56 protein-coding genes, 3 tRNA genes and 1 rRNA gene are annotated in these 57,671 nt (G+C 38.1%); 55 read left to right on the forward strand and 5 right to left on the reverse strand.

Annotated elements, in window-relative coordinates:
- From rrf to rsmI, 14 genes are all read left to right on the forward strand, one after another.
- Window positions 1–93: ribosomal RNA gene (gene rrf / locus ACQKMV_RS21055) — 5S ribosomal RNA — on the forward strand; the annotation flags it as partial.
- A gap of 115 nt (window positions 94–208) precedes the next feature.
- Window positions 209–643, forward strand: a complete 435-nt coding sequence (locus ACQKMV_RS21060) for an SRPBCC domain-containing protein (RefSeq protein WP_427506292.1) — start codon at window positions 209–211, stop codon at window positions 641–643.
- Window positions 644–898: 255 nt separating this feature from the next.
- The gene (locus tag ACQKMV_RS21065; protein WP_427506294.1) at window positions 899–1,477 is read left to right on the forward strand and encodes a TetR/AcrR family transcriptional regulator; all 579 of its coding nucleotides are present in this window, start codon (window positions 899–901) and stop codon (window positions 1,475–1,477) included.
- Between the two features lie 179 nt (window positions 1,478–1,656).
- The gene (locus ACQKMV_RS21070; RefSeq protein ID WP_427506295.1) at window positions 1,657–2,193 is read left to right on the forward strand and encodes an HXXEE domain-containing protein; all 537 of its coding nucleotides are present in this window, start codon (window positions 1,657–1,659) and stop codon (window positions 2,191–2,193) included.
- A gap of 90 nt (window positions 2,194–2,283) precedes the next feature.
- Entirely contained in the window at window positions 2,284–3,708 is a 1,425-nt protein-coding gene (locus ACQKMV_RS21075) for an aminotransferase class I/II-fold pyridoxal phosphate-dependent enzyme (protein WP_427506296.1), read from the forward strand.
- Window positions 3,709–3,725: 17 nt separating this feature from the next.
- Window positions 3,726–4,355, forward strand: coding sequence for a dTMP kinase (tmk, locus tag ACQKMV_RS21080; RefSeq protein WP_427506297.1), 630 nt, complete (start codon window positions 3,726–3,728; stop codon window positions 4,353–4,355).
- A 348-nt stretch (window positions 4,356–4,703) separates the two neighbouring features.
- On the forward strand, window positions 4,704–5,033 hold the full coding sequence (locus tag ACQKMV_RS21085; RefSeq protein ID WP_049667342.1) for a cyclic-di-AMP receptor: 330 nt from the start codon (window positions 4,704–4,706) through the stop codon (window positions 5,031–5,033).
- Window positions 5,034–5,119: 86 nt separating this feature from the next.
- A complete protein-coding gene (locus tag ACQKMV_RS21090) occupies window positions 5,120–5,560 on the forward strand; it encodes a YaaR family protein (protein WP_427426681.1) in 441 nt (146 codons plus the stop codon).
- Between the two features lie 220 nt (window positions 5,561–5,780).
- The gene (gene holB / locus ACQKMV_RS21095; RefSeq protein WP_427426680.1) at window positions 5,781–6,785 is read left to right on the forward strand and encodes a DNA polymerase III subunit delta'; all 1,005 of its coding nucleotides are present in this window, start codon (window positions 5,781–5,783) and stop codon (window positions 6,783–6,785) included.
- Window positions 6,778–7,593 (forward strand): PSP1 domain-containing protein, encoded by an 816-nt coding sequence (locus tag ACQKMV_RS21100; RefSeq protein WP_427426679.1) that lies wholly within the window; start codon window positions 6,778–6,780, stop codon window positions 7,591–7,593. Before holB ends, ACQKMV_RS21100 begins: the two co-directional genes overlap by 8 nt.
- 27 nt (window positions 7,594–7,620) lie before the next feature.
- On the forward strand, window positions 7,621–7,977 hold the full coding sequence (gene yabA / locus ACQKMV_RS21105) for a DNA replication initiation control protein YabA (protein ID WP_427426678.1): 357 nt from the start codon (window positions 7,621–7,623) through the stop codon (window positions 7,975–7,977).
- A 63-nt stretch (window positions 7,978–8,040) separates the two neighbouring features.
- Window positions 8,041–8,790 (forward strand): tRNA1(Val) (adenine(37)-N6)-methyltransferase, encoded by a 750-nt coding sequence (locus ACQKMV_RS21110; RefSeq protein ID WP_427506299.1) that lies wholly within the window; start codon window positions 8,041–8,043, stop codon window positions 8,788–8,790.
- Window positions 8,774–9,037 carry a GIY-YIG nuclease family protein gene (locus ACQKMV_RS21115; RefSeq protein WP_427426676.1) on the forward strand — a complete coding sequence of 88 codons (264 nt, stop codon included), beginning with the start codon at window positions 8,774–8,776 and terminating at the stop codon, window positions 9,035–9,037. Before ACQKMV_RS21110 ends, ACQKMV_RS21115 begins: the two co-directional genes overlap by 17 nt.
- Window positions 9,034–9,906, forward strand: coding sequence for a 16S rRNA (cytidine(1402)-2'-O)-methyltransferase (gene rsmI / locus ACQKMV_RS21120; RefSeq protein ID WP_427426675.1), 873 nt, complete (start codon window positions 9,034–9,036; stop codon window positions 9,904–9,906). The genes ACQKMV_RS21115 and rsmI overlap by 4 nt, the downstream gene beginning before the upstream one ends.
- Before the next feature lie 553 nt (window positions 9,907–10,459).
- Here the strand turns inward: rsmI and ACQKMV_RS21125 are convergent.
- Window positions 10,460–10,738 (reverse strand): AbrB/MazE/SpoVT family DNA-binding domain-containing protein, encoded by a 279-nt coding sequence (locus ACQKMV_RS21125; RefSeq protein ID WP_004229214.1) that lies wholly within the window; start codon window positions 10,736–10,738, stop codon window positions 10,460–10,462.
- Between the two features lie 440 nt (window positions 10,739–11,178).
- Between ACQKMV_RS21125 and metG the strand changes: the two genes are divergently transcribed.
- The 25 genes from metG to ACQKMV_RS21250 all read left to right on the forward strand — a co-directional run bounded on the left by metG (window position 11,179) and on the right by ACQKMV_RS21250 (window position 37,413).
- Window positions 11,179–13,155 (forward strand): methionine--tRNA ligase, encoded by a 1,977-nt coding sequence (gene metG / locus ACQKMV_RS21130; protein ID WP_427506300.1) that lies wholly within the window; start codon window positions 11,179–11,181, stop codon window positions 13,153–13,155.
- Between the two features lie 253 nt (window positions 13,156–13,408).
- A complete protein-coding gene (locus ACQKMV_RS21135) occupies window positions 13,409–14,179 on the forward strand; it encodes a TatD family hydrolase (protein WP_427506302.1) in 771 nt (256 codons plus the stop codon).
- A 135-nt stretch (window positions 14,180–14,314) separates the two neighbouring features.
- Window positions 14,315–15,526 (forward strand): ubiquitin-like domain-containing protein, encoded by a 1,212-nt coding sequence (locus tag ACQKMV_RS21140; protein WP_427506303.1) that lies wholly within the window; start codon window positions 14,315–14,317, stop codon window positions 15,524–15,526.
- Window positions 15,527–15,801: 275 nt separating this feature from the next.
- Window positions 15,802–16,368 carry a ribonuclease M5 gene (gene rnmV, locus ACQKMV_RS21145; protein WP_427506305.1) on the forward strand — a complete coding sequence of 189 codons (567 nt, stop codon included), beginning with the start codon at window positions 15,802–15,804 and terminating at the stop codon, window positions 16,366–16,368.
- Entirely contained in the window at window positions 16,361–17,242 is an 882-nt protein-coding gene (gene rsmA, locus ACQKMV_RS21150) for a 16S rRNA (adenine(1518)-N(6)/adenine(1519)-N(6))-dimethyltransferase RsmA (protein ID WP_427506306.1), read from the forward strand. Before rnmV ends, rsmA begins: the two co-directional genes overlap by 8 nt.
- Before the next feature lie 157 nt (window positions 17,243–17,399).
- A complete protein-coding gene (gene veg / locus ACQKMV_RS21155) occupies window positions 17,400–17,660 on the forward strand; it encodes a biofilm formation stimulator Veg (protein ID WP_049667356.1) in 261 nt (86 codons plus the stop codon).
- Between the two features lie 113 nt (window positions 17,661–17,773).
- Window positions 17,774–17,956 (forward strand): small, acid-soluble spore protein, alpha/beta type, encoded by a 183-nt coding sequence (locus ACQKMV_RS21160; RefSeq protein WP_427506307.1) that lies wholly within the window; start codon window positions 17,774–17,776, stop codon window positions 17,954–17,956.
- 610 nt (window positions 17,957–18,566) lie between these two features.
- Window positions 18,567–19,433, forward strand: a complete 867-nt coding sequence (gene ispE, locus ACQKMV_RS21165) for a 4-(cytidine 5'-diphospho)-2-C-methyl-D-erythritol kinase (RefSeq protein WP_427506309.1) — start codon at window positions 18,567–18,569, stop codon at window positions 19,431–19,433.
- A gap of 56 nt (window positions 19,434–19,489) precedes the next feature.
- On the forward strand, window positions 19,490–20,317 hold the full coding sequence (purR, locus tag ACQKMV_RS21170; protein WP_427426669.1) for a pur operon repressor: 828 nt from the start codon (window positions 19,490–19,492) through the stop codon (window positions 20,315–20,317).
- Window positions 20,318–20,320: 3 nt separating this feature from the next.
- Window positions 20,321–20,695, forward strand: a complete 375-nt coding sequence (locus ACQKMV_RS21175; protein ID WP_427506310.1) for a RidA family protein — start codon at window positions 20,321–20,323, stop codon at window positions 20,693–20,695.
- 353 nt (window positions 20,696–21,048) lie between these two features.
- Complete coding sequence (gene spoVG / locus ACQKMV_RS21180) at window positions 21,049–21,351, forward strand: septation regulator SpoVG (RefSeq protein WP_427426667.1); 303 nt, start codon at window positions 21,049–21,051, stop codon at window positions 21,349–21,351.
- A gap of 251 nt (window positions 21,352–21,602) precedes the next feature.
- The gene (gene glmU, locus ACQKMV_RS21185; protein WP_427506312.1) at window positions 21,603–22,973 is read left to right on the forward strand and encodes a bifunctional UDP-N-acetylglucosamine diphosphorylase/glucosamine-1-phosphate N-acetyltransferase GlmU; all 1,371 of its coding nucleotides are present in this window, start codon (window positions 21,603–21,605) and stop codon (window positions 22,971–22,973) included.
- 24 nt (window positions 22,974–22,997) lie between these two features.
- Complete coding sequence (locus ACQKMV_RS21190) at window positions 22,998–23,957, forward strand: ribose-phosphate diphosphokinase (RefSeq protein ID WP_427426665.1); 960 nt, start codon at window positions 22,998–23,000, stop codon at window positions 23,955–23,957.
- Between the two features lie 578 nt (window positions 23,958–24,535).
- Complete coding sequence (locus tag ACQKMV_RS21195; RefSeq protein WP_427506313.1) at window positions 24,536–25,129, forward strand: 50S ribosomal protein L25/general stress protein Ctc; 594 nt, start codon at window positions 24,536–24,538, stop codon at window positions 25,127–25,129.
- 264 nt (window positions 25,130–25,393) lie between these two features.
- On the forward strand, window positions 25,394–25,954 hold the full coding sequence (pth, locus tag ACQKMV_RS21200; RefSeq protein WP_427426663.1) for an aminoacyl-tRNA hydrolase: 561 nt from the start codon (window positions 25,394–25,396) through the stop codon (window positions 25,952–25,954).
- A gap of 515 nt (window positions 25,955–26,469) precedes the next feature.
- Complete coding sequence (locus ACQKMV_RS21205; RefSeq protein WP_004229176.1) at window positions 26,470–26,697, forward strand: anti-sigma-F factor Fin; 228 nt, start codon at window positions 26,470–26,472, stop codon at window positions 26,695–26,697.
- 354 nt (window positions 26,698–27,051) lie between these two features.
- On the forward strand, window positions 27,052–30,564 hold the full coding sequence (gene mfd / locus ACQKMV_RS21210) for a transcription-repair coupling factor (protein ID WP_427506315.1): 3,513 nt from the start codon (window positions 27,052–27,054) through the stop codon (window positions 30,562–30,564).
- Between the two features lie 606 nt (window positions 30,565–31,170).
- A complete protein-coding gene (spoVT, locus tag ACQKMV_RS21215; protein ID WP_427426661.1) occupies window positions 31,171–31,707 on the forward strand; it encodes a stage V sporulation protein T in 537 nt (178 codons plus the stop codon).
- Between the two features lie 270 nt (window positions 31,708–31,977).
- On the forward strand, window positions 31,978–33,600 hold the full coding sequence (locus ACQKMV_RS21220) for a putative polysaccharide biosynthesis protein (protein ID WP_427506316.1): 1,623 nt from the start codon (window positions 31,978–31,980) through the stop codon (window positions 33,598–33,600).
- Window positions 33,601–33,609: 9 nt separating this feature from the next.
- Window positions 33,610–35,070: a nucleoside triphosphate pyrophosphohydrolase gene (gene mazG, locus ACQKMV_RS21225; RefSeq protein WP_427506318.1), complete on the forward strand. Its 1,461-nt coding sequence runs from the start codon at window positions 33,610–33,612 to the stop codon at window positions 35,068–35,070.
- A 4-nt stretch (window positions 35,071–35,074) separates the two neighbouring features.
- Window positions 35,075–35,365: an RNA-binding S4 domain-containing protein gene (locus tag ACQKMV_RS21230; protein WP_068986595.1), complete on the forward strand. Its 291-nt coding sequence runs from the start codon at window positions 35,075–35,077 to the stop codon at window positions 35,363–35,365.
- Between the two features lie 207 nt (window positions 35,366–35,572).
- Window positions 35,573–35,872, forward strand: a complete 300-nt coding sequence (gene yabP, locus ACQKMV_RS21235) for a sporulation protein YabP (RefSeq protein ID WP_004229167.1) — start codon at window positions 35,573–35,575, stop codon at window positions 35,870–35,872.
- Entirely contained in the window at window positions 35,869–36,360 is a 492-nt protein-coding gene (yabQ, locus tag ACQKMV_RS21240) for a spore cortex biosynthesis protein YabQ (protein WP_427506319.1), read from the forward strand. The genes yabP and yabQ overlap by 4 nt, the downstream gene beginning before the upstream one ends.
- 17 nt (window positions 36,361–36,377) lie before the next feature.
- Window positions 36,378–36,842: an FtsB family cell division protein gene (locus ACQKMV_RS21245; RefSeq protein WP_427506321.1), complete on the forward strand. Its 465-nt coding sequence runs from the start codon at window positions 36,378–36,380 to the stop codon at window positions 36,840–36,842.
- A 133-nt stretch (window positions 36,843–36,975) separates the two neighbouring features.
- Window positions 36,976–37,413 (forward strand): S1 domain-containing RNA-binding protein, encoded by a 438-nt coding sequence (locus ACQKMV_RS21250; RefSeq protein ID WP_008180281.1) that lies wholly within the window; start codon window positions 36,976–36,978, stop codon window positions 37,411–37,413.
- A 189-nt stretch (window positions 37,414–37,602) separates the two neighbouring features.
- Here the strand turns inward: ACQKMV_RS21250 and ACQKMV_RS21255 are convergent, their stop codons facing one another.
- The 4 genes from ACQKMV_RS21255 to ACQKMV_RS21270 form a co-directional block, all read right to left on the reverse strand.
- Window positions 37,603–37,854, reverse strand: coding sequence for a hypothetical protein (locus ACQKMV_RS21255; protein WP_427506322.1), 252 nt, complete (start codon window positions 37,852–37,854; stop codon window positions 37,603–37,605).
- A 373-nt stretch (window positions 37,855–38,227) separates the two neighbouring features.
- Window positions 38,228–38,299 (reverse strand) — tRNA-Glu (locus ACQKMV_RS21260).
- A gap of 5 nt (window positions 38,300–38,304) precedes the next feature.
- Window positions 38,305–38,381 (reverse strand) — tRNA-Met (locus ACQKMV_RS21265).
- Between the two features lie 10 nt (window positions 38,382–38,391).
- A tRNA-Gly gene (locus ACQKMV_RS21270) sits at window positions 38,392–38,466 on the reverse strand.
- A gap of 886 nt (window positions 38,467–39,352) precedes the next feature.
- Between ACQKMV_RS21270 and ACQKMV_RS21275 the strand changes: the two genes are divergently transcribed.
- The 16 genes from ACQKMV_RS21275 (at window position 39,353) to dusB (ending at window position 57,652) form a co-directional block, all read left to right on the forward strand.
- Complete coding sequence (locus ACQKMV_RS21275) at window positions 39,353–41,746, forward strand: SpoIIE family protein phosphatase (protein WP_427506324.1); 2,394 nt, start codon at window positions 39,353–39,355, stop codon at window positions 41,744–41,746.
- A gap of 28 nt (window positions 41,747–41,774) precedes the next feature.
- Window positions 41,775–43,181, forward strand: coding sequence for a tRNA lysidine(34) synthetase TilS (gene tilS / locus ACQKMV_RS21280; RefSeq protein WP_427506325.1), 1,407 nt, complete (start codon window positions 41,775–41,777; stop codon window positions 43,179–43,181).
- Window positions 43,182–43,245: 64 nt separating this feature from the next.
- A complete protein-coding gene (hpt, locus tag ACQKMV_RS21285; protein WP_427426653.1) occupies window positions 43,246–43,788 on the forward strand; it encodes a hypoxanthine phosphoribosyltransferase in 543 nt (180 codons plus the stop codon).
- A gap of 277 nt (window positions 43,789–44,065) precedes the next feature.
- The gene (ftsH, locus tag ACQKMV_RS21290) at window positions 44,066–46,090 is read left to right on the forward strand and encodes an ATP-dependent zinc metalloprotease FtsH (RefSeq protein WP_427426652.1); all 2,025 of its coding nucleotides are present in this window, start codon (window positions 44,066–44,068) and stop codon (window positions 46,088–46,090) included.
- A 147-nt stretch (window positions 46,091–46,237) separates the two neighbouring features.
- Window positions 46,238–47,071, forward strand: a complete 834-nt coding sequence (locus ACQKMV_RS21295) for an aldo/keto reductase (protein ID WP_427506327.1) — start codon at window positions 46,238–46,240, stop codon at window positions 47,069–47,071.
- A 781-nt stretch (window positions 47,072–47,852) separates the two neighbouring features.
- Complete coding sequence (locus ACQKMV_RS21300; protein ID WP_427426650.1) at window positions 47,853–48,620, forward strand: type III pantothenate kinase; 768 nt, start codon at window positions 47,853–47,855, stop codon at window positions 48,618–48,620.
- 21 nt (window positions 48,621–48,641) lie between these two features.
- Window positions 48,642–49,523 (forward strand): Hsp33 family molecular chaperone HslO, encoded by an 882-nt coding sequence (hslO, locus tag ACQKMV_RS21305; RefSeq protein WP_427506329.1) that lies wholly within the window; start codon window positions 48,642–48,644, stop codon window positions 49,521–49,523.
- Complete coding sequence (locus ACQKMV_RS21310) at window positions 49,507–50,478, forward strand: peptidyl-prolyl cis-trans isomerase (protein ID WP_427426648.1); 972 nt, start codon at window positions 49,507–49,509, stop codon at window positions 50,476–50,478. The genes hslO and ACQKMV_RS21310 overlap by 17 nt, the downstream gene beginning before the upstream one ends.
- A 257-nt stretch (window positions 50,479–50,735) precedes the next feature.
- Window positions 50,736–51,665 (forward strand): cysteine synthase A, encoded by a 930-nt coding sequence (cysK, locus tag ACQKMV_RS21315; protein ID WP_427506331.1) that lies wholly within the window; start codon window positions 50,736–50,738, stop codon window positions 51,663–51,665.
- Window positions 51,666–51,922: 257 nt separating this feature from the next.
- Window positions 51,923–53,332: an anthranilate synthase component I family protein gene (locus ACQKMV_RS21320; protein WP_427506332.1), complete on the forward strand. Its 1,410-nt coding sequence runs from the start codon at window positions 51,923–51,925 to the stop codon at window positions 53,330–53,332.
- Window positions 53,329–53,910 carry an aminodeoxychorismate/anthranilate synthase component II gene (gene pabA / locus ACQKMV_RS21325; RefSeq protein ID WP_427506334.1) on the forward strand — a complete coding sequence of 194 codons (582 nt, stop codon included), beginning with the start codon at window positions 53,329–53,331 and terminating at the stop codon, window positions 53,908–53,910. Before ACQKMV_RS21320 ends, pabA begins: the two co-directional genes overlap by 4 nt.
- Window positions 53,911–54,750 (forward strand): aminodeoxychorismate lyase, encoded by an 840-nt coding sequence (gene pabC / locus ACQKMV_RS21330; protein WP_427506335.1) that lies wholly within the window; start codon window positions 53,911–53,913, stop codon window positions 54,748–54,750.
- Between the two features lie 13 nt (window positions 54,751–54,763).
- On the forward strand, window positions 54,764–55,618 hold the full coding sequence (folP, locus tag ACQKMV_RS21335; RefSeq protein WP_427506336.1) for a dihydropteroate synthase: 855 nt from the start codon (window positions 54,764–54,766) through the stop codon (window positions 55,616–55,618).
- Window positions 55,618–55,983 carry a dihydroneopterin aldolase gene (folB, locus tag ACQKMV_RS21340; protein ID WP_427506337.1) on the forward strand — a complete coding sequence of 122 codons (366 nt, stop codon included), beginning with the start codon at window positions 55,618–55,620 and terminating at the stop codon, window positions 55,981–55,983. Before folP ends, folB begins: the two co-directional genes overlap by 1 nt.
- Window positions 55,983–56,504: a 2-amino-4-hydroxy-6-hydroxymethyldihydropteridine diphosphokinase gene (gene folK, locus ACQKMV_RS21345; RefSeq protein WP_427506339.1), complete on the forward strand. Its 522-nt coding sequence runs from the start codon at window positions 55,983–55,985 to the stop codon at window positions 56,502–56,504. Before folB ends, folK begins: the two co-directional genes overlap by 1 nt.
- Window positions 56,505–56,611: 107 nt before the next feature.
- Window positions 56,612–57,652, forward strand: coding sequence for a tRNA dihydrouridine synthase DusB (gene dusB, locus ACQKMV_RS21350; protein WP_427506340.1), 1,041 nt, complete (start codon window positions 56,612–56,614; stop codon window positions 57,650–57,652).
- Window positions 57,653–57,671: the final 19 nt, after the last annotated feature.

The raw sequence follows: 57,671 nt of genomic DNA on the forward strand, positions 1-57,671 counted from the left end.
CACACCCGTTCCCATACCGAACACGGAAGTTAAGCTCTTTAGCGCCGATGGTAGTTGGGGGCTTCCCCCTGTGAGAGTAGGACGTCGCTAGGCACAAAGTAGCCACTGAGAAATCAGTGGTTTTTTTATTGTTTAAAACCCGCTAATAACCCCCTAAAAAATGTTAGAATTTAATGGATATATATTAACAAAAAAGGGGTGTATTAAAGTGGCAACAGGGTTATGTAAAGAAAATATTCAAATTGAAAAAGCAAAGCTACAGGAGTTTATTCAAAATAAAGAGGAATGGGCTGTACTAATACCAGGTTATTTACATCATGAATTTCCAAATGAGCAAAATATGATTTGGGTATTCCAAGGTGATTTTGGCATTATCCAAAAAGCTGTAAAGGTTGAGCTTAAGGGCAAGGAGTCAAATCCTAATCAAGTTATGTTTGATTTGGTAGGCTTATCAGATCCGATAAATGGTGATGGATATTTTGAAATTACACAAAATCAAGATGGTACTTGTCAGTTAACAGGCAATTTAACAATGAAGGCAAGCGGTTTCTTAGCGGGAATGATGAATCCAGTTTTAGAAAAGTTTGTACCGCAATTAGTAGAAAAGCTAGTACAAGAGATGGCGCTAAAAGCTAGTATCTAGAATGTTAGTAGAGAAACGGGCGTTAAGTACATTTTATACTAAGAAAAGTAGAAGGGGTCATTGCCTATTAGGTGCAATGATCTTTTTTTGTATGCATCACCAAAAGTTCAGGCTGATATTTTATAAAACGTTAATAAATCGGAATTGAAATCACCCTTACGTTTGTCATACTTATTAATTGGAATAACTTGACAGAACCTTTTTTAAAGTTTAAATTTGAGTAAATACTCAAATTTAAAACGGTGGTGAAAAAGTTTGGTATCAAAGAAGGATAAAATTTTGGAAGCGTCATTAGAGCTTTTTACTAAAAAAGGCTACACCGCAACGACTACTAAAGAAATAGCATTAAAGAGCGGAGTAGCAGAGGGGCTTATATTTTATTATTTTAAAGATAAAAATGAACTTCTTAATTATCTTATTCGTGAATTTTCATTTATTGGTTCACTACAATATGAGATAAAAGAGCTTTCTAAAATAGAGCCCTATCCAGCATTAATTAAATTTGGTCAATTATATGCCGATTTTTTAGTACATAATAAAAGCTTTTTAACTTTTATTTGGTCCCCAGAAATAGTACAGAACACAAATGTGAGTAAGGATATTGTGGATTTTATAAATACAATGGGTGAACAAGTCTGCTCATTTTTGATAAGAGCTTCTTCATGTACTGTTGAAAAAAAGACAATAGAAACAGCAGCTTCAATGTTTCTTTCAACAATATTAACGCATGTTTTAGTTGAAGAAAGAAAGACAGATAAAATGCCAATTGAAAATAATGATTATATTGAAGAGATAGCAATGTTTGTTTTAAAAGGAATGCAAAATTCACATTAAGTAAATTTTTTTGGCTCATTACCAAAAGTGTGGATGACTTTATATAATTTGATAGCCGTTCCGGTCGGACACCCCCAGGAAAGCGCACAACCTGAACGACAATCAACCACACGTTATAGTGATGAGCTATTTTTTGAGAAACATTTGAGTAATTACTCAATATAAAGGGAGGAATCATCATGGAACAATGGATAGGTATTCAAACACTTATCTGGCTATTTCCTATTATGTTTATTCTTCATGATTTTGAAGAAATTATTATGTGTGAAAAGTGGTTAAATAAGAACTCTATTATTTTATACGAAAGATTGCCGAAAAAAATTGCTGATCGAGTTATGCAACAGTTCTCTATGTCGACAGCACAGTTTGCGGTAGCAGTAATCGTAATATTCATGTTTGTAAGTAGTTCAACTTTTATAGCAAGTCAGTATGTGAATCAAGGGCCATTTGGAGATATCTACTTTTTCACTGTTGTTACGCTAACCTACTTTCTACATGCGTTCACTCACCTGGCACAGTCTATTTTTCTTCGTTCCATTACACCCGGTGCACTCACATCTTTGATAATCGTCATTCCATACAGTTTAATTTTGTATCATTCGTTATTAGTCAATAAAGTCATAACATGGAACATTATTTTTGTATGTTTGCCATTTTGTCTTGTATTAATCCCTGTGGCGTTACTAGCGCATTGGATCGGGAAAAAAGTTATATGAATTCCATTTTATTTATATTCATTCAGCAAATGTTTTTGTACCGTAAGTGTTATAATTAACTAATAATATTACGGAAATGGGTGTTTTGTTTTGCAAAAGAAGAAGCCGATTGTAGAAGGGTTAGAGCGCTTTCGACAACAACAAAATATTTCCTTTCATGTCCCAGGGCATAAGCATGGAGAACTGTCCCATCTTCCTCAGCCCTTTAAAGATGTAATGCGGTATGATGTGACTGAATTATCAGGTCTTGATGACTTACATCACCCAGAGGAAATGATATTAGAGGCAGAAAACTTGTTGGCAGATACATATGGGGCGATGAAAAGCTTTTTTTTAGTAGGTGGATCTACAGTTGGAAATTTAGCGATGATTTATGCCACATGTAAAAAAGATGATACTATTATTGTCCAACGTAATGCACATAAGTCTATATTTCATGCTATTGAGCTTGTTGGAGCAAAGCCTATATTTGTTTCTCCGCTATGGGATGAACATACTTTAACTGCAACACATGTTTCTTATAGAGATTTAAAAGAAGCTGTTGATTATTATCCAGAGGCTCGTGCAGTAGTTTTAACATATCCTACTTATTATGGTATGACATCTAAAGAAATACAGCAGCAAATTGCGTATTGTCATGAAAAAGGTATTCCTGTTTTAGTAGATGAAGCACATGGTGCCCATTTTAGTGCATGTACCTTATTTCAACCATCAGCATTAACATTTGGTGCAGATGTAGTAGTACAGTCTGCACATAAAACCTTGCCTGCTATGACAATGGCATCCTTTATGCACGTTAATTCAGACTTAATCGATGTCGACAAAATAAATCACTATTTACGTATGCTTCAATCTAGCAGCCCATCCTATCTTTTATTGGCTTCTTTAGATGATGCACGCTATTATGTACAGGCATATATGGAGAGTGACGGAGCATATATAATAGAAAAAAGGAATCAATGGGTAGAGGCATTACGGGCTATTGGCTCTTTAGAAGTTATCGAGGTAGACGACCCTATAAAATTATTGCTACGTGTTGATGGCTATAGCGGCTTTCAATTACAAGAGGCATTAGAAGCAAAGCATGTATATGCAGAATTAGCAGATGCAAATCAAGTATTGCTTGTGCTACCTTTGTTAAAACAGGGGCATAACTATCCATTTGCCGAAATACGTATCCGTATTAAAGACGCTATAACATTGTTATTAAGTACACCAAAGGCGGAAATAATAACTGTTTCACAAACAGCCTATAAATTTGTGGCCATTACGGAACCAGCTTATACATTTGATGAAATTGAAAAGTCGGAAAAAGAATGGTTACCGTATATGCGAACAATGGGACGTATCTCTGCAAGTATGATTATTCCGTATCCACCAGGCATTCCATTGCTTGTTCCGGGTGAAAAAATAACAGTGGCAAAGCTAAGTCAGCTAGAGGAGTTACTGGCTACTGGTGCAACGTTCCAAGGAAATCACCGTTTAGAAGAAAAGATGATTGAGATCATTAAATAGTTGGAGGCAATAACAGCATGAATTGCAATTTATTTATTACATTTGAGGGTCCAGAGGGTGCTGGAAAAACAACAGTCATTCAAAAAATAGCCGAACGACTTGCAGAAGAAAATATTGTTGTATTAGCAACGAGAGAACCTGGTGGTATTGAGATTGCTGAGAAAATTAGGACCATTATTTTAAATCCTGCCCATACAGCTATGGATGAGCGTACAGAAGCATTATTATACGCAGCGGCGAGAAGTCAGCATTATTTTGAAAAAGTACGACCTGCTTTGGATGCTGGTAAAATGGTTATTTGCGATCGCTTTATCGATTCATCACTAGCATACCAAGGATATGCACGTGGTATCGGTGTTGATGAAGTATTATCAATTAATGAGTTTGCAATCGGTAAGAAGTTACCTGACATGACAATATTATTTGACCTTGCACCAGAGGTTGGCTTAGCAAGAATTCATGCTCATGGAGATCGAGAAGTAAATCGTTTAGATGTCGAAAGCTTAGCTTTTCATAAGAAGGTTCGGGAAGGGTATTTACAGCTAGTGGAGCGTTACCCTGAACGTATACATGTCATCAATGCAGACCAAAATATTGAGCGTGTTGTTGAAGATGTATGGTCATTATTATATGAAGCAATACAGTAAATGCATGAAGTTGTCTACCACAATGTGATATAATGGTAACAACTATAATTTTATCTTTCATTCGGCAAATGTTTACTGCGCGAAAGCGAAGCGACAGCGGCAAATGTTTACTGCGCGAAAGCGAAGCGACAGCGGCAAATGTTTTGAGATGAATGCGGATGTGGTTCTATTTCAGTAGATGTTCCAAACACTCTACTGAAACAGATGAGCTCCGGCGTATGTCACGGAATCGGAAAGTAGTTCTTTGCTTGCACAATACTGAATCCGTACACGATTATGCCGAGGCATTATTGATAAAAGGTAACTAAAATCTAGTTAAATGAATTTTTATCAAAGGGGTGAGTGCGAATGAAGTTAGTCGTAGCTGTAGTGCAAGATCAGGATAGCAGCCGCTTATCGAATGCTTTAACGAAAAATCAGTTTCGCGCAACTAAATTAGCGAGCACAGGAGGATTTTTACGCTCGGGAAATACGACGTTTCTTATTGGGACGGAAGACTCTCTCATACCCAAAGTTTTAGATATTATTCGTGATAATTGTCGAGCACGAGAACAAATGGTTGCACCTGTTTCGCCATTAGGCGGGAATACAGATTCCTATATACCTTATCCTGTGGAGGTAGAGGTTGGCGGAGCGACTGTTTTTGTATTACCAATTGAACAGTTTCATCATTTTTAAATCATTGTCATATTAAATAAGAAGTAAAACACATTATAATTTAGCTTTTATATATTTGATAAAGAAAGCAAGTGGGGGCGAAAAGCTTGAAGATCAATCAAGATATACGTGTCGGGTTAAATACTAGTCGTAAAGAGCCTCTGCAGAACAATAATCAAAATAACCGATTTGGAGATATGGTCGTCAAACAAGGAACCAAATTGCAAACGGATCAGCTTACACGATTGCTAGGGGATATTTCTACAGCAGGTGACCGTGTTGCGAGATCACGTAATTTACGAGAACTTGCGCGTTTTAAAATGCTTGTTAAACGGTTTCTACAAGAAACGGTTGAGCATGGTATGGAGTTAAAGCAATCACATACCTGGAACCGTTTTGGTGAAGGAAGACGCTTAAAAATTATCGAAACTATTGATACGCGTCTTGTGGAGCTTACACAAGATATTTTAGATGAAGAAAAAGAAGCAATTGACCTTCTTGATAAAATCGGTGAGATTAAAGGCTTATTAATTAATTTGTATATGTAAAACCCGTGTCTCGTTCTCTTGTAGGCGCGGGCTTTTTTCAAATCTATTCAGCTGCGAACATTACAGCACTTGGTTAAGAATTTATTTGCTGCATGTCATGAAATAAATAACAATGTAACTAATCTATCTGCTCTAAAACCGCAGATATTTCTGTACTAAAAAGAGCAATAGGAAACAATTATGCTATGAGTGTAATTGATATAGGAAGGAATTTAAATATATGGCCAAGAATGTTGAAGAGCTATTCACACTACAACCAGTCGTAATGAAACAGCTTCAAACGATTTTTGACAAAAATAGATTAGCACATGCATACATTTTTGATGGCGAAAAAGGGACAGGCAAAGTAGATATTATGCAGTTTTTTGTCAAATTAATGCTATGTGAGCAACCAAATCAAAATGTTCCATGTGAAACATGTCGAAATTGCAGACGTGTTGATTCGGGTAATCATCCAAATATCCATCAAATTTATCCGGAAGGTCAATTTATAAAAATTGATCAAATACGTGAATTAATTGCAGAAATGAAGATGATGGGTGTTGAAGAAGGGCGTAAGATTTATGTACTTCATCATGCAGACCGTCTCAATATTGCATCTGCAAACATGATACTTAAATTTTTAGAGGAACCTGATGGTGAGGTAACTGCGATTTTGCTAACGGAGCAAATGCAGTCAATTTTACCAACGATTCGTTCTCGCTGCCAGCATATTAAATTTCAAAAAATGCCTCGACATATATTGCTAAAGCATTTGCAAGATAACAATATTTCTTACTCGATGGCTTCTACAGTGAGCATGATGACGAACGAGCTCGAAACAGCTATGATTTTAGCAAATGATGAGCAGTTTGCACATGCTCGAAAAACAGTGTTAAAATTAGTAGAGGCAATTCGTCAGAATGTACATGAAGCAATGCTTGTTGTACATGAAGAATGGTTGCCACTGTTTAAAGAAAAAAGCGAGCTGGAGCAAGCATTGGATTTACTACTATTTGCTTACCGTGATATAGTGTCAATAAAAGCTAATCCCGAAGCAGCTTGTACTTATCCAGACATGTTACAGACATTTAAAGAAGCTGCGTTACATTCGACTTATGAACGTCTATCTAGTCAAATGGAGTCTATTTTACAGGCACGCTCATCTTTACAGCGTAACATGAATAGGACGTTAATGATGGAGCAGTTAATGCTAAATCTGCAGGAGGGATATACATTTGTATAATGTAGTGGGAGTCCGCTTTAAAAAAGCGGGTAAAATATATTATTTTGATCCAGCATCATATCTACTAGAGGACAGTCAATATGTCATTGTAGAGACAGCTCGGGGTGTAGAATATGGTAAAGTAGTTGTTCCTCAAAAGGTTGTTGGGGATAATGATGTTGTATTACCACTTAAACAAGTTCTACGACCAGCGGATGAACGTGATCGTATCCAAGTAGAGGAAAATGCTGCTGAATCAAAGCGTGCATTTGAACTAGCAAGTACAAAAATTATAGAGCATAATTTAGAAATGAAGCTCGTTGATGTTGAATATACATTTGATCGTAATAAAATCATCTTTTATTTTACGGCTGAAGGACGCGTAGATTTCAGAGATCTTGTAAAAGATTTAGCTTCGGTTTTTAGGACACGTATCGAACTTCGTCAAATTGGTGTACGTGATGAAGCTAAATTGTTAGGTGGCATTGGTCCATGTGGCCGGATGCTTTGCTGCTCAACTTTTTTAGGAGATTTTGAGCCAGTTTCTATTAAAATGGCTAAAGATCAAAACTTATCTTTAAATCCAACTAAAATTTCAGGTCTTTGCGGGCGCTTAATGTGCTGCTTGAAGTATGAAAATGATGAATATGAGGAAGCAAAAGAGGGCATGCCAGACATTGGTGAAATGACGATGACACCAGATGGACGCGGTAAAGTTGTAAGTTTAAATATACTAGAAAGACTTATTCAAGTATATTTACAAGAGCAGGAGCGCACAGTCGAGTATACATTAGAAGAACTGCTAGCATGCGAAAAAAATCTTATATAAGATAGAGAATTGGACGAGGTGGCTTGGGTGAAGGACCGTAATTTCTTAGATACCGTTATGGAGTTCGAACAACAGCTCGAAGCAATGCAGGAGCAATTTGGTGCATTGAAACAATTTGTAGCGTTAATGATGGAGGAGCATAAGGCACTCGAAACAGAGAATCATCACCTTCGTACACGTCTAGAAGAACTACTTTCTAATGCAAACTCCGTACAGGCTACAGATGAGAAGAAAGAGAATCCGTTAGATATTGGCGAGGGTTATGATAACCTAGCACGTTTATACCAAGAAGGCTTCCATGTTTGTCATGTTCATTTCGGAAGTTCACGTAAAGGTGAGGACTGTCTGTTTTGTCTATCATTTTTAAATAAACAAAATGTGTAATAGAAGGCTGATTCCCACTATGGTGGTGTCAGTCTTTTGTTTTGTATAGTAGGAGGAAGAAACATGGAAAATTGGTTAAAGGGTGACGAACGGTTAGACTATTTATTGGCTGAGAATCTACGCATTATTCAAAGTCCCTCTGTCTTTTCGTTTTCATTGGATGCAGTGCTACTTTCGAAGTTTGTCAATATCCCATATCATAAAGGGAAAATTGTTGATTTGTGCTCAGGTAATGGTGTAATCCCACTTTTTCTAAGTGCCAGAACAAAGGGACATATTACAGGTGTAGAAATTCAGCCACGTTTATTTGATATGGCTGAGAGAAGTATCCGTTACAATAAGTTAGAAGAGCAAATTCATATGGTCCTTGGCGATGTCAAAGAAATTCCTAAAGAGCTTGGTATCGAAAAATATGATGTGGTAACCTGTAATCCACCATATTTTTTAGCACATGAGGCTAGCGATAAAAATTTAAGTGAGCATTACGCTATTGCACGTCATGAAATATATTTAACGTTAGAAGAAGCAATACAATCAGCAAGTAAATTATTAAAACAAGGCGGAAAGGCAGCTTTTGTTCATCGTCCTGGTCGGTTATTAGATATTGTTACGGCAATGCGTGCTAATCGTTTAGAGCCTAAACGAATGCAACTTATTTACCCGAAAGAAGGTAAGGAGGCCAATACACTATTAATAGAAGGAATTAAAGACGGTAAACCTGATTTGAAAATATTACCGCCTCTGTATGTTTATAATGCGAATAATGAATATACAGCAGAAGTGAGAGAAATCCTTTATGGAAAAGAACAATAATCATTATTTTTATGTGTTAGAATGTGCCGATCAATCCTTTTATGCAGGCTACACAAATAATGTAGGCAGGCGTGTCGCTGTACATAATGCTGGTAAGGGAGCAAAATATACGAGAGCGCGAGGACCAGTGGAATGTATTTATGTAGAGGAATTCGATACGAAACAAGAGGCGATGCGCGCAGAATATGCTTTTAAACAGCTAACACGAACGCAAAAAATGAAATATATTGGGAGGGATGACTCATGAAATCTCAGAAAAGTACAATGCACGATCATACAGGTTGTTTATATCTAGTTGCAACACCTATTGGCAACCTAGAGGATATGAGTGTGCGTGCGCTACGTATTTTAAAGGAAGCAGATATTATTGCTGCCGAGGATACGCGTAATACCAAAAAGCTATGCAACTACTTTGATATAGCAACACCACTGATAAGCTATCATGAACATAATTTAGAGGTGGGGGGAGAGAAGCTACTAGCTTTCTTACGTGAAGGAAAAACAGTTGCATTAGTTAGTGATGCTGGTCTACCTTGTATTTCCGATCCTGGTGCAGATATAGTCGAAAAAGCAATCGAGCAAGACTTTCCAGTTGTGCCGGTGCCTGGCCCCAATGCAGCAATATCAGCATTAATCGCTTCTGGATTAACGCCGCAGCCATTTTTCTTTTATGGATTTTTAAATCGAGGAAAAAAGGAACGTCGACAGCAATTAGAGCAACTAAAAAAACGTCAGGAAACCATTTTATTTTATGAGGCTCCTCATCGTTTAAAGGACACTTTAAAAGATATGGAATCTATTCTTGGTAATCGTCGAATTGTATTAGCTCGCGAGTTAACTAAAAAATTCGAAGAGTTTTTACGTGGTACGCTGTCGGAAGCTGTAAAATGGTCACAAACAGAGGAAATTCGAGGGGAATTTTGTATTGTCCTTGAAGGAAACGAGAATGCTGAGGAAGAAAATAATGAAGAAGCCTATTGGATGACAATGTCTATTGTGGAACATGTCGATTATATTATTAACCATACAGGTGTTACATCAAAAGAAGCTATAAAAGAAGTAGCAAAACTACGTCAAGTAGCGAAGCGAGACGTCTATAATGAATACCATAGTTAATGGAAAGAAAGAGGTTGCCTTAATAGGGCGCCTCTTTTTTGTATATCTATTCAAATAAGTGGCTCATTACCAGCAGTTCGGGATGATATTGTTAAAACGCATGCCATATATCAGTTGATTGGAGTGGAGGCTGGGCGACTCCTTAGGGAATAGCAATTTAGAGGAACGAAGGCTAAAACCATCACGTCCTGTGATAACGCCTTCGTGACCAACATCGGTGCCGCTGCCGCTTCGCTTTCACGCAAAAGACATCTGTTGGCCCGAGACCCTGGAGCGAGCATCGCGAGTGAAGCGGCTCATCGGACACCCCTAGGAAAGCACCCAGCCGGAACGGAAATCAACCACACGTTAGATGTGAGCATATAAATCATTTAAATTGATAATAATTGTAAAAAATAGTACTCTTAATCATGAAAGGTCTGACATGGACATTATAAGGGACTTAAGATTTGGTTATATTATATTTAATTGCACTAAAAAGAAGTTAAATATCCGAACTCAATAAAAAAACAAAACACCCAAATCACTGTGTTGGATTTAGGTGTGTTTTAAATTATTTTTTTAAGTTAGATTGGATTTCTTTTACTAACATTTCTGCGCCTTCAGGGCTTAAGATTAATTTGCCTCCAACTAGACGGAAGTTATCATCAGAAACTTCACCAGTTACAGCACATGTCATGTTAGGCATATATTTTTTTAAGATGATTTTGTCATCATCCACATAGATTTCTAAAGCGTCTTTTTCTGCAATACCTAGTGTACGGCGTAGTTCGATTGGAATTACTACACGACCTAATTCATCGACTTTACGAACGATTCCTGTTGATTTCATAATTATTTTTCCTCCTAATATTAAAAGTTATATTGGTATTTCGTCAAATTTCGACATAATTTCTTTGTCTGTTAGTTATCATACCAAGTAATGCCATAAACGTCAATTAATTAATGCACTAATATTATTGTTTTGAAAAAAATATTTGAGGAGAAAACAGATATTTTGGTTTTTTTAAAAGGTTTTTATTATATATTTTTATTTATAGTAAAAAAGCTTCTTATTTAATACATTAAATGGATTAATTATATCATTCGACATTTTTCGCGGATGATAAACTATCAATCAATTATGCCGAGGCATAATTGCGCCCGGAATCGGCTTTGTGCTTGCACAAAGAGCTCCTTTCCAATTCCGTGACATCCGCTGAAAGAAGTTGAAACGAATTTCGTACTTAGTTAGAATAGATAATATATTGTGAAACAATGGAGGCAGTTCATGTGAGCGAACAAAATAAAACATTCTATATAACAACCCCTATTTATTACCCAAGTGGAAAATTCCATATTGGTACAGCGTATACAACTGTAGCATCAGATACAATTGCACGTTATAAACGTTTACGTGGTTATGACGTACGTTTTTTAACTGGAATGGATGAGCATGGGCAAAAAATTCAAGAAAAAGCTGCAGAAGCGGGCAAACATCCTCAAGAATACGTGAATGAAATTGCAGATGCTGCAAAAAAACTTTGGGCATTAATGGACATTTCATACGATGACTTTATTCAAACAACGCAAGAGCGTCATACGAAAACTGTCGAAAAGATTTTCCAAAAGTTTTTAGATAATGGTGATATTTATAAAGGTGAGTATGAAGGTTGGTACTGTACACCATGTGAATCATTTTTTACTGAGACACAATTAGTAGATGGTAACTGTCCAGATTGTGGTCGCCCAGTACACAAAGTTAAAGAGGAATCTTACTTCTTTAATATGAAGAAATACGCAGATCGTCTTTTAGCTTATTATGAAGAAAACCTTGGATTCATTGAGCCTGAATCTCGAAAAAATGAAATGATTAACAACTTCATTAAACCAGGTCTAGAAGATTTATCTGTTTCAAGAACATCATTTGATTGGGGCATTAAAGTTCCAGGAGACCCTAAACATGTAATTTATGTATGGGTAGATGCTTTAACTAACTATATAACATCATTAGGTTATCTTTCAGAGGATGAAACATTATTCAATAAATATTGGCCGGCAGATGTACATGTGGTTGGGAAAGATATCGTTCGTTTCCATACTATTTATTGGCCGATTTTCTTAATGGCACTAGATTTACCACTTCCTAAAAAAGTGTTTGCACATGGTTTTATAATGATGAAAGACGGGAAGATGTCTAAATCAAAGGGCAATGTTATTTATCCTGAAATGTTAATAGAGCGTTATGGCTTAGATGCGACGCGATACTTCCTATTGCGCGAGCTACCATTTGGCTCGGATGGTGTATTTTCGCCAGAATCTTTCGTTGAACGTACAAACTTCGACTTAGCAAACGATTTAGGCAATTTATTGAACCGCACCATTTCAATGATTAATAAATATTTCGACGGCATTATTCCAACTGAAAATCTTCAGTCGACAGAGTTTGATGCATCTTTAAAAGAACAGGCTGAATCGGTACGTATTAAATATGAAGAAAGTATGGAAAAAATGCAATTTAGTGTCGTATTGGCCGACTTATGGACACTTGTTTCGAGAACAAATAAATATATAGATGAAACTCAACCATGGGTTCTAGCAAAAGAGGAATCAGATAAGCCAAAATTAGGCGCCGTTATGCGAAATTTGGCGGAAAGTTTACATCAAATTGCTGTCATGTTACAACCATTTATGACATATACTCCCAAACGAATTGTTGAACAGTTAGGCTTGAATGACAAATTCTTAGTATGGGAAACAATTGAAACATTCGGCAATACTATTCCAGCAAACATTAAAGTGGTAGAAAAAGGTATTCCAATCTTCCCTCGTTTAGAGAGTGAAGTTGAAATTGAATATATTCGTGAAGAAATGCGTGGTTCAGTGAAAACTCCACAAGTGGAAGAAACAAAAGATGAGCAAAAAGCTGCAGAAATTCCAGAAATTCCTGAAATTACTATTGATGATTTTATGAAAGTTGATTTACGTGTAGCTACTGTAACAGCGTGTGAAACTATTCCGAAGGCAGACAAATTATTAAAGCTTCAAGTAGATCTTGGATATGAGCAACGACAAGTAGTTTCAGGTATTGCAAAGTTTTATTCTCCAGATGAATTAATTGGTCAAAAAGTGATTGTAGTCACTAACTTAAAGCCAGTTAAATTACGCGGTGAATTATCGCAAGGAATGATTCTAGCTGGTGAGAAAGATGGAATTTTAAAATTAGCATCAGTTGATTCGAAACTAGAGAACGGCGCAAAAGTAAAGTAAAAAATTTTAGGAAGGCCTGCTGAATGTAAAAAGTTCAGCAGGCTTTTAAAATCTGTTTTGAAAATAAGTAGTTTATTATCTTGGAATAATTTATACACACTATTCACTGGGGTTTTTTAGGTATATAGTAACGAATGCGATGTCAGAGGTTATGTGTAATGTTATAATACTAAATTGTTTGTAACAAAATTGTAACACTGGCGAAAAATATGAAATAATATTTTTTAATAAAATCTATGTTAGGAGAATGATGATGTTTATTGATACACATGTACACTTAAACGCAGATCAGTATGAAGAAGACTTACAATTGGTTATAGATAGAGCTCTTGAAGCCAAAGTAGAAACGATGGTTGTTGTTGGTTTCGACCGTAAAACCATTGAAAAAACAATGCAACTGGTTGAACAATATGATTTTGTTTATGGTGTCATTGGTTGGCACCCGGTTGACGCCATTGATTGTACACAAGAGGATTTAAATTGGATCGAGGAATTAGCAGCACATCCAAAAATAGTTGGTATTGGTGAAACTGGATTGGACTACTATTGGGATAAATCCCCGAAAGATGTTCAACAAGCACTTTTCATCAAGCAAATTCATTTAGCGCAAAAGCTGAATTTACCAATCATTATTCATAACAGGGATGCAACTGGAGATGTTGTACAAATTTTACGTGAAGAAAATGCAGCTTCCGTGGGAGGCGTTATGCATTGTTATGGTGGCAGTGTGGAAACCGCGTATGAATGTATTGCTATGAATTTTATGATTAGCCTTGGTGGGCCCGTGACATTTAAAAATGCACGAATGCCGAAGGAAGTTGCGACAGAAATACCTTTAGAGCATTTGATGATCGAAACAGATGCCCCGTATTTAGCGCCCCATCCATATCGAGGAAAACGTAATGAGCCAGCTTTAGTGACGTTAGTTGCAGAAGAAATTGCGCGTTTAAAAGGATTAACAATTGAGGAAATTGCACAGGTAACGACAGCCAATGCGAAAAAATTTTTTAGGATTGACAATTAACTAGCTGAGATGCCTCCAATACTGAGTTTGTGGTTGGCTAAAAAGGTGGTGTCAATTTTTTTAGAAATGCATTCGGGTTGACAGTGCCAAATCTAGTCCGTATAATCCAACTTTGTATTAAGGAGGCGTTTTTTCATGTCAAATAATTCCATGAAAAACTTGTTCTTAGGATCATTGAGGAGTAAGCAAACAGTGATAAGCATTATTTCACTTGTCCTGTTTGTATCTGTAATTTCATTCGTACTTTATCAAGGTACTAAAAAAACCGTAACGCTTGATGCGAACGGAGAAGCAATCGAAGTAACAACACATGCCAAAACTGTAGAACAATTATTACAAGATCAAAATATAGACGTAGCAGAGCATGACAAAATATCACCCTCTCTGAATACCAAAATTGTTAATGGATTAGCAATTACATGGGAACAGGCAAAAGAAGTAACTATTTCAGTTGATGGAAATCAGTCAAAAGTTTGGACAACTGAAACACAGGTGAAAGACATTTTGAAAGAAGCAAATATTAAAGTATCAGAGCATGACTCTTTAGTACAGGGCCTAGATACAAAAATAGGAGCAGACAACAAAATCGATATTCAAAAAGCGTTTCAAGTATCGCTTGTCGATGGCGTAAACGAAAGACAAGTATGGTCCGCTTCGACTACGGTCGCTAACTTTTTAAAACAACAAGGAATTCAACTAAATGAATTCGATCGTGTCGAGAATAACCTGAAGGACGTAATCACTCCGCAGAGTAAAATCACAGTAGTTCGCGTAGAAAAGGTTATCGATGTAGTGGAAGACTCTTTAGATTTCGCAATTGAAAAGAAGCAGGATGCTTCATTGCAAAAGGGAAAACAAAAAGTTGTAACAGCTGGCCAAAAAGGTTTAGTAACTAAAACGTATGAAATCGTAAAAGAGAATGGCCAAGTTGTAGCTAAAAATCTACAATCTGAAAAAGTTGTAAAAGAACCGATGAAGCAAGTGGTTGCTGTAGGTACTAAAACTGTAGTAGCTAGTGCAGCGACCGTATCACGTGGTTCATCAGAGCCAGGTAGCGGTAAAGAATTTTATGTAACGGCAACAGCCTATACACCTTATTGTAATGGCTGCTCGGGAACATCTGCCACTGGCATTAATTTAAAATCAAACTCTGGATTGAAAGTAATTGCTGTAGACCCTTCTGTTATTAAGCTTGGCTCAAAAGTTTGGGTTGAAGGCTATGGAACAGCTATAGCAGGGGATACTGGCGGTGCAATTAAGGGTAATCGGATCGACATACTTGTACAATCTGAATCCCAAGCTAGTAATTGGGGAGTAAGGAAAGTGCGTATAAAAGTATTAAATTAAAAAAATTGTAAAATTAATCAAATGTTTTTCACTGTTATTAGCTTTCCTGTTTTGACTGGCGGGAAAGCTTTTTTATTTTTTTTCAGTAATTTGTTTAGGAAAGTACATAAGGTAAGCTGTAATGGCAACTGCACATTTTGCATTATAGGGAAGTGGCCAACAATAGCAAAGTTGTGGGAGAATATTATAAGAAGGTGAATAGCCGTGTATTTCTGTACAATCGTACAGTGCAGTTGTAAAATGGTCTGAAGATAAGGTAGAAAAGAGGAGCCTTTTTGCAAATAAAAGAAATCATTGTTGTTGAAGGAAAAGATGATACAACAGCTATTAAGCGAGCTGTACAAGCAGATACAATAGAAACAAATGGGTCGGCTATTTCAGAGGAAACACTGAAGAGAATTCAACATGCACAGGATAAAAGAGGTGTTATTGTTTTTACTGATCCAGATTATCCGGGACGTCGAATTCGTGCCATTATCGAGGAACATGTAAAAGGTGTAAAACACGCTTTTTTACCGAAAGCTAAAACAATTGCGAAAAACGGTAAAGGACTAGGCATTGAGCATGCAGCAGATGAAGATATACGAGAGGCACTTCAGCATGTCTATACTCCCAATGATGTTGAGTTAACCACTGATGACATTACTCTCGAAGATTTAATGACGGCACGTTTAATTGGTCATCCACAAGCGAAAATTCGCCGTGATCGTCTTGGAGAAATTTTGAATATTGGTGCAACAAACGGTAAACAACTTCATAAAAGGTTAAAAATGTTTCAAATCACAGAACAGCAATTTGGTGCGGCAGTCGCACAGTTAGATCAGGAGGAAAACGATGCATAAGGATATTGCAACACCAATTAGAACACAGGAAATTTTAAAGAAATATGGATTTTCATTTAAAAAAAGCTTAGGTCAAAATTTTTTAATAGATCCGAACATTTTACGAAATATTGTTAGTCATGCAAATTTAACTGAAAATAGTGGTGCAATCGAAGTCGGTCCTGGCATTGGAGCATTAACAGAGCATTTAGCGAGAAGTGCAAAAAAGGTTGTCTCCTTTGAAATTGATCAGCGATTATTACCTGTATTAGAAGATACACTAAGCCCATATAATAATGTTACTATTGTACATTCAGACATTTTAAAGGCGGATGTTGCTAAGATAATTCAGGAAGAGATGCCAGGTATTGAGGATATTATGGTTGTAGCGAATTTACCTTATTATGTGACGACACCGATTTTAATGAAATTACTCAATGATCGTTTACCAATTCGTGGATTTGTTGTCATGATGCAAAAGGAGGTAGCAGATCGTATTACGGCTAAACCTGGAACGAAGGAATACGGTTCTTTATCTATTGCAATTCAATATTATGTAAAGGCTGAAATTGCCATGACGGTACCGAAAACTGTTTTTATGCCTCAGCCAAATGTCGATTCTGCAGTGATCCGTCTTATTAAACATGATGAACCCCCAGTAAAAGTGATTGATGAGGATTTTTTATTTGTTGTTACTCGCGCGTCCTTTGTACAACGACGAAAAACAATTTTCAATAATTTACAATCAGGTTTGCCAAATGGTAAGGTACACAAAGAAAAAATTATGGATGCTTTAAAAGCAGTAAATATTGAACCAACGCGTCGAGGAGAGACTCTTACCATTCAAGAGTTTGGAAAATTAGCCGATGCACTATACCCTACATTTGCAAAGTAAAAAATTTTTGTTAACTTTTTTGAGTATACTTAAAAAAAACATGTTTTTTTATGAAAAATAAGTTGACAATATTTATAATGGGCTGATAAAATATTATATTTTGTTGACATTTTTGGGCGAATCGCTTATACTAAGTAGTAGTGAGGTGTAAGCGAAAATGCCAAAAACTTTAGCGGACATTAAAAAGTCGTTGGATTGTCATTTGGGTAAACGTTTGCAGTTAAGAGCAAACGGAGGTCGCAAGAAAACGGTCGAGTGTGCAGGGGTATTGCGTGAGACATATCGCGCTATCTTTGTGGTTGAGCTTGATCAAGAAGACAATACGTGCAAGCGCGTATCGTATAGTTACACAGATATTTTAACTGAAGCAGTAGAGATTACATTTTTAGACGAAGCAAAGGCTGCTATCGCAAAATAGTTTCTAGTACTTATTTCTATATTTCGAAACACTCATGTATGTTAAAAACTACATGAGTGTTTTACTTTTTCTTGGACATACTAAATTCGTCAGTTGTTAAAGGAGGAGTTTATATGCCTAGAAAAGGTATCATGTCACCTCGTTTAAAAGAAGAGATCGCTAAAGAGCTTGGATTTTATGATGTTGTGCAACGAGAAGGCTGGGGCGGCATTAAAGCTCGAGACGCCGGTAATATGGTCAAACGTGCCATCGAAATGGCTGAAAGAGCAAATGGTGAGCAAGAGCATAATAAGTAATCTCTTTGTGAAAATAGATCACTTATTACTTTGAAATCTTTGCAGGGATGAAAATTTCCTGCAAACACAACAACACAACTGACGAGAGAGAACCGTTACACCAAATAGGGGTATACGGTTCTTTTTTTCCATTTTCGCTTTCCCAATATGGTAAAATAAAATGAATAATCTTGTGAAAGATGAACGACAGGTTTATCTTCATTCAGAAAATGTTTTATGTAGCGAAAGTGAACGCCAGCTATTGATGCTTTGTAACAGTTACAGAAGAAGAAGTCTCCTATATGCAAAGTTAGTGAAAGATTGTAATTTCTATTCTGTGTGTTTTCAAATATCGACTGCATGATCTGGTAGATGTTACGGAGTTTTAAAGGACAAGCTAGGATGTTAGCCTAACTACAGTGCATGGATGCGATAAGTGCATACTGACCTGCATCGGTAAAAGCGATACGTCTTGTAGTTTTTACCGAAATGATCGATTATCATGTCGGTCATCAAGAGAGGCCTAATTACAATCCAAAATCCGTACGCATTGCTAACTGTGCAAAAGCGAAGCGTTAGCACAATTACGCCAAGGTGTAATTGATAAGTGTAGCTATAAGGAGGAAGAAAGATGCTTTATGTAAAGGCGCCTGCAAAAATAAATTTAACATTAGATGTGCTTTATAAAAGACCGGATAATTATCATGAAGTAGAGATGGTCATGACAACAGTCGATTTAGCTGATCGTATTAGTCTGGAATCTAGAGAAGATGGCGTAATTGAAATAATTTCGACTGATAATTTTGTGCCAAATGATCACCGAAATTTTGCTTATCAGGCAGCGCGTCTAGTTAAAGATACATACGGCATTGAACAAGGTGTATCCATTACTATAGAAAAAGAAATACCAATTGCAGCAGGATTAGCAGGCGGAAGTAGCGATGCGGCTGCTACACTGAAGGGTTTGAATGAGCTGTGGAATTTAGGGTTATCTATAGATGAGTTAGCTGAATTAGGTGCGAAAATTGGTTCAGATGTTTCGTTTTGTGTCTATGGTGGTACAGCATTAGCAACGGGGCGTGGAGAAAAAATTCAGGAATTGCCTGCACCACCAAACTGTTGGGTAGTCTTAGCTAAGCCTAAAATAGGTGTCTCTACTGCAGAAGTGTATGGAGGATTAAAGGTTGAAGGGTTACAACATCCAAATACGAAGCAAATGATTCATGCTATAGAAACGGAAGATTATGAGCTACTATGTGCATCATTAGGAAATGTTTTGGAAACTGTAACATTTAAGCTACATCCAGAGGTAGTAATGTTAAAGGAACAGATGAAGCGCTTTGGAGCAGATGCAACATTAATGAGTGGAAGCGGTCCGACGGTGTTCGGTTTAGTGGATAGTGAAGCTCGAGTAAGCCGCATTTATAACGGTTTACGTGGTTTTTGCGAAGAAGTATATGCTGTTCGGATTTTAGGCGAGCGAAATACGCTTGCTTAAAACCGCAAATTTATGTTAATTTTACCTATAAATATTCGTGTTTAGGAGAGGGTCGCATGAAATGGAAGCGTAGTGAACGACTAGTTGATATGACGTACTATTTACTAGAACATCCACATCAGCTGATCCCGCTAACTTATTTTTCTGAACTATATCAATCTGCAAAGTCTTCCATTAGTGAAGATTTGACGATTGTAAAAGAAACTTTCGAAGAAAAAGGAATCGGGTTATTGATGACAGTACCGGGCGCTGCAGGGGGAGTTAAGTATATTCCTAAAATGTCCGAGGCTGAGGTCCGTTTAGTTATTCAGGATTTAAAGGCGGAGCTTGAGCATTCAGATCGTTTGTTACCAGGTGGTTATTTATTTATGACGGACTTACTCGGCAATCCAGATTTAATTAATCGAGTTGGAAAGGTATTTGCATCCGCATTTGCTGATCAACAAATTGACGTCATAATGACTGTCGCAACAAAGGGGATTTCTATTGCCCACGCCATTGCAAGACATTTAAATGTACCAGTTGTTGTTGTCAGAAGAGATAGTAAGGTAACTGAAGGCTCTACAGTCAGCATCAACTATGTATCTGGTTCTTCCAGAAGAATTCAGACAATGGTATTATCAAAAAGAAGCATGAAGAGTGGGCAACGAGTGCTTATTACCGACGACTTTATGAAGGTCGGTGGTACAATGAATGGCATGAAAAATCTATTAGAGGAATTTGACTGTCAGCTAGCTGGTATTGCAGTGCTTGTAGAGGCTGAGCATGCAGATGAAACTTTAGTAGATGATTATTATTCACTAGTGAAGCTTCATGAGGTTAATGAAAAAGACCGTACAATTGCATTAAGTGAAGGTAACTATTTTTCTAAAAAGGGGAAATGACAAATGAAAGTAGTAGCAACAACAAATGCACCAGCAGCAATCGGGCCATATTCACAAGGAATTATCGTAAATGGCATGTTTTATAGTTCAGGTCAAATTCCACTAACATCAACAGGTGAATTAGTGGAAGGCGACATCACTGTTCAAACAAATCAAGTATTTGCTAATTTAAAAGCAGTTTTAGAAGCTGCTGGGACATCTTTGGACAATGTTGTTAAAACAACGGTTTTTATGAAGGATATGAACGACTTTGTTGCAATGAATGAAGCATATGCTAACCACTTTGGCGATCATAAACCAGCTCGTTCAGCAGTAGAGGTTGCACGTCTACCAAAAGATGTGAGAGTAGAAATTGAAGTTATTGCCATCGTTAAATAATTAATTTTTTAAGCTCGCTAGAAGAGATATGATTGCTCTTTTAGTGGGCTTTTTTTATCCGCATTCAGCAAATGGTTTTCTGTGCGAAAGCGAAGCGACAGCAACAAATGTTATCTGTGCGAAAGCGAAATGTTAACGAAGCGGCAGGAAGTCACAATTACGCCAAGGTGAAATTGTTTATTGTCAGAGCGACTGACAAACAATTGTCAAAATTTACTTAAAAAAGAGGAAATATTATACTAATGAGTATTCAAATTTTTTAGAAAATTTGATAGACTATAAAAAGGAAAATATTCGGTAATAATGAATATTATATTTTCATTTAGGCATCTAAGAAGAGAGGTGGTGAGAAAATGGAAGTTACTGATGTAAGGTTACGTCGTGTACAGACGGAGGGTCGCATGCGTGCGATTGCTTCCATTACACTCGATAATGAATTCGTAGTTCACGATATTCGTGTGATCGATGGCAATACAGGTTTGTTCGTTGCTATGCCAAGTAAACGAACGCCAGACGGTGAGTTTAGAGATATTGCGCATCCAATTAATTCTACTACTCGTAATAAAATTCAAGAGATTATTTTAAACGAGTACCATAATTCAAGCGAGGCAGAAGCATCGGAAGAAACAGAAGAATTAGAAGGAATTGGCGTATAGTTAACAGGAAATGAATGTCAATTTAACTATTGATTTAGTCTTATAATAATTAGAGCTCTTCTTAATTGGAGAGTTCTTTTTATTTTGAGAATAAGAGAAAATGAGCAGTTTTAGGACATTCATATTAACAATCGAGCATAAGGTGCATTTGATTTAGAAATTCATCTTTTTGTCAAGTCAACATGCCTTGAAAATAGATGAATTTTGCTATATAGTCATAAGAGAAAATGAGCGTATTGGAGGACTTACAGATGAGCAACATTTTTGCTGTCATTTTGGCTGCAGGTCAAGGTACACGTATGAAGTCCAAATTATATAAAGTGCTCCATCCAGTATGTGGGAAGCCAATGGTACAACATGTGGTGGATCACATTCAAACGTTAGATGCGAATCGTATCGTAACGGTTGTAGGACACGGTGCAGAAAAGGTGAAACAACAGCTTGGTGATAAAAGCGAGTATGTTTTACAGGCTGAACAGTTAGGCACAGCTCATGCTGTACAGCAGGCTGAGGCAATTTTAGGTAGCGAAGAAGGGACAACATTAGTTGTTTGTGGTGATACACCACTTATCCGCCCTGAAACGATGCAAGCTTTGTTCGAGCATCATCAAGCAAAGAATGCCAAGGCAACTATTTTAACAGCAATTGCTGAAAATCCAACAGGCTATGGTCGTATTTTACGTGGCGACAATGGACAAGTGGAGCAAATTGTTGAGCAAAAGGATGCTTCAGCAGAACAGCAATTAGTTAAAGAGATTAATACGGGCACATACTGCTTCGATAATAAAGCTTTATTTGAGACATTAAAACTTGTGAAAAACGACAATGCACAGGGTGAGTATTATTTACCTGATGTGATTGAAATTTTACAAAAACAAGGTGATGTCGTTGAAGCATATGTAACGGAAGATTTTGAAGAAACACTTGGTGTCAATGATCGTGTTGCTCTGTCTCAAGCAGAGGCGCTAATGCGTGCAAGAATTAATGAACAGCATATGCGCAATGGTGTCACACTTATTAATCCAGAAGCAACATATATTAGCGCTGACGCAATGATTGGTCGTGATACTGTCATCCAGCCAGGTTCTATGATTGAAGGTACAACTGTTATTGGTGAAGATTGTTTAATCGGGCCAAACACACAAATCATAGATAGCCGTATCGGTGACCGAACAACTGTACATTCTTCTGTTGTGCGTGAAAGCGCTGTAGCGGAAGACACAGCTATTGGACCGTTTTCAAATATTCGACCACTTTCTAATATTGGTAGCCATGTGAAGATTGGTAACTTTGTAGAAGTGAAGAAAAGTAAACTAGGTAATGACACGAAAGTATCACACTTAAGCTATATTGGTGATGCTGAAATCGGAAGTAATGTCAATATTGGCTGTGGTTCCATTACAGTAAACTATGATGGGAAAAACAAGTTCCAAACAATTATTGAAGATGACGTATTTGTAGGATGTAATACTAACTTAGTAGCGCCAGTGAAAGTTGGAAAAGGTTCATTTATTGCAGCAGGATCTACAATTACAAAAGAAGTTCCTGAGGATGCACTTGCAATTGCTCGTGCAAGACAAGAAAACAAACCGAATTATGTAAGCAAATTAAATTCAAAATAATTATCAACTAAACAGGAGGCCATCATGCCGTATCAATATGCAAACTCACAATTAAAAATATTTTCACTTAATTCTAATAATCCACTTGCTCAAGAAATTGCTCAAGAAATGGGTGTTGAATTAGGTAAATCTTCTGTTAAGCACTTCAGCGATGGAGAGATTCAAATTAGCATTGAAGAAAGTATTCGTGGTTGTGATGTGTTTATCGTGCAGTCTACTTCTGCACCTGTAAACGAACATTTAATGGAGCTTTTAATTATGGTAGATGCTGTAAAACGTGCATCTGCTCGTACAGTAAACGTTGTAATGCCTTACTATGGCTATGCTCGTCAGGACCGTAAAGCAAAAGCACGCGAGCCAATTACAGCTAAATTAGTAGCAAACTTACTTGAAACAGCTGGTGCAACACGTGTTATCGTTTTAGATTTACATGCACCACAAATCCAAGGTTTCTTCGATATTTTAATCGACCACTTAATGGCAGTGCCTTTACTATCTGAATACTTCAAATCAAAAGGTATTCCAGAAGATGAAATCGTTGTTGTTTCCCCAGACCATGGTGGTGTAACACGTGCTCGTAAAATGGCAGAACGTTTAAAAGCACCTATTGCAATTATTGACAAGCGCCGTCCAAAACCAAACGTTGCAGAAGTTATGAACATTGTTGGTAATGTTGATGGTAAAGTGGCAATCTTGATTGATGATATTATTGACACTGCAGGTACAATTACAATCGGCGCGGATGCATTACGTGCTGCTGGCGCGAAAGAAGTTTATGCTTGTTGCTCTCACCCAGTGCTATCAGGACCAGCAATTGAGCGTATCGAAAACTCTTCGATTAAAGAATTAGTTGTAACTAATACAATCCAACTTACTGAAGAGAAAAAATCTCCAAAAATTACAGAGCTTTCAGTAGCTAAATTAATGGCAGATGCAATCTCTCGTGTCTATGAGAATAAATCTGTAAGTACTCTATTTGATTAATATAAACTAATTTGGCCATGGCGTAATTGCGCCCGGTGCTGAATAAATAAACAAATCCCACTAAATAAGATGTGGCTTATTAAGGACAAATCTATGTTTGAAAGTAGATTTGTCCTTTTTTATATGTCCTTTTATTTGAATTTTCTTATAAAAGGGTATAATAGTAATTGTACTTAATAATATTTACACTACTTTATGAAAAATAGTTTACCGCCTAAGGTTGGGATACATTTTTATTAAAACGTAAGTTATATGAATAAGTTGATTGGAGTGAAGGCTTGGCGACTCCTTGGGGATCAGCGAAAGGGGAACGAAGGCTAAAAGCATCACGTCCTGTGATAACGCCTTCGTGACCAACATCGGTGCCGCTACCGCTTTGCTTTCGTGCAAAAAACATCTGTTGGTCCGAGACCCTGGAGCGAAGCGTCTGAGAAAGCGCCCAGCCGGAACGGAAATCAACCCCACGTGGTGATGAACTAAAATAGAGGTAAATATTATTATAGCCTTAACAAATGTCATTGAAAGTAGTGACATTTTAATAAGGCGTAAATAATTTTCTTGGAAGGGGAAGTATAGATATGAGTACAGTATTAAGTGTTAACAAGCGCGAAGCTGGGCATCGTTCGACATTAACCCAACTTAGAAAAGGGGGAGCCATTCCTGCAGTTATTTACGGCTATAATTTAGATTCGACCCCAATTTCTATTTCAGAGAAGGAATTCAGAAAATCTATTCAAAAGAATGGACAAAACGGTGTGTTTTCGATGGAGTTAGATGGGAAAAAAGTGAATGTTGTTGTGTCAGAAATCCAACGATGCTCTATGAAAGAAGAAGTAAATCATATAGACTTTTTAGCAATTAATATGTCCGAAGCGATTGAAGCTGAGGTGCCTATTAGACTTGTTGGAGAGTCAGTTGGTATTAGTGAAGGCGGCATTTTAATGCAACCTAATCTAGAAGTGAAAATTAACGTAAAACCAGCAGATATACCAGAATCTATTGAAGTTGATATTACAAAACTTAAAATTGGTGAATCAATTATGGTAGTGGATATACGAGATACGATTGATTTTGATATTATCAGTGAAGATAATCATATATTAGTAACCATTATGGCTCCAGTTGCGGTCGTTGAAAAAACGGCAGCAGATAGTGTACAGGAACAAGTGTAAAAATATTCGTTAAGGATAGGCTACTGAGGAAGGCTAAACTTCTTTAGTAGCCTTTTGCATTTTAACTAATCGATATTTATGAAGGGCATTGGCAGATATAGGCGACGTTATTCATGCGTATGCTTTGCTTTATAACATGAAGTGGAGATTTCAATTATATCAAGCCATTATTGAACTTTTACTTTCAAAAATTGTACAAAATGCTTTCTTAGTGCATGATATGGTAAAATAATGACTACTAGATTTGAAAGCAGAGGGGTACTTATGAAAATTATCGTTGGTTTAGGAAATCCAGGTAAACCTTATGAGCATACAAGACATAATATTGGCTTCGACATTATTGATGCATTAGCAGAAAAATGGGGTACACCTTTAACTAATTCAAAGTTTAATGGTATGTATGCAACTATACATCGTCCTGAAGGAAAGGTTCTACTTGTTAAACCTTTAACATATATGAATTTATCAGGGGAATGTGTTGGTCCCCTTATGAACTATTTTGATATTGATGTGGAAGATTTAATTGTTATTTATGACGATTTAGATTTAGAAACAGGTAAATTACGCCTACGTCAAAAAGGTAGTGCAGGTGGACATAATGGTATTAAATCATTAATTCAGCATTTAGGCACGCAAGAATTTAATCGCATTCGTGTTGGGGTTAATCGCCCACCAGCTGGCATGAAGGTAGCAGATTACGTGTTATCAAAATTTTCAAAAGAAGATCAAGTTGTCGTTGGTGAAGCTATTGAAAAGTGTGTAAATGCTGTAGAAGCATCCCTTTCAAAGCCATTTCTTGATGTGATGAATCACTTTAACGGGTAACAATAAGTTAAAGTAAAGTGTGGATATTATAGTTGTGTAGGATGACGATTTAACTTCTTTCATCGAGTGTCCAAACACCCGATGAAATAGAGGAACTCAGTCTAAGAACGCTACGTCCTGTTGCGATTTATCTGTGCGAAAGCGAAGTGACAGCAACACTGGTTTTATCTGTGCGAAAGCGAAGCGACAGCAACACAAACAACACTCGACTAGCCAACATCATGTTGCTGACGCTACGTTAGCACTGCGCTTTTGCGCATAAAACATCTGCCGCTGAGCTTTCGCGCAAAAGGTCAAAAGCCTTCGGACGCAATTAGGCCGAAACATAATTGATCATGTTTTTTCCTGCGACTACAGCTAACTAAATTGTATAGTATAGTCTTAAATACAATGCAAAAAACTATTCTCTAATCTAAAAAGACAATTACGCTAAGGCAAAATTGAAAGTGCATAATCCTTTTTAGAAATGTCTATACTTTAAGTAGTAAGTTGCTTAAAGGGAGGATGATTTGGAGATGTCAGTTCGCTATCGATGTCGGCATTGTGAAGTAGAAATAGGAACACTACCATTTGATGCAGATGATACAATTCGAAAACTGCATATTTTCGAATTGGGTGAAGCGGATGATTATGTTGAGAAAGATCAACATGGTCAAACGACGGTGCACTGCATTTGTGAGCAATGTGAGGATTCGCTGAAACAATATCCAGATTATCACGCACTCAATAAATGGATTCAATAATTGGAAGGATGCTTTGGCGCACCTCATGTGCGTTCAAAGCTTTTTCCGTTTAATTTATTTCAGCGAGTGTCCAAACACCCGCTGAAAAAGAGGAACTCAGTCTAAGAATGCCACGTACTGTGGCATTACTGAAATGACCGACATCATGTCGGTCCATCGGTCCTCATGTTGCTGTCGCTAAGTTAGCACTGCGCTTTCGCACAAAAAAACATATGCAGGCCTAAGCACAAAGCCGATTCCGGACGTAATTAGGCCGAGACATAATTGATAAAATAGACAACAAAGATTTGTATTATAGTACTAGATTACTAGTAAATAGCGATGAGAATTATGCGCTGAAAGGAGCTTTTGACATTGGAAGTTTTACGACAGCTTGTGATGCAGGACAAACATATCACATCATTTTTACAGGAGATTCAGAGCGGTCATTCTACAACACAGCTTATTACAGGATTAACTGGAAGCGCGCGCCCGGTAATGGTCGACGCGTTATTTGAATATGTAAAAAAACCTATTTATATTGTATCTCCTAATCTATTGCAGGCGCAGAAAATGGCTGATGAACTGGCGGGACTTTTAGGTGAGGAGCATGTTCATTATTATCCTGCTGATGAGTTTATTGCTGCAGATTTGTCTGTTGCCTCTCCAGAGTTACGTGCTGAGCGAATTGCGACACTTGATTGCCTAGCTAGAGGTGAAAAAGCTGTTTATGTGATACCAGTTGCGGGCTTGCGCAAAATGATGCAGCCTAAGGAGCATTGGCTACAGTATTTTTTACAAATAGCAGTAGGCGAAGATATTCAGATTGATAAATGGCTGCAAACATTAGTAGAGATGGGTTACGTGCGTAATTCGATGGTGACAACACCTGGAGAGTTTGCGCTACGTGGTGGCATATTAGATGTTTATCCTCCTTATTTAGAGTCGCCAATTCGTATAGAACTATTTGATACGGAAGTAGACTCGATTCGAACATTTTCTGCGGACGATCAACGTTCAATTGATAAATTGCAGAAGGTTCGTATCCTACCTGCGTCAGAAGTTATTTTGACAAAAGAAGAAAGAATGGCATTGGCAGATCGTTTAGAAGCTGCATTAGCGACAAGCTTAAAGAAAGTTAAAAAGCAGGAGACTAAGGAGTTATTATATCAGCATATTCAATATGATATTGAATTGTTAAAGCAAGGAAATTTACCGGACTATGTAAATAAATATGGTTCGTTATTGTATGAGAAAACAGCATTTTTAGGAGATTATTTTACGCATGATGGGATTGTGCTGTTTGATGAGCTCGGACGTATTCAGGAGGTTATGGATGCCTGGGAGCGTGAAGAGGATGAATGGTTTTTATCCTTAATTGAAGAAGGAAAAATGGTGCACGATGTAAAGCCGGCCTTCTCTTTAAAAGAAATTCTAGCAATGCTATCTCAACAAAAGCTATATTTCTCATTATTTTCGCGAACATTTGCAGGTATATCCTTTAATAAGACGACTAACTTTTCTTGCAAGCCAATGCAGCAATTTCATGGCCAAATGTCATTGTTACAAAGTGAGATTGAACGCTGGCTGCTTGGTAAATTTACCGTCCTAATTGTTGCAAGAGATAAAGAACGTGTTAGACGTGTACAGCAAATGCTTGAGGAATATGATATCCATACGACAATAGGTGATCCGACAGAAGCGGGTATTTATATTGTGGATGGCACGCTGTCTAGTGGTTTTGAATTACCACTACAACGCTTGGTGATTGTCACAGAGGATGAGCTATTTAAACAACAGGCGAAGAAAAAAGCACGTCCTCAAAAAATGACGAACGCAGAACGTATTAAAAGCTATACAGAAATTAAACCTGGCGACTATGTTGTACATGTACATCATGGTATTGGGAAATATATTGGTTTAGAAACATTAGAGGTAAATGGTACACATAAGGATTATTTACACATTCGATACCGTGCAGATGATAAGTTATATGTACCAGTAGAGCAAATAGATTTAATTCAAAAATATGTAGCATCTGAAGACCGTGAACCAAAGCTACATAAATTAGGTGGAGCAGAGTGGAAAAAAGCCAAAGCAAAGGTATCCTCTGCTGTGCAAGATATTGCTGATGATTTAATTAAGCTCTATGCGAAACGTGAAGCAGAGAAGGGTCATGCATTTGCGATTGACAATGACGATCAGCGCAATTTTGAGGCTTCATTCCCTTATGAAGAAACTGAGGATCAGTTACGTTCAATTATCGAAGTAAAACGCGATATGGAGCGTGAGCGTCCTATGGATCGTCTTGTATGTGGAGACGTAGGATATGGTAAAACAGAGGTAGCGATTCGTGCTGCATTTAAAGCAATTCAAGATGGTAAACAAGTAGCTTTCCTTGTGCCTACAACGATTTTAGCCCAGCAACATTATGAAACGATTCGTGAGAGATTCCAAGACTTTGCTATTAATGTAGGTCTCTTGTCTCGTTTCCGCACAAAAAAAGAACAAACAATGACGTTAAAAGGTTTAAAAGAAGGGCAAGTTGATATAGTAGTTGGAACACATCGAATTTTATCTAAAGATTTATTATTCCAAGACCTTGGACTGCTGATTGTTGATGAGGAGCAACGTTTTGGTGTAACACATAAGGAAAAAATTAAGCAATTAAAAACGAATGTTGATGTATTAACGCTAACGGCAACTCCGATTCCAAGAACACTCCATATGTCGATGGTAGGTGTTCGTGATTTATCGGTAATTGAAACGCCACCAGCAAACCGTTTCCCTGTACAAACCTATGTAATGGAGCATAGCGGTGCATTAGTTCGGGAAGCTATTGAGAGAGAAATGGCGCGTGGTGGACAAGTATTCTACTTATACAATCGTGTAGAAGATATGGCTCGTAAGGTTGATGAAATTCAAACGCTTGTCCCAGAAGCGCGTATTGGGCATGCGCATGGCAAAATGACAGAATCAGAATTAGAATCTGTCATACTAGCCTTTTTAGAAGGTGACTATGATGTGCTTGTAACGACAACCATTATTGAGACAGGCGTAGATATACCAAACGTTAACACTTTAATTGTTCACGATGCCGATCGAATGGGCTTGGCGCAGCTTTATCAATTACGTGGGCGTGTTGGGCGTTCTAATAGGGTGGCATATGCTTACTTTATGTATCAACGTGATAAAGTTCTTACAGATGTAGCCGAGCAAAGATTGCAGGCGATTAAAGAATTTACAGAGTTAGGTTCAGGATTTAAAATTGCTATGCGTGACTTATCTATTCGTGGTGCTGGTAACCTACTTGGAGCACAGCAGCATGGCTTTATTGATTCTGTCGGTTTTGACTTGTATTCACAAATGCTAGAAGAGGCGATTGCTGAGCGTCAAACAGGTGTGAAAAAAGAAGAGAAGCCTGACATTGAAATTTTACTGAGTGTTGATGCGTATATCCCAGATGTATACATTCCTGACGGCTATCAAAAAATTCAAATGTATAAACGTATAAAAGCGATGGATCAAGTGGAGGAGTACAGTGAAATCATGGAGGAATTAGAGGATCGTTTCGGTGATCTTCCAATTGAAACAGAGCGCTTACTTCGAATTGCACGTATGAAGGTATGGGGCTTAGGTACAGGCATATTGTCTGTGAAAGAAAAGCAAAAAATTATCACAATATTGTTGTCTGAAGAAGGTACAGGACAAGTTGATGGTAGTAAAATTGTGGAAGAATCCATGAAATTTGAACGTGCTGTCGGATTTGGAATGGATGGTATGCAATTGAAATTAACGATTGATGAACGAAAATGTGGGAAATATCAACCCTTTGATATTTTAGAAGAATTGATGCATATTATTGCTAACGCAAATAAACAACAATAGTAGAAAAGCTGATCTTATCTCTTTGGGATAATGATTAGCTTTTTTTATTGTTAAGAGGGATTTCCGTCCAAGGTACTCGTTTTTTTGTTGAGCGTCGAACGCATCTCCGCTTACTCACAAAATACATTACGTTTTATTACCATTAATTAGAGTGACATGCCAAAAGATACATACTAAGTGAAATAAATGATTGGACTGAAGACTGAGTGACTCCTCGAAGATCAGCGTCACAAATGAAACACTGGATTGAGCGGGTAGAGGGATGAAGGTTAAAAGTATCATGACCTGTGATAATACCTTTAGAAAACCATTCTTTCGGCTCATTGACTAGATAGTAAAAGTTGGATTATTATTATTGCTCAATAAATTTTTTTTATAAATCATTTATAAAAAATGTTTTTATGGTTAATCTAAGATAAGTTGATTGAAGTTAAAATTCTACATGCTAAAAGTATTGAAGCACAATTGCTTGGGCTTTTAAGGGCATTTTGAAAAATATTGTTGGCTGTGAAATCCTTTTTCTTCAGTTTTTGCATAGATTGCTTCTTAAAAAACCATACTAAAGTTGAAAAAAAATTTCATTGTAGCGAAAGCGAGGCATTAAGAATGAAGGCAACAGGAATTGTTCGTCGTATTGATGATTTAGGGCGTGTGGTTATTCCAAAAGAAATTCGTAGGACGCTACGTATTCGTGAGGGTGACCCGCTTGAAATTTATACAGACCGTGAAGGTGAAGTAATTTTAAAGAAATATTCTCCAATTAACGATTTGGGAGAATTTGCAAGAGAATATGTAGAAACATTATATGAAACATTAGGTACTCCAGCATTTGTAACCGACCGAGATGAAGTAATTGCTGTCGCAGGAATTGGTAAAAAAGAGTATATTAATCGTCGTATTACATCCTTTGCGGAAGGTTTTATGGACGAGCGTTCAACAAAAATAGAAAAAATGGAAACAACTATCGAGATTGTTCCTGGGCAATATGAGCAAGTAAAATCTTATTGTGCAACGCCTATTATGGTAAATGGTGATCCGATCGGCTGTATTATCGTTTTATCTAAGGTGCATTTTGTCGGTGAAGTTGAAGTGAAAGTTGCGGAAACAGCTGCTAACTTCTTAGCTAAACAAATGAATAGTTGATGAGAATTGAAAGTTATTGCGCTGACCTTTTAGGCTGAACAATAACTTTTTTTTTATACATAGTTGTCTAAAGAATAGTTATCTCCTTTCAGCAATTTTTGTGTAGCGAAAGCAAAGCGTCAGCACAGAAGACTCCCATCTCTGAAGGTGACGAGATGAATGCGAATGTGTCCTTTTCAGTGACGAAATTGATGGTGGTGCTTACGAGCGCGTCAAACTTTTGGATATGCTATACTATTGGCATTGTTAAAGAAGGAAAGAGGGCAGTTTATGTCGGAACGTTTTGGCATGAAAAGCTACATGAAAGGCGCGGCCTTACTTACAATTGCTGCTCTTATAGTGAAGGTTCTTAGTGCAATTTATCGTGTGCCTTTTCAAAATCTTGTTGGTGATGAAGGGTTTTATATATATCAGCAGGTGTATCCAGTTATATCTATTTTTGTCGTATGGACAGCTAGTGGCTTTGCAGTAGCTATTTCTAAAATGCTTGCAGATAATGATTGTAATTTAGACCCGTTAGAGCGAAATCAGAAACGAAGCGCAATTATGCGTATTGTTTTTCGTTATTTAACAGTACTATCGTTGTTGTTTTTTGTTGTTTTATTTGCGGGTGCTGAAATAATTGCACAGCTAATGGGCGATACTCAACTTGCACCTTTAATACGGACTGGTTCTTTGATAGTACTTGTCATGCCAGCGCATGCTATTTTAAAGGGTGGCTTCCAATCAAAAGGTATTATGGAGCCAATTGCTTATGCTCAAGTTCTTGAACAAGCAGTGAGAGTATCTGTTATTTTAGCAGGTACATTTATCATTATGAAGACGACAGAATCACTATATAGCGCTGGACAAATGGCCATTATAGGTACGGTTATTGGTGAAATTGTAGGCTTTATGTTACTTGCGTTTATCTTTAAAAAACGTTTTGGTTTATTTAAAAGTAAGAAACAACAGCAACGTATTGAAAGTTTTCCCATCATTAAAGAGGTCACATTGTTAAGTTTAAGTGTAAGCATGAGTGGCCTGTTGTTACTTGGCTATCAGCTAGTTGATTCCTTTTCGATTTATTCACTATTAATAGAAGGTGGAATGGATCAGACGGTAGCTAAGGAAACAAAAGGTGTTTATGATCGTGGGCAGCCATTGGTACAGCTTGGAGTTGTCATTGCTTCTTCGCTTTCACTTGCTATTGTGCCTCTTGTCGCACATATGTCCAAAAAGCAGGAAGGCCGTAGTGCAATTCCGTTTATACAACTAACGTATAGAGCATCTGTATTATTTGGGTGGGCAGCATCTCTAGGTTTAATACTCGTTATGCCTTATATTAATGCAATGCTCTTTAAAACAGATGCGCTGTCGGAAGTACTTATGGTATATGTGTTACAAATTGTGCCTTTGTCGATTATTTTGACATTTACAGCTATTCTGCAAGGCTATGGAAAATTAAAAAAGCCGGCTTTATTTTTGATTATAGGTTTTATGTTAAAAATAATATTTAATGTGCTGACAATTAGTTTATTTGGTGTGTTAGGTGCGGCTATTGCTAACAATGTCGGTTTATTGTTTACTGCCATTATGCTTGTTTTCTATTTGAAGAAAATGACAGCAATTCAATTAGCACCAGCAACTTTTTACAAAAAAGTTGGAATTGCATCGCTCAGCATGGCAGCTGTAGTACTAGTTTGGTTACAGTTTATACCATCGTTGTTAAACCAATTTTTATCACCTCGATTTGTCGCGGTGGTAGCAGGTATTTCAGCCGTGTGTTTAGGTGCATTTGTAATGATTACAGTAATTACTAAGTTACGAGTGCTAGCTGAAAAAGAGTGGTACTTACTACCGTTTGGTCGCAAGATGGCAGTTTATCAATTATGGTTAAATCGGAAGAAGTAGGTGGATTGATTGAATACTTTAACAGTTATTGGTCTAGGTGCGGGTGATTTTAATCAACTGCAAATGGGTGTCTATAAAAAGCTAAAAGCCGCTAGAAAATTATATGTTCGTACAGTGGATCATCCTGTATTAGAAGAATTATCAGCTGAGGGCTTACATTTTGAAAGCTTCGATGCAGTCTATGAAAAACATAATTCATTCCAGCCTGTATATGAGGAAATTGCAGAAAAGCTTGTGTCTGCTGCGGCAATTGAAGATGTAATGTACGCTGTGCCAGGACATCCTCTTGTTGCGGAGCAGACTGTACAATTGCTTATTGCTGCTGCGGATGAAGGGAAAGTAAAATTAGTCATTGAAGGTGGGCAAAGTTTCTTAGATCCAATATTCGGTGCGTTGAAAATCGACCCAATTGAGGGTTTTCAAATGCTGGATGGCACTAGCTTTTCTATGCATGACATTAATATGCGTCAACATATTTTAATAGCCCAAGTATATGATACATTCAGTGCATCAGAAGTAAAGCTAACGTTGATGGAGAAATACGATGACGAATACCCTGTTACAGTAGTTACTGCAGCGGGCTCGTCACAGGAAAAGTTAGTGACAGTACCACTTTATGAGCTCGACCAAAGCGTTGAGGTAAACAATTTAACAACGATATATGTGCCACCTGTGAAATCACAAGAGGGGGCTTTACGAGACTGGACAACCTTCCGTCAAATTATTGCTGTTTTACGAGGCCCGAATGGCTGTCCGTGGGACCAAAAGCAAACACATGAATCACTGAAAAAATATTTACTAGAAGAAGCGCACGAATATTTGGCAGCAGTAGATGCAGAGGATGACTTTGCGATGATCGAGGAGCTTGGAGATGTACTATTACAAGTATTCCTTCATGCACAAATTGGAGAAGATCAAGGTTACTTTACATTGGAAGATGTATTAGCTTCAATAAGCGAAAAAATGATTCGTCGACACCCGCATGTATTTGGTGATGTATCGGTGGAAGATGCAGAGGATGTTGTAGCCAATTGGGAAGTTATAAAAGCGGAAGAAAAGGGTATAAGTGATAAACCGCTATTGAAAGAGGAGTACCGGGCGTCTTCTGCTCTACAAACAGCATATAATTATCAAAAAAGGGCTGCAAAGGTAGGGTTTGATTGGCCTGATGTGGATGGTGCGTGGGACAAGTTTGCGGAGGAATGGCAAGAATTTCGTAATGAGGTGACGAAAGGTACAAATGCGTCACGTCTTGATGAATTTGGAGATGTCTTGTTCACACTTGTGAATTTAGCACGTTTCTACAAGCTATCTCCTGAAGAGGCTATGTTACATGCTAATGAGAAGTTTGCGAGCCGCTTTGGTTATGTGGAAGCAAAGGTTAAGGAAAGTGGAAAGCCGTTTTCTGATTACACATTAGAACAATTAGATGCTTTCTGGAATGAAGCGAAGAAGCTAGAAAAGGAGTGAAAATATGCGATTAGATAAATTTTTAAAGGTATCACGTTTAATTAAACGCCGCACATTAGCGAAAGAAGTAGCAGACCAAGGTCGTATTACGATAAATGGTAAGGTTGCAAAAGCAAGTAGTGCTGTTAAAGCTGGCGACGAGCTAGCCATTCGTTTTGGTCAAAAAATTGTGACAGCACGTGTAGAAGAATTACGTGACACTGTGAAAAAAGAAGATGCCGCAAAAATGTTTACTATTTTGAAAGAAGAGCGTCTTGAAAAAATTGAGCCTGAATTTATTGATGACGAGGATTAAATCAATTATGCGTTGGCATAATTGAGTCCGGAAACCCGCATTTATCTCGCCGCCTATAGAGGTGGGGGGCTTCTGAAGTAGTCGCTTGGCTTTTGACATAAATGTGCTTTGTGGAGATAAAAGTGGACAACTTTAATAAAGTTGTCATGCTTTTAAGGTTGTCCGCATAAAGTGAACAGAAGCTAGGACGACTAAAGGAGGAAGAAAATGACGCTACATCAAGAAAGTAACCGTTACACAATTCCATCTGGAGAGCATATTTTAACGATTCGTAATCGTAAAAGAATGGACATGACTTCTGTAAAATCAATTGAACGCTTTGATCAGGAAGAGTTTTTCATCAAGACGTCCCAAGGGCATTTGTTAATCCGTGGAGAAGAACTGCATATCGTTCATTTAGATGTTGACAAAGGGTTATTGACACTTGAAGGAACTGTAAAAACTTTGCAGTACGACGAGGAGGAAAGTGGCTTCTCGAAAGGTTTCCTTCATAAGTTGTTTGGATGATTGTTAGCGAACAATTTGTTCAGCTATTAGTCATGGTTTTGAGCGGTATAGCAGTCGGGTTCATTATTGATAGTGTAAGGCTCATTGTTTTTTCGACTCCAAAAAGGTCAAGCCTTCGAAGATGGATGATGGTATTTGAATTACTCACTTGGATTCTACTCGGAGGTCTGACATACTATTTATTATTTTGGCTAAAAGATGGCGCTTGGCGGGCTTATGACCCGCTAGCGCAAATAGCCGGAATTTTTTTGTATCAAACATTTTTTCAAACAATTTTACGTTTCATCGCAAGGGTTTTGGTGAATATAACATGGAGACCATTGTGGTTTATCATACGATTAATAAGTGCTATCATTCGACAAATTTTTAAAATATTAATAAGTATTGGAGCTTTTGTTTTAAGACCTTTTGTCAAAATTTATTCGTATTTGTCCAACACTTTTTTAAAAAAATTTCGATTTATCAAGTATAATAAAAGACAACAATAATTTTCGGAGGTACGGGCATGACTAAACGTCGTTCATCAAATGATGGCCAACAAAACTATACTAAACTTGATAATGACTATGTCCGTAACACGGATAAAGCTATAAATCGTAAAATTCAAGCGCGGAAACGGAAAATGCGCCGTATTGCCTTTTTTGCGATTGTACCAGTCGTTATTATTGCCTTTCTCTTAAATATAATTTCGAACCAAAATGAGACACTAGCTGCAAAAGAGCTGAAAAAGGATGAGGCAAATCAGCATCTTTCTGAATTGAAAGAAGAGCGAGATTCGTTAAATCTTAAAATCAAACAGTTAGAGGATGATGAGTATATCGCAAAGCTATTACGCAAAGATTATTTCTTATCCGAAAAAGGTGAAGTAATTTTCATTATACCGGATGAAAAAGATAAAAAAGGCGATATACCAGAAAAAAAAGGTAAAAAAGACAGCAAATCAGAAAAGGAAGGTAAAAAAGACGACTGAAAAGCTATGTATTGTTGACACTCTTTTTTTGTTATATATAATGAAAAGAGAGACTAATGTAGTAAAAAGTTTGATTAAATTGATTACATGACTCAAATGAGTCGCTTAATTTTTAAGGAGGAGCATTTTTTTTATGTCAATTGAAGTAGGCAGCAAGGTACAAGGTAAAGTAACAGGAATCACAAATTTTGGAGCATTCGTTGAGCTGCCAGATGGCAAAACAGGCTTAGTACACATCAGTGAAGTTGCTGATAATTATGTAAAAGATATCAATGAGCATCTAAAAGTTGGAGATGAAGTTGAAGTAAAAGTGATGAATGTTGAAGCGGACGGAAAGATCGGTCTTTCAATCCGTAAAGCAAAGCCTCAAGCAGAGAGACCAGAGCGTCCAGAGCGTCCAGCACGTCCACGTCGCGATAATCGTTCTAATGATCGCAACGATCGTCATCAACCGAAAGAGAATTTTGAGCAGAAAATGGCACGTTTCTTAAAAGATAGTGATGAACGTCTAGCAACACTTAAACGTGCTACAGAGTCAAAACGCGGTGGTCGCGGAGCTAGAAGAGGGTAGTTTGCTGACTGTTTTAATCGTAGAAAAAGTGTATGAAATAGAGTTGGGATTAGCTTGTTATAAAGCTAATCCCTTTTTTAAATGCTTGAATAATATATTCCCCAAAAACTTCATAGAAAATGGACACCACATACATCTCGTCTAGTTGGAAGTCATAATACCTTTTCTAGTAAGGATATACGAATCTTCCTACAACGTGGATGTTGGTCTTTTTTTCTTTTTAGGAGCTGGTATAGATGCTTGTTCAGTAAGTGTTTCTGAAGACTTTTCGGCTGGATTAACAACCATTTTGACAAGTAAAAACACACCGTATACACTAACCGCTAGTCCAGTGAGGAGTAAAAATATTTGTACAGCGAATGGTAAATTAATAAGAATGGATATGAGAATAATCATAGAGCCACTTCCACAAATTAAAGCAGCTTTAGTTAATGAACCCAAAAGAAAAAAACCTCCTAGTAAACACGCTCTTTTCATTATTAGTATGCCATATTTTTTAGCTCATCTCCATAACGTGCGTGGGGTTATTTCCGTTTTAACTGGGGATTTTCTAAGGAGCGTCTGATAAGCCGCTAGGAGCAAGCAATAAGTTTTTTAGTGCAAAAGCGTAGTGTTAACGAAGCGACAGCAACAAAGTGGTTTTGTCTGTGCGAACAGGACGTTCTTTTACTGGTTACTCCAGGGTCTCAGACAGTAAAAAATAAATAATTACGATATTTCTAGTATCCAACTTTAAAACTTTAATGGTCATTGCACTACTAATCTGCAAAAAAAATAGGCGCCTCAGAAATAATTCTGAGACGCCTATTTGAGATGACCCCTACGGGATTCGAACCCGTGTTACCGCCGTGAAAGGGCGGTGTCTTAACCACTTGACCAAGGGGCCTACTATGGTGGCGGCCGAGGGGATCGAACCCCCGACCTTACGGGTATGAACCGTACGCTCTAGCCAGCTGAGCTAGGCCGCCATTAAGATTATGGAGCGGAAGACGAGGTTCGAACTCGCGACCCCCACCTTGGCAAGGTGGTGTTCTACCACTGAACTACTTCCGCGTTCTTTTTAGCAACAAGTTAAATAATACAAGCCTTTGTTACTAACGTCAAGTGGTTTTTTAAAAAAAATTAATAAAAATATATGGTTTTATTAATTATTTAAAACGTATGCCATTTATCTTCATTCAATAGAGGACTCCAACCTTTGAAGATGGTGAGATGAATGCGGATGTGGCTCCCTTTCAATGGGTGTCCAAACACCTACTGAATGAAGATCAAGCCTCCGGACGTAATGACGCCGAGGCGTAATTGATATAGGTTGATTTCCGTTTTGACTAGGCGACTCCTTGAGGATTAGCAATAGAGGAGCGAAGGCATCACATCCCTGTGATAACGTCTTCGTGACCAACATCCTGCCGCTGTCGCTTCGCTTTCACACAGACGAAAACCTGCCGCTTCGCTTTCGCGCGAAAAACATCTGTTGCCCGACGCCCCAGGAAAGTGCCCAGTTGGAACGGAAATCAACCACACGTTATGGTGAAGAGCCCATTTGATGGGAAATTTATCAAACTTTTTGTTCTTAAGTAGAAAAGTATCGGCTTAACTGCTGACTATAGCATTTTGACGAAATAGGGGTGTTGATCAATAAAAAAGAAAGGATGAAAGGGCCTAGACCTCTTATGGTATAGATTTTGTAAAGCATATATGTAACGACAACAAAACTGAGTTGAGGGAATTTTCTATTATTTAAAAACTGATTACATAGAAGGAAACGTTTCTAATCTAGTACGGCTTATATTTTTTGTAGAAATTGTTGCCATTTCTCGTATTTATGCATATTTATTCGTCGAAATTTTTATATTTTTTTCTGTCACCGTCAGACAATCTTTCCACACATAATTTCTTATAATAGCTCCAAAAGTGAAGATAGAAAGGGGATAGTGAATTGACGAGTATTGAATGGTATAACACAGCAAATGTAGACGGCCCAAAATTGGGAGTGAAAAAAAAGCAATTGCTAATCGGCTCTCTACTTTTTTTAACATCCTTTTTTTTAGCCCAGTCTGTTGTATTTGAAGCGGCAGTACCTTTCTCGGTTCCTTTTTGGGCAATTATTCGAACGAAGTATAAAGAATATGCCAAATATGTTTTGTTCGGTAGTTTAATTGGATGTTTTTTCCTTGGTCTTGGACAAGTCTTCATTTTAGCATTGCAAATCGTTATGTATGAATGTATCATGCGCTTCCGTTATTGGCAGCTTCCACAGAGTATAGCAGTTTCTTTAGCCGTACTGCTTGTGCAAATAATGTGGCAGGGAGTTATGTATCAAGGCTTACCACCGGTGCTTGTGCAATTTTATGTAGGCTGTGAAGCGGCATTAGCCCTTATTATGACGCTGTTTATGCAAGTGTTGTTTGTCAATTCATATGAATGGTTTACGAGTCATTGGACTTATGAGAAGCTAGGATCTGGATTAGTTGTATTCGCTGCTATGCTTACAGGGATGCAAACAGTTGTCATTAGCTATTTTTCACTCCCCATTTTTTTATTACAACTACTAATTTGCTTCGGAGCATTAGTAGGGAGTGTGCCATTAGCGACTGTTATCGGTGCTGTGCTCGGGACTCTCATTGGTGTTGCAAAACTTTCATTTACGGGTATGCTGTCTGTAGCCACCTTAACAGGATTGTGTGCGGGGATGGGAGCTCGTGCTGGAAGATTTGGTGTAGCAACTGGCAGTATTTTGCCAAGTGTGTTTTTTTTATTTTACGATGCAACATTGCCGTTAGATAGTGTTTATTTTACATCGATTGCTGCGGGGAGTATTGTATTTCTAACTATCCCGAAAAAATATTCTGATAAGGTGCGGGACAAGTTGTTTCCGCAGCGCGAGGAGGTCTTACTTGCCCGTCAAAATTGGTTAACAGAGCATGTTGCGTTTAAATTAGAGCATTTTCAGCATTTTGTACAATTTATGAAGGAGCTTGTGTTTGAGCGCTTTATGACAGCCCCTATAGAAGAGGCGAAAGAAGTGTCACCGATGAATACATGCTTAAGTTGTTTCCGTTATGATCGCTGTTGGGGAGCGCAAAATAACGGAATGGACAAGCTTATGACAGACTGGTTTCATATGAAGGGTGTTGGGAAGGATTCTTCTCTTCATCGTGTCGAAGAACAAATACGCTATAAATGTGTAAAATCAACGAAAATTTTCGAAGAATTGGAAACAGAGTTGTATAGAGAGCGTATTAATGGACAGTACTTTCATGGTAAGAAAATGATTGCGCTTCAGCTACGCGATATGAGCAATCATCTAAATCAATTAATAGCAGAGATGAAAGAAGAGACTATTTCATTCGTTAGTGTGGAAAAGGACATTACCCAACGATTAAAGGATGCACATATTGAATGTTTTCAACTAGATGTGCTAAGTAATAAGCCTGGAGCACGGAAAATTGTCTGCGCTTTAGCACCAGCGAGAGTCAATTGGGAGGAAGACACAACATTAGCTGAACGGATGATACTACCGATTTTATATGATATTTTTGAAGAACCATTTGAAATTGAAAAAGTAGTAGCGTGTGATATTCCATTTCGTCACATTCAAGTAAGCTTTAGATCAGCTATTAGCTTTGAAGTAGAGTATGATATATATAGCATGTCTAAAGATGCGACTTTATATTCTGGTGATTCCCATGCATTATTTCAATTACATCCAGGACTATTTGCAATTTTATTGTCAGATGGTATGGGTCAGAGTAAAGAAGCACAACATGAAAGCAGAAAGCTAATTCATTTAATGCGGGAATGTTTAAATTACAATATGAACCCAGAGACTGCGATGCATACGTTGCATTATGTCATGTCCTTAAAGCAACAAAATGATATGTATGCAACGCTTGATTTTGCACTTGTCGATTTACAACACGGTGATTTATGGTCATGGAAGGCTGGAGGAATGTCTACGTATATTTTACGTGGGAAAGAGGTGCTGAAGGTTGAGAGCAATGCAGCGCCTGTAGGTTTTTTATCCATTTCAGCAGTAGAGGCTGAAAAAAGAAAGCTTAAAGCGGGCGATGTGATTTTGATGCACTCTGATGGATTGTTTTCAAGTGTTGATGATTGGGACGAGCAGGAAGAGGCATTTTTAACGTATGCACAGCAGGTAGCAGGCACTACTAAAACCATACAGGAAAAACTAACAACGATTATGCAGTCATTCCAATCTTACTATGACATTGACGACGATTGCACAGTATTGATGCTAGAGGTTACACATGTTGTACCTACATGGGCTGTGTTCAGGCCAGTTCAACACTCTATGAGCAATTCATCATAATAGAAAACGAAAAGGGGAGGAGAAGCGTTTGTCACTTGAATTAAAGGTCAAATTATTTATTGAAGAAGAGCAAATATTACAGCAAGACGACCATCTTCTCATCGCCGTTTCGGGTGGAGTGGATTCAATGGCTTTACTCCATTATTTTGTCAAAACAAAAGAGCAATGGGGAATTAAGGTAGAAGCCGTACATGTTGATCATATGCTAAGAGGTGAAGCATCTGCTGAGGACAGAGCTTTTGTTCAAAAATATTGTGATGAGTATGGTGTATACTTATATGCAAAGGCTATTCCAATACCAGAGATTATGGCTTTAGAAAATGGCAATACACAGCTTATTTGTCGTAGAGAACGGTATCAATATTTTAAAGAGGTCATGGAAAAAACAAATGCTAGAAAGCTTGTAACTGCACATCATGCGGACGACCAACTGGAGTCAGTATTAATGGCCCTGACAAAAAATGCAACGATAAATGGTATGCAAGGTATACGTTCACAACGTATTTTTGAAGGGAAATCATTAATTCGTCCGTTTTTAACGGTTACAAAGTCCGAAATAAGGGAATATTTACTTAAGCAAGGTTTAGATTATCGGGAAGACGCTAGCAATTCTAAGGACACCTATGTGCGCAATCGTTTTAGACATCATGTGGTGCCTTTGTTAGAGGCAGAAAACCCACGAGTAACTGAGCAGGTAACCCATTTTACAAAACAATTGCAAGAAGACGATGCCTATTTAATGACTTTAGCGGAGGATGTATTTTCTAGAACGGTAAAAAGAATAGACGGAAATACATATAGCATGGAAATAAAGGCTCTTCAATTGGTACCACTTGCTTTACAAAGGAGGCTCATTTTAATACTATTAAACTATCTTTACAAAGATTCAAATACGATACAAAGTTATGCTTTATTGACTTCAATTTCAAAGCTTTGTGATACGACAGCTGGGTATGCTGAAGTTCACTTGCCAGAAGATTTTATAGCAGTTCGCCGTTATGGAAAATTAACGATTCAGAAGAAAGAGCCAATAGAAGGTCAAGTTTCTCCTGGAAAAAAGATAATTTCGACTGCTAATGGGTGGACAACACTGTCAAACGGTGAACGTTTATGCGTAGTTGAGTTGCCTAATTTATCGTCTGAAATGTTGACGAATACTGCAAAACTTTTTTATTTTAACGCTAGCAAACTCAAACTTCCACTCTATGTTAGGGCGCGTAAGGAAGGGGACAGAATACTGTTAAAAGGAATGGATCAGCCAAAACGCTTATCTCGCCTTTTTATAGATGAAAAGATTCCTTTAAATGAGCGAAATAGCTGGCCGTTACTGATTTCTCAATCTGATGAGGTCGTAGCGGTAATTGGTGTGCGTATGGGAATGTTTTTTTCAACCTCTCCGCAACCAAACGATGATACAGTGCTCATCGTAGACTAAGGTCTTTGTAAAATTTCACCGCAAAAGGTTGAACATTTTTTTATACACACGAGGAGGAATCGATATGTTACAAAATGACATCGAAAAAGTTATGATTACAGAAGAACAATTACAAGAAAGAATCGCTGAGTTAGGGGCACAATTGACAGAGGAATATAAAGATTCATTCCCGTTAGCTGTAGGTGTTTTAAAAGGGGCAATGCCTTTTATGACAGATTTGATGAAACGTTTCGATTCTTTCATTGAGCTAGACTTTATGGATGTTTCTAGCTACGGCAATGCTACAGTTTCGTCAGGGGAAGTAAAGATTCTAAAGGATTTAAATACAAGCGTTGAGGGGCGCGACGTATTAATCATCGAGGATATCATTGATAGCGGTTTAACGTTAAGCTATTTAGTAGACTTATTTAAATACCGCAAAGCAAAATCCATCAAAATCGTTACATTGTTAGATAAACCATCAGGTCGTAAAGTAAACCTAGATGCTGATTATGTTGGTTTTGAAGTACCGGACGGTTTTGTTGTAGGCTATGGTTTAGATTACGCTGAAAAATACCGTAATTTACCGTATATCGGCATTTTAAAACCAGAAGTATATTCTTTCTAACAAGTAAGAAGTTAACGAAAGAACACCAGCGATGAGAAGTAAGAACCTCCAGCGAAGGTCATGGATTTAACATAATTCAAAAATCTAGGCACGTTGTTCAGCTGTATCAAACAGGTACAACTACGCTGGGACATAGTAAATAAATGCATAAATATGTTTTGATTTCGACATAAATCGCATGAAACTTTTTTTATGTAGGGCTTTTCGTTGTATGATGAAATCATGATATGTTAAGATTTTACTTATAATTTTTCTGTTTGTAATGAGGAGGCTGGAGATGAATCGAATATTTCGATATACCATATTCTATTTACTGATTTTCTTAGTGATTATCGGTATTTTTGGTACTTTCAATGGTGGAAATGCACCAACGAAAGAGTTATCTTATCCTGAGTTTCAAAAAGCTCTAGATAATAAAGAAATAACAAGTGCTACAATTCAACCTGATAAATCAGTATACATCGTTGAAGGTACATTGAAGGGGTATGAAAAGGGACAACGCTTTACAGTGAATATCCCTCGTGATAACCAAGCTTTAATGGAACGCATCGATAAAGCTGCTAAGGATACGAATAGTAATATTAAATATTTAACTGCACCAGAAACAAGTGGATGGATTCAGTTCTTTACAGGGATTATTCCTTTCATCATTATCATTTTCTTATTCTTCTTCCTAATGAGTCAATCTCAAGGTGGCGGTAATAAAGTGATGAGCTTTGGTAAAAGTAAAGCCAAACTTTATGACGATCAGAAGAAAAAAGTTCGTTTTACAGATGTAGCGGGTGCTGATGAGGAGAAAGCAGAGCTTGTAGAGGTTGTTGACTTCTTAAAAGATCACCGTAAATTTACTGAAATCGGTGCTCGAATTCCAAAAGGTATCTTACTTGTAGGTCCTCCTGGTACAGGTAAAACATTACTTGCACGTGCAGTGGCAGGTGAGGCAGGCGTACCATTCTTCTCGATTTCAGGTTCTGACTTCGTAGAAATGTTCGTCGGTGTCGGTGCATCACGTGTTCGTGACTTATTTGAAAATGCAAAGAAAAACGCACCATGTATCATCTTTATCGATGAGATTGATGCTGTAGGTCGTCAACGTGGCGCAGGTCTTGGTGGTGGCCATGACGAGCGTGAACAAACGCTGAACCAATTGTTAGTTGAAATGGATGGTTTCGGGGCAAACGAAGGTATTATTATTATCGCTGCAACAAACCGCCCAGATATTTTAGATAAAGCGTTATTACGACCTGGTCGTTTTGACCGTCAAATTACAGTAGGACACCCTGATGTAAAAGGTCGTGAAGCGATTCTAAAAGTACATGCGCGTAACAAGCCTTTATCGGATACAGTGGATTTAGCAGCTGTTGCACAACGTACACCTGGATTCTCAGGTGCCGACTTAGAGAACTTGTTAAATGAAGCTGCACTTGTAGCTGCTCGTAAAAGTAAACGTACAATTAATATGGCGGATATCGATGAGGCATCTGACCGAGTAATTGCAGGTCCAGCAAAAGCTAGCCGCGTTTACTCAGCGAAAGAAAAGAAACTTGTATCCTTCCATGAAGCTGGCCACGTAGTAGTTGGTTTAGAGCTAGATGAAGCAGATACAGTACACAAAGTAACAATCGTTCCTCGTGGTCAAGCTGGAGGTTACGCGATTATGTTACCGAAGGAAGAACGTTTCTTCACAACAAAACAAGAACTATTAGACCGTATTGCTGGACTTCTTGGTGGACGTGTAGCAGAGGAAATCGTACTTGGCGAAGTATCTACTGGGGCACATAACGACTTCCAAAAGGTAACAAGTATTGCACGTGCTATGGTCACTGAATATGGTATGAGTGAAAATCTTGGTGCAATGCAGTTTGGTTCAAGTCAGGGTGGGAATGTATTCCTAGGTCGTGACTTTAATTCAGATCAAAACTATTCTGATTCAATCGCTTATGAAATTGATAAAGAAATGCAAAAAATTATCGATTCGCAATATGAGCGTACTAAACGAATCCTAACTGAAAAACGTCATTTACTTGATTTAATTGCAAACACATTAATGCAAAAAGAAACATTGAATGCGCAAGAAATCGAGCACTTACGTGATCACGGTGTCTTACCGGAACCTGAGGTAGAACCGGTTGTGGAAAAAGCTCCTAAAGCTGAAGCTCAACCAATATTGGATGTAGTTGGTGAACAGGCTGTTCAAAAAGAATTGCTTAGCAATGAGCCAGATCCAACAACAGCTGATTTACCTAAAGAAGGTAGAGAGTCGATTGATACACCAAAAGGTATCGATGAAAAGCGTGACTAATATAGGAAAGACTGTTTACGATTTTTGTAAGCAGTCTTTTTCTTTGCCTTTTTTCGGTAATGGGTATTACGATAGAACCTATATTACGCAGCTGCGTATATAGGTTCTTAAATATTTAAGGACCAAAATAGATAGGAGTGTTGAAACGTGAGAAATGTAACATTGAATAATGGTTTTGAAATGCCGTTAATCGGCTATGGCGTTTTTCGAGTACCTGATGGAGATGACTTGGCTGAGGCGGTAAAAACAGCTATTGCAAAAGGTTACCGTAGCATTGATACAGCTCAAGTATATCGCAATGAAGAAAGTGTTGGGCGAGGAATTCGCGCAGCTATTGACGAGGGCTTAGTAACACGTGAAGAACTATTCGTAACATCAAAGGTTTGGAATGATGGACTCTCCTATGAAGAAACACTTGCAGCTTATGATAATAGTTTAAAGAAATTAGGATTAGATTATTTAGATTTATATTTAGTTCATTGGCCAGGTATAGATACAAATTATGTTGATGTTTATAAAGCGCTTGAAAAAATCTATCAGGATGGACGTGTACGCTCAATTGGTGTTAGTAATTTCCATGTTCACCATTTAGAAAATTTATTAAAGGAAACATCAGTTGTTCCTGTTATTAATCAAATTGAATTCCATCCGCACTTAACTCAAGAGGAAGTACGTGCCTATTGTAAGGAAAAAGGAATACAGGTAGAAGCATGGTCACCACTGATGAATGGTTCTTTATTGGAAGAATCATTGATTCAGCAGCTAGCTTCTAAATATGGCAAAACACCTGCACAAATCGTGTTACGCTATGATGTGCAGCATGATGTAGTCACTATTCCAAAAACAATGACTCCTACACGCATGACGGAAAATCTAACGGTCTTTGATTTTGCATTAACAGAGGAAGAAATGGCCCAGTTAGATGCACTAAATGATGGACTACGTTGCGGACCAGACCCGGAAAAATTTAATTTTAAATAATATGTAAGGAGCTACCTAATTGAGGGTGGCTCCTTTCAAAAATAAATTTCATACTAAAAAAGTGAAGTTGATTTCCGTTCCAGGCTACTCGCTTTGTCGCTGCCGCTTCGATTTCGCGCAGAGCAAAGCTTCCTGTGGGCGAGCGTCGAGCCGCTTCCTTCGCTTACGCTCCGTGCAGGGTCTCGTCTGTCTCGCTTTCCCACGGGAGTCGAGTAGCCTTCCACTCCAATCAGCGGTAGCGTAGAATTTTTATAAAATATTATTCATTTCAAAAGTGAATAATATTACGACCTATAACAGGGAAGTAATTGTCGACCTGTTATTGCTAACGCTACGCTTTCGCACAAAACCACATTTTGTTGAAGTTTTATTATAACTATAAATAGAGTACCCTGCCAGAAGATACACGCAAAGTAGATTGGTTGATTGAAGTGGAGGCTGGGCGACTCCTTGGGGATCAGCGTCACAGATGAGACCCTGGAGCGAGCATCGCGAGTGAAGCGGCTCATCGGACGCCCCCAGGAAAGCGCCCAGCCGGAACGGAAATCAACACCACGTTTTGGTGATAGGAATTAAATTTAATTGAAAGGAGCTACCTAATATGAGGGTGGCTCCTTTTTGGAGTAAGAATGAATGCTATTTCGTAGGAATAAAAGTGTGGTATCATTTTCTAAAGTGTTTAATTCGATTTTTTGTGCATGAGTATGCATTGTTTTAGTTGTATCAATCGCATTGTGACAGGTACAATTACGGTGAGGGCAATAAATAGGAGGCATCAGCCATGATATTAGTTTTAGATGCAGGAAATTCGAATATCGTATTAGGTGTCTATGATGACAACGATCAATTGGCCTTCCATTGGCGTATGGTGACAGACCTTCATAAAACAGAAGATGAATACGCTATGCAAGTATTATCTTTCTTTAATCATGCAGGCATTTCATTTGAACAGGTTACAGGCATTATTATATCCTCTGTTGTACCACCAATAATGTTTTCGTTAGAAACGATGTGTCAAAAGTATTTTCGTAAAAAACCGCTCGTTGTAGGACCAGGTGTGAAAACAGGATTGAATATTAAATATGAAAATCCACGTGAAGTTGGTTCAGATCGCATAGTGAACGCTATTGCAGCTCTTGATGCGTATACAGCACCATTGATTATTGTTGATTTTGGTACTGCCACAACGTATTGTTACTTAAACGAAAAGGGCGATTATATGGGTGGTGCTATAGCTCCAGGTATTTCGATTTCAACGGAGGCGCTCTATACACAGGCAGCTAGATTGCCACGTATTGAAATATTGCGCTCTACACATATTGTTGGAAAGACAACCGTATCTGCGATGCAGGCCGGAATTTTTTATGGCTTTGTTGGGCAAGTTGAGGGAATTGTTAATCGTATGAAAGCACAAAGTAAGGAAGAGCCTTTAGTAATTGCTACTGGAGGACTAGCGAATTTAATTGCTGGGGAGACGCAAGCTATTGATGTAGTCGACCCGTTTTTAACATTAAAAGGCTTATATAAGCTATATAAACGCAATCAATAAGAAATGAGGGACATTTCATTTATGAAAGACTATTTAGTACGAGGTTTAGGGTTCAACGGCCAGGTTCGTGTTTTTGCAGCTTGTACAACAGCAACTGTAGGAGAAGCGCAACGCCGTCATAATACATGGCCCGTTGTGTCAGCAGCCCTTGGTCGTTCTATGACTGCTGCGGTGATAATGGGCGCCATGTTAAAAGGTGAGGAAAAAATCACCGTTAAAATTGAGGGGAACGGTCCAATCGGTCCAATGGTAGTTGACAGTAACGCGCATGGTGAAGTTCGTGGCTTTGTAACAAATCCTCACGTTCATTTCGATTTAAACGAGCACGGCAAGCTTGATGTTCGAGCAGGTGTTGGAACAGAGGGTGCATTAACAATCGTAAAAGATCTTGGTTTGAGAGACATGTTCTCTGGACAAACACCAATTGTATCAGGTGAAATTGCTGAGGACTTTACTTACTATTTCGCTACGTCAGAGCAAGTGCCTTCATCAGTTGGATTAGGGGTTTTAGTAAACCCAGACAACACAATTCTTGCAGCTGGAGGATTCATTCTTCAATTAATGCCAGGCTGCGAAGAACAGACAATCAATGAAATCGAACAGCATCTTGCTACTTTAGAGCCTGTTTCAAAAATGATTGAAAAAGGTTTTACACCAGAGCAAATTTTAGAAGCTGTATTAGGAAAAGGCCATCTACAAATTTTAGATTCCATGCCGGTAGCATTTAAATGTCAATGTTCAAAAGAGCGATTTGGTGCAGCGATTTTAGGGTTAGGGACACAGGAAATTCGAGAAATGATTGAAGAAGATGGCGAAGCAGAAGCAGAATGTCACTTCTGTTTAGAAACATACCATTTCTCAAAAGAAGAGTTAGAAGGATTTATCGATGAGCTCAACGCGTAATCGACGTCCTTTATCCACTGTAACACCCAACCAAACGCCCTTATTGCAACGCCGACTGAAGACAAAACCTGCTTTAACAGTTATTGCAATTTTATTATTAGGAAATATTTTATGGTTCATTACTTGGTTAATCCCTAATAAAGGCCAGGAAATTGGTAGCGACGAGCAAGTCGCTGCCGTTGACGGGGAAATTATTACACGTCAAGAGTGGATGGTTGCCATGGAAGAACGCTATGGTAAAGAGACGCTACAAAATTTAGTGAATGAATCTGTAATGGAAAAGGCAGCTAAAAAATTTAAAATACAAGTAACAGATAAAGAGATTGATTTAGAGTTAGCCTTAATGCGTTCTGCTCAAGATAAATTTGATACTGCAATGCAAAACCTTTCTGCTGAGCAACTGCGACAAAAAATTCGCTCACAGCTTATTTTGGATAAGGTACTGACAAAAGATGTGGTTATAAAAGAAGACAGTATTGAAAAATATTATGAGGAAAATCAGGCGCTGTACAATACGAAAACAAGCTATCGTACGAATTTTATCGAAGTGGATTCAAAAAAAGCTGCTGAGGAAGCATTAAGTGAAATGAAAAATGCCTCTAATTTTTCGGTGTTAGCACGTGAAATATCAGTAGACAGCGCATCAGCTAGCCTAGGCGGAGATATTGGTTTCCTCACAGAAAAACAGGAAAATATTGATCCTGCCATTTTAAAAGCAGTGAAGGCTTTAAAAGCAGGTGAGGTTAGTAAAGCATTTAAGCTTGCTAACGGTCATTACGGAATTGTACAAGTTCAAGAGATTACAGAAGGACAATCCTTTACATATGACGATGTGAAAGAACATATTGAACGCGAACTTGCATTAGAGCAATTGCCACAACATGTTACACCGGAAACATTTTGGTCTGAATTCAATGCAACTTGGTATTACGGTGAAGCGAAAAAAGGTAAATAACATATTGCTCTGAAATGGGCTTAAAGAATCTGCGAGATATCTGCGGGAAAAGTGAGCCGGGGAAACCCCTGCGGACGTTTAGCGTCAACAGGGTAAAGGCTACCCTAGGATATTGAGCAGATTTTTGTTTACCTTAGTTCGGTTGCAATAAATATTCTGAAAATATAAGTTATATTTATTGACAATCGAATGGAAAAATTGATAAAATCAAAATAAGTAAAACCTATAAAATTAGTAGGGATTAGGAGTGGGTATAAATGAGTAGATTAGCGAACTCAGTAGCTGAATTAGTTGGTAAAACACCAATTGTTAAATTAAATCATGCAACAGGTGAAAACGAAGGTACTGTTTATGTAAAATTAGAATATTTTAACCCAGGCAGCTCAGTGAAAGACCGTTTAGCTTTAGCGATGATTGAAGCGGCTGAAAAAGACGGTACATTAAAGCCAGGTGGTACAATTATTGAGCCTACTTCTGGTAATACAGGTATTGGTCTTGCGATGATTGCTGCTGCTAAAGGCTATAAAGCGATTTTAGTAATGCCAGAAACAATGAGCTTAGAGCGTCGCAACTTATTACGTGCATATGGTGCAGACCTTGTATTAACACCTGGGCCGGCAGGTATGAAAGGTGCAATTTCTAAGGCGGAGGAACTAGCTTCTGAGCATGGCTACTTCTTGCCACAACAATTCACGAACCCGGCTAATGCTGTTATTCACCGTTTAACAACTGGTCCAGAAATTGTAGAAGCATTTGACGGTTTAAAATTAGATGCATTTGTTGCTGGTGTTGGTACAGGTGGTACAATTACAGGTGCGGGTGCTGTGTTAAAAGAGAAATATCCAGACATTGAAATTATTGCTGTTGAGCCAAAAGATTCACCAGTACTTTCTGGGGGGCAACCGGGGCCTCATAAAATTCAAGGTATTGGAGCTGGCTTCGTACCTGAAGTGTTAGATACAGATGTGTATTCTACTGTATTCCCAGTTGAAAATGAGATTGCTTTCGAGGTGGCTCGTAAAGTAGCACGCGAAGAAGGCATCTTATGCGGTATTTCATCAGGTGCGGCTATTCATGTTGCTATTGAAGCAGCAAAACGTTTAGGTAAGGGCTCAAATGTTCTTGCAATCGTACCTTCTAATGGAGAACGTTATTTATCAACACCTTTATATCAATTCGAAGACTAATCTAATTATTTGTACGGTTAAGGCTCCTTTAACGAGGAGTCTTTTTTATTTGATAAAGAAACTAAAGAAACTAAAGTGTCTGGGCTAAAGTGCTACATCATCGAGTTCTTGTAGGATGTAGCGCGTTAGTTCTTAACGGTTCCGATGTAGAAATATTCGGCAATTAAATTGATCGAGACTATTGAAAAATATTCGCTTCCAAGCAATATTCAAGTTAAGATGGAATCACATCATATGACTTAAAGGGGAAGAGCAACTTGAAGACAATACTTACGAAAACAATACCGATGGATGCAGACTCATTTTTTTATAGTTATAAGAAGCAAACAGAAGCAGAACAAGCACATGTGTTTTTAGAAAGCGGACGCGGAGGGAATTTTACAATAGCTGCTTGGAATCCGTTAGCTACAGCACAATCGGTCGAGAATGGTTTACTAGTAAATTGGAGAAATGGCAAGACTGAAAATTTAAACGGTGAGCCTCTTGCTTTGTTAGAAGCATTAGTGGAGAAATATCACATTTCATATAATGTCGAGCTTCCTGTTTTTCAAGGTGGAGCTATCGGGTTTGTTGCATACGATTACGCTCGTAAAATTGAAGTTTTACCTAACATTGCTGTAGATGATTTACATATACCAGATATCTACTTTTATATTTTTGATTGCTGGGCAGTGCATGATGTGAAAACAAATAAAGTAACGCTTATGAAGCTAGCAGACTGTAATGTAAATTTGGAAGAATGGGCTAATGTGTGGCAAGGGGCAGCGCAAGAAGGCTTGCTTACACGTAAATTTGAAAAAACAAGCGCTGTAGAAATAGTAAATGACGAAAGTGAATTGTTAGTTTCGTTTGCTGGGACTGCCTTTGAGGAAGCAGTAAGTAAAATTCAAACATACATAGCGCAAGGCGATGTATTTCAAGTGAATTTGTCAGTACGTCAATCCAAAAAGTTAACCGCAACTGCAATGGATGTATATGAAGCGTTACGTGCATTTAATCCTTCTCCTTACATGGCTTATATAGAAGCGCCTGATTTTGCTGTCGTTTCTGGTTCACCTGAGCTTTTGGTGAAGCGTCACGGTAATGAGTTGTCTACTCGACCGATTGCTGGTACACGACCAAGAGGAAAATCTGAGGCAGAGGATTTAGCGTTAGCGCAGGAATTGATTGATAACGATAAGGAACGTGCTGAACATGTAATGCTTGTTGATTTAGAGCGCAATGATTTAGGAAGAGTATCTACATATGGGACGGTTGAAGTGGATGAGTTCATGGTGATTGAACGCTATTCACACGTGATGCATATTGTTTCCAATGTACGAGGAGAAATAGCTGAAGGGAAAACCAATGCAGACGTTATCCGTGCCATGTTCCCGGGAGGAACAATAACGGGGGCACCTAAAATCCGTACGATGGAGATTATTGAAGAATTAGAACCTGTAAGACGAGGATTATACACGGGTTCAATTGGCTGGCTAGGCTATACAGGTGATATGGAATTTAATATTGTTATTCGTACAGCATTTGTTAAAGATGGAGTAGCACATATTCAGGCAGGAGCAGGCATTGTTATTGATTCTGTTCCAGAGAGAGAATACCAAGAATCTTTAAATAAAGCAAAGGCGATGTGGCAGGCAAAGGCAATGGCAGAGGAGCGAACAAAATGATTTTAATGATTGATAACTACGATTCTTTTACGTATAACCTAGTACAGTATTTTGGGGAATTTGGTCATGAATTGGTGGTAAAAAGAAACGATGTATTAACGGTGAAAGATATTGAGCAACTTGCACCGGATATGATTGTTATTTCTCCAGGGCCATGTAGTCCGGATGAAGCGGGTGAAAGTCTGAACATTATTAAGTATTTCGCGGGAAATATTCCGATTTTAGGAGTTTGTCTTGGCCATCAAGCTATTGCCCAAGTATTCGGAGGGAATGTTATACGAGCTGAGCGTTTGATGCATGGTAAAACATCACCTGTGCTACATGCTGAAATAGGTTTACATAAAGGGATGCCAAATCCATTTGAAGCTACTCGTTACCACTCCTTAATTGTAGAGAAGGAAACGTTACCGGCATGTTTTGAGGTGACTGCATGGACAGAAGAAGGCGAAATTATGGGCATTCGTCATAGGGACCATCCAATTGAGGGAGTGCAATACCATCCTGAATCGATTATGACGGAGCAAGGTAAAAAGCTTCTACGCCAGTTTATAGATTTGTATGTTGAGGGAGCGAAGTAAATGCTGTGCTGGATGAATGGAGACTACGTAGTGGCGCACGATTTGCGCATTTCACCATTTGATCATGGGTTTTTATACGGGTTAGGCTTTTTTGAAACGTTTCGAACGTATAAGGGAAAGGTGTTTTGCTGGGAAGCACATATGGAAAGATTACAAACTGCCCTTTCTCAATACCGTATTTATATGCCATATACTGAAGGGGATTTACTTAAGGTTGTTCAGCAATTAAATGAACAGGCTAATGGACAGGATGGTTATTTCCGTATAAATGTCTCAGCTGGAGAGCATAGTATCGGTTTACAGCCTACTGAATATAGACATCCAAATGTTATTGTTTTTCGCAAAGAATTACATGACGCACCTCGAGGTATGGAAAAAAACGCACAGTGGCTAGTAACACCGCGTAATACTCCTGAAAAAGGTGTTCGAGTGAAATCGCACCATTATGGCAATAACGTTCTTGGGCGTTTTGAGATGCCATCTTTGGCGCAACAAGAGGGCTTCTTTTTAACGGAAGGTGGTTTTGTTGCTGAAGGTGTAACATCAAATATCTTTTGGGTGAAAGATGATATACTATATACGCCTTCCTTAGAGACTGGTATTTTACCTGGAATTATCCGAGCGTGGGTAATTGAGCGAGCGCAATCTCTAGGGATTAAGGTAAAAGAAGGTTTCTTTACTAAAGAGGATGTAGAGCAAAGTTCAGAGTGCTTTATTACTAACTCTATACAAGAGCTTGTTCCAATTCTTAAATTAGAGAGCAAGCAGTTATTAGGCAATAAAGGGCCTGTTTATTCGCGTTTACATGAAGCATTTGTCGATGAAGTGGAACAAGAATAGAAGGAGAGTTAACATGCTAGAAAAATATACAACACCATTAACTATTAACGGTATCACGTTAGACTATACAGCAGAAACTTTTGTGATGGGTATTTTAAATGTCACACCGGATTCATTTTCAGATGGAGGAAAATACAATAACGTTGAAGAGGCTGTTGCACAAGCGAAAAAAATGGTAGCTGAAGGCGCTAAAATTATTGACGTTGGCGGAGAATCAACACGCCCAGGTTATGAACGTATTTCTGATGAAGATGAAATTGCACGAATTGTACCAGTTATTCAAGCTTTAGTAGCCGAAGTGCCAGCAGTTATATCGGTTGATACGTATAAAGCGAATGTAGCTCGTGCAGCCATTGAAGCCGGTGCGCATATTATTAATGATATTTGGGGAGCGCAAGCTGAACCTGAGATCGCTCATGTTGCTGCAGATTTAAATGTACCGATTATTTTAATGCATAATCGAGACAACACTGATTATGGTGCTAACTTCTGGATGGCGGCAAAGGCCGACTTAGAGAAGAGTATTGCTATTGCCAGGGATGCAGGTATACCAGATAGCCATATTATTTTAGATCCGGGCATAGGCTTTGCGAAAACTACCGCTCAAAATATAGAAATGATGCAGCATTTAGATGACTTAGTTGCAATGGGTTATCCTGTTTTGTTAGCTACTTCACGTAAATCAATGATTGGTAATGTCTTAAAGCTACCAGTTGAGGAGCGTTTAGAAGGAACAGGAGCAACGGTTGTTTACGGTATTGAAAAAGGCTGCCATATGATTCGTGTGCATGATGTAAAGGAAATGGCACGAGCTACACATATGGCTGATATTTTAGTTGGTAAGCGAATCTATAAGGAGGAAGCGTGATGGACTACATTCATTTAAAAGATATGCAGTTTTACGGCTATCACGGTGTCTTAGTAGCTGAAACAACACTTGGTCAACGCTTCCGTGCCAATGTTTCACTTGCTGTAGATATGACAAAGGCTGGAGAGACTGATGACTTGGATTATACGGTGAACTATGCAGAGGTATATGCATTGTGCCGTGATATCGTAGAAGGCGAGCCGTTCAAGCTTATTGAAGCACTTGTATCAAAAATAGCAAATAGTATTTTAGAGACATACTCAGAGAAGGTTAAGGGTGTTCGTGTGGAACTTATTAAACCAGACCCACCAATCCATGGCTATTATAAAGAGGTGTCAGTGGAGGTAACGAGAGGTGATTACTAATGAATGATGTGTATTTATCGATCGGAACAAATATGGGAGATCGATTGGAAAACCTACAACATGCTGTTAAATTTTTAACGGACAAAAGGGAAATTGAAGTTGTTCATATTTCTTCAGTTTATGAAACAGCTGCTGTAGGCTACACTGACCAAGCAGACTTTTTAAATATTGCTGTTCATATTAAAACGAGTTATTCATCTGCCGAAATGCTGAAAACTTGCCAATGGGTTGAAAGTGAATTAGGGCGTGTTCGCGAATTTCGATGGGGCCCTCGAATCATTGACCTTGACATCTTGCTCTACAATCACGAAAATATTGAAACAGAGTGCTTAATTGTTCCGCATCCAAGAATGTATGAGCGTGCTTTCGTATTAGTACCACTGATAGAAATTACGCCTGCACCAGCTGGAAAACAGCTGCAAAGGGCACATGATATAATGCAACAGATGGATTGCGAAGAGGAAGGCGTAACTTTATGGCAAGCATCAGCAGAGCTGGAAATTATGCAGTCCGTTAATTAAGTTTCTAATCCGGTAGTCAAAGATTATTGGTGTATTGATTGCCTATAACTGATAGATATATATATATATAGAAATAGGTGAAAACCTATAGAAGGAGGAAAACAACGTTGAGTCAGGCAACTGAGAAGCCGTTTCAAATTGGCGATATAGTCATGGACAACCGTGTTGTATTAGCGCCAATGGCCGGAATTTGTAACTCTGCTTTCCGTTTAACAGTCAAGGAGTTCGGAGCAGGGCTAGTATATGCAGAAATGATTAGTGATAAAGGGATTGTCCAGAAGAACGAAAAAACACTAGGCATGCTTTATATCGATGAGCGTGAAAATCCACTTTCTTTGCAAATTTTCGGTGGTGATAAGACGACACTAGTAGAAGCGGCCAAGTATGTAGATGAAAACACAACTGCCGATATTATCGATATTAATATGGGCTGCCCAGTTAATAAAATTATTAAATGTGAAGCGGGCGCTCGTTTACTTTTAGATCCGAATAAATTATATGAAATGGTAGCGGCTGTTGTAGATGCAGTAAAAAAACCTGTCAGCGTAAAGATGCGTATTGGTTGGGATGACGAGCATATCTTTGCTGTTGAGAACGCACAAGCTGCCGAACGTGCTGGTGCTTCAGCAGTAGCTGTTCATGGGCGTACACGTGTACAAATGTACGAAGGAAAAGCAAATTGGGATTTCATTCGTCAAGTGAAGGAAAATGTAAAAATTCCTGTGCTGGGTAATGGTGATGTAGAAACTCCTCAAGATGCAAAACGTATGCTTGATACTACTGGGGTAGATGCAGTAATGATTGGACGCGCTGCTTTAGGTAATCCATGGATGATTTATCGTACAGTTCAATACCTTGAAACTGGTGAGCTAAAGGAAGAGCCAAGTGTACGTGAAAAAATTGATGTGTGTTTGCTTCACTTTGAACGCCTTATGCAATTAAAAGGAGAAGGTGTGGCGGTACGTGAAATGCGTAAACATGCTTCATGGTATTTAAAAGGTATTCGCGGTAATGGTAAAGCACGTAAAGCGATTAACCAAACAGAAACAGCGGTAGAGCTTCGTGCGCTATTAAATGGAATTGTACAAGACTATGAAGAGCTTGAATCTAAATTAATAGTACCAGAAGCAACAGAATTAATTCTTTAATACATTGAATAGACGTCTC

It is taken from the genome of Lysinibacillus sp. NPDC094403 (genome assembly GCF_050278745.1).
GTDB lineage: Bacteria > Bacillota > Bacilli > Bacillales_A > Planococcaceae > Lysinibacillus.

Bases quoted from the DNA above. Each gene is read 5' to 3' on its own strand.
- ACQKMV_RS21070 (WP_427506295.1), top strand. From the start codon at position 1,657: ATGGAACAATGGATAGGTATTCAAACACTTATCTGGCTATTTCCTATT.
- tmk (WP_427506297.1), top strand. From the start codon at position 3,726: ATGAATTGCAATTTATTTATTACATTTGAGGGTCCAGAGGGTGCTGGA.
- ACQKMV_RS21085 (WP_049667342.1), top strand. From the start codon at position 4,704: ATGAAGTTAGTCGTAGCTGTAGTGCAAGATCAGGATAGCAGCCGCTTA.
- holB (WP_427426680.1), top strand. From the start codon at position 5,781: ATGGCCAAGAATGTTGAAGAGCTATTCACACTACAACCAGTCGTAATG.
- ACQKMV_RS21110 (WP_427506299.1), top strand. From the start codon at position 8,041: ATGGAAAATTGGTTAAAGGGTGACGAACGGTTAGACTATTTATTGGCT.
- ACQKMV_RS21115 (WP_427426676.1), top strand. From the start codon at position 8,774: ATGGAAAAGAACAATAATCATTATTTTTATGTGTTAGAATGTGCCGAT.
- rsmI (WP_427426675.1), top strand. From the start codon at position 9,034: ATGAAATCTCAGAAAAGTACAATGCACGATCATACAGGTTGTTTATAT.
- ACQKMV_RS21125 (WP_004229214.1), bottom strand. From the start codon at position 10,738: ATGAAATCAACAGGAATCGTTCGTAAAGTCGATGAATTAGGTCGTGTA.
- ACQKMV_RS21135 (WP_427506302.1), top strand. From the start codon at position 13,409: ATGTTTATTGATACACATGTACACTTAAACGCAGATCAGTATGAAGAA.
- ACQKMV_RS21140 (WP_427506303.1), top strand. From the start codon at position 14,315: ATGTCAAATAATTCCATGAAAAACTTGTTCTTAGGATCATTGAGGAGT.
- rsmA (WP_427506306.1), top strand. From the start codon at position 16,361: ATGCATAAGGATATTGCAACACCAATTAGAACACAGGAAATTTTAAAG.
- veg (WP_049667356.1), top strand. From the start codon at position 17,400: ATGCCAAAAACTTTAGCGGACATTAAAAAGTCGTTGGATTGTCATTTG.
- ACQKMV_RS21160 (WP_427506307.1), top strand. From the start codon at position 17,774: ATGCCTAGAAAAGGTATCATGTCACCTCGTTTAAAAGAAGAGATCGCT.
- ispE (WP_427506309.1), top strand. From the start codon at position 18,567: ATGCTTTATGTAAAGGCGCCTGCAAAAATAAATTTAACATTAGATGTG.
- purR (WP_427426669.1), top strand. From the start codon at position 19,490: ATGAAATGGAAGCGTAGTGAACGACTAGTTGATATGACGTACTATTTA.
- ACQKMV_RS21175 (WP_427506310.1), top strand. From the start codon at position 20,321: ATGAAAGTAGTAGCAACAACAAATGCACCAGCAGCAATCGGGCCATAT.
- spoVG (WP_427426667.1), top strand. From the start codon at position 21,049: ATGGAAGTTACTGATGTAAGGTTACGTCGTGTACAGACGGAGGGTCGC.
- glmU (WP_427506312.1), top strand. From the start codon at position 21,603: ATGAGCAACATTTTTGCTGTCATTTTGGCTGCAGGTCAAGGTACACGT.
- ACQKMV_RS21190 (WP_427426665.1), top strand. From the start codon at position 22,998: ATGCCGTATCAATATGCAAACTCACAATTAAAAATATTTTCACTTAAT.
- ACQKMV_RS21195 (WP_427506313.1), top strand. From the start codon at position 24,536: ATGAGTACAGTATTAAGTGTTAACAAGCGCGAAGCTGGGCATCGTTCG.
- pth (WP_427426663.1), top strand. From the start codon at position 25,394: ATGAAAATTATCGTTGGTTTAGGAAATCCAGGTAAACCTTATGAGCAT.
- ACQKMV_RS21205 (WP_004229176.1), top strand. From the start codon at position 26,470: ATGTCAGTTCGCTATCGATGTCGGCATTGTGAAGTAGAAATAGGAACA.
- spoVT (WP_427426661.1), top strand. From the start codon at position 31,171: ATGAAGGCAACAGGAATTGTTCGTCGTATTGATGATTTAGGGCGTGTG.
- ACQKMV_RS21220 (WP_427506316.1), top strand. From the start codon at position 31,978: ATGTCGGAACGTTTTGGCATGAAAAGCTACATGAAAGGCGCGGCCTTA.
- ACQKMV_RS21230 (WP_068986595.1), top strand. From the start codon at position 35,075: ATGCGATTAGATAAATTTTTAAAGGTATCACGTTTAATTAAACGCCGC.
- yabP (WP_004229167.1), top strand. From the start codon at position 35,573: ATGACGCTACATCAAGAAAGTAACCGTTACACAATTCCATCTGGAGAG.
- yabQ (WP_427506319.1), top strand. From the start codon at position 35,869: ATGATTGTTAGCGAACAATTTGTTCAGCTATTAGTCATGGTTTTGAGC.
- ACQKMV_RS21245 (WP_427506321.1), top strand. From the start codon at position 36,378: ATGACTAAACGTCGTTCATCAAATGATGGCCAACAAAACTATACTAAA.
- ACQKMV_RS21250 (WP_008180281.1), top strand. From the start codon at position 36,976: ATGTCAATTGAAGTAGGCAGCAAGGTACAAGGTAAAGTAACAGGAATC.
- hpt (WP_427426653.1), top strand. From the start codon at position 43,246: ATGTTACAAAATGACATCGAAAAAGTTATGATTACAGAAGAACAATTA.
- ftsH (WP_427426652.1), top strand. From the start codon at position 44,066: ATGAATCGAATATTTCGATATACCATATTCTATTTACTGATTTTCTTA.
- ACQKMV_RS21300 (WP_427426650.1), top strand. From the start codon at position 47,853: ATGATATTAGTTTTAGATGCAGGAAATTCGAATATCGTATTAGGTGTC.
- hslO (WP_427506329.1), top strand. From the start codon at position 48,642: ATGAAAGACTATTTAGTACGAGGTTTAGGGTTCAACGGCCAGGTTCGT.
- ACQKMV_RS21310 (WP_427426648.1), top strand. From the start codon at position 49,507: ATGAGCTCAACGCGTAATCGACGTCCTTTATCCACTGTAACACCCAAC.
- cysK (WP_427506331.1), top strand. From the start codon at position 50,736: ATGAGTAGATTAGCGAACTCAGTAGCTGAATTAGTTGGTAAAACACCA.
- pabA (WP_427506334.1), top strand. From the start codon at position 53,329: ATGATTTTAATGATTGATAACTACGATTCTTTTACGTATAACCTAGTA.
- pabC (WP_427506335.1), top strand. From the start codon at position 53,911: ATGCTGTGCTGGATGAATGGAGACTACGTAGTGGCGCACGATTTGCGC.
- folP (WP_427506336.1), top strand. From the start codon at position 54,764: ATGCTAGAAAAATATACAACACCATTAACTATTAACGGTATCACGTTA.
- folB (WP_427506337.1), top strand. From the start codon at position 55,618: ATGGACTACATTCATTTAAAAGATATGCAGTTTTACGGCTATCACGGT.
- folK (WP_427506339.1), top strand. From the start codon at position 55,983: ATGAATGATGTGTATTTATCGATCGGAACAAATATGGGAGATCGATTG.